The organism is Armatimonadota bacterium, from assembly GCA_016869025.1.
Classification (GTDB): Bacteria; Sysuimicrobiota; Sysuimicrobiia; order Sysuimicrobiales; family Humicultoraceae; genus VGFA01.
In genome coordinates this window covers 1-56,335 of record VGFA01000006.1, presented here as the reverse complement: position 1 = coordinate 56,335, position 56,335 = coordinate 1, and the positions used below count along the sequence as shown (strand labels likewise).

Genomic DNA, 56,335 nt, shown 5'->3' with positions numbered 1-56,335 from the left:
TTCTGCTCCCACAGCCGAGCGGCCTCCGGCGACGCGACGCTCATGCCCTAGTCCCCCTCCGGTACTGTCTCAACAGCGGCGTCCGGCGCCTCTTCGCCCACCCGAACGACGCCCGGGCCTCCGGCGAGCACCTGGCGCACGCCCCCGGCGATGTCCGCCGTGTAGAACGGCCGCCCGTTGTACTTGAGAACGCGGCGCGTCTCGATCAGACACTCCTGCTGGATCACGTCCGCGAGCTGTCCGGAGTAGTTTTGCTCGACGACGATCAGCACGGACCCCTGCCGCAGCAGGGGCGCCACCAGGTGGACCGGGAACGGCCAGATGTGCGTGAAGTAGATCACGCACGTCTCCATTCCTTCCGACCTGAGCCGCGCCTGCGCGTCCAGCAGCGGCATCTTGGTTGATCCCCACCCGATCAGCAGCGGAACGCCGTCGGGAGAACCGAACACCTGCGGCGGCTTCGCGTCCTCCTTAAGGTAGGTCTGCATCTTGCGCATCCGCTTCTCGAATATCGCCTTGCGCTTGGGAGGGTCGGTGGTGATCAACCCGGTCTCATCGTGCTCGGTCCCGCTGACCTTGAAGATCGCGCCCGGCGTGCCCACGATGCTGCGCGGGGAGATGCCCGACTCGGTAATCGCGAAGCGTTTGTAGCCGTCGCCACCGGGGTCCGCGGCGCGCACCAGGCCGTGGCGGACCACGGGCTTCTGGTTCTCGGTGAAGTAGGTCTCGGGGAGGTTCTTGCGACCGTCCGTGAGGGTCAGGTCACTGAGCAGGAAGACCGGACACTGGTACTTGTCGGCCAGGTCGAACGCCTCGAACGCGAGCGAGTAGCACTCCTCGATGGTCCCTGCCGAGAGCACGATCCGCGGGATCTCGCCGTGTCCGGCGTAGATCGCCATCGCCAGGTCGCCCTGCTCGCTCTTCGTGGGCATGCCGGTCGCAGGGCCTGCCCGCTGCGTGTCAACGATGACCAGCGGCGTCTCGGTGGCCCCTGCCAGCCCGAACTCCTCGACCTTCAGGGAGATCCCGGGCCCCGACGATCCGACGGCGCTGCGGACCCCCGCGATGCTGGCGCCGATCGCCGCCCGGATGGATTCACGCTCGTTCTGGCCCTGCAGCACCCGGCCCCCGTATCGCGGCAGGTGCTTCTCTAAGAACTCCAGGATCGAGGTGGCCGGTGTGATGGGGTAACCCGAATAGAACCGGCAGCCCGCCAGGATGGAACCCATCGCGATCGCCTCGTTGCCGGTCAGCAGCAGGTTGGGAACCGAGGATGGTTGCGGCTCCAGCCGGTAGCCAACAGAATCCCAGCCGTTGCTCGACAGTATCTCCTCAACCGCGGCCCTGCCGCGGCGCGCGGCCTCGAGGTTGATGTCAACGACCCCACGCCCTTTGCTCAGGAACCGCCCTTCCAGGTAGGCGCCGAACAGGGCGTAGTCCATGTCGAACTCGAGCAGGCGCAGCAGCGCGCCGGTGACGATCGTGTTCTTGGTTACCTCCATCTTGAGTTCGCGCTGCGCGATCTGGCGGGCGGGCAGAGGAAATACCTTGACCCCGCGCGCCTGGAGCTCGCCGACCTCCACGGTCTCGGTGCTGTTGTCGTAGATCAAGACCCCGCCTTCCTTCAGGTTCTTGCCGTGCCGCAGTATGGTGTCGCGGTTGGGCTTGATTGGGGAGTCGGGGTTCGTGTCGTGCTCCAGGGATACGAGGACGTCGGTGCGATCGTCGCCGTAGGAGAGCGGGGGGGTCGCCGCTACGACCATCGGATCGAACTGATGGGCGCCGTAGATCGTCGAGGCGTATCCCCTCTCCATGGCCAGGACGTGCAGCCCGGCCCGTACGAACAGCTTCCCGAGGATGTCTGTGACCGTGGTAACCGCGTCGCGGAGCTGAACACCCCCTACGAGCAGCTTGAGGTTGTTGACAACCACCTGGGTTCGGTCCTTTCTACCGGCGCGGGCGGCGATGTGCGGGCGAGCCCGCGCTGAGATCGGGGAGACACGGATGGGTAGAGTATAGCATGGCCCAAAGGAAACGAATCCGCTTCGACCTACCCTGACAACGAGAGGGAAGCAGGGCTTCTTCCCGAACAGCGCGAATCCCCCTTATCAGCGTGTCGAGTGACCTGCTGGAACGGTATCAGGACGACCTCTACCAGGTTAAGGGAGCGACGGGCTGGCTGGCGGTCGGGACCTTGCTGACCGGGCTATTTGCCCTGCCCTTCCTCCTGCCCAGGGTGGGCCTGGGCTATCTCCTCTTCATCGCCATCCTGATGGCGGCCAACGTGATCGTGGCGGTCGGCCTGAACATGCTGGTCGGGTTCACCGGGCTCATCTCGCTGGGACATGCCGGCTTCGTGGCCATCGGCGCCTATGCCTCGGGTCTGCTGGCTGCCCGGCTCGGGCTTCCCTGGTACGCGGCCTGGGTCGGCGCGGCGGCGATCACCGCCGGATTCGGCTTCCTCGTCGGCCTGCCGGCGCTTCGCCTGACAGGCCCCTACCTGGCCATCGCAACGTTGGGATTCGGTATCGCCGTCTACCAGGTGCTCGTCAACTGGACCGCGCTGTCCGGCGGACGCACTGGCCTGCCGATCCAGCAACTGTCCTTGGGAATCGCCGGGTTGACGCCAACCCAGCAGCTCTACTGTGTGGCTGTCGGCGCGGCCGTCGTGCTCTCGTGGGTCGGCTACAACCTTGCCCGGTCGCACGTCGGCCGCGCATTTGCCGCCATCCGCGATAGCGACATCGCCGCCGAGGTTACCGGGGTGAACCTGCTCTGGTACAAGACCCTGGCGTTTGCGATCAGCGCCGCCTACGCCGGGGTCGCGGGCGCCATCGTGGCGCAGGCGCTGCGGCACCTGGAGCCCCAGTCGTTCACCTTCCTTGAGTCCATCACCTACTTCGCGATGGTCGTCATCGGAGGGCTGGGAACGGTTTCCGGCGCGATCATCGGCGCCGTCATCCTGACGCTCCTGCCCCACTACCTGAGCGGGCTCAAGCAGTGGCTCCCAATCTTCTACGGCGCGGCTATCATCCTCATGATGATGGTTGAGCCACGTGGGATCTATGGCCGGTGGATGCGGATCAAGATGTACTTCAAGGCCTGGCCGTTGTGACACAACTGGCGCAGTACCTGGTAGGGGGCCTCGCGACCGGCAGTCTCTACGCGCTGGTAGCGTTGGGCGTTGTGCTCCTCTACCGCAGTTCCAGGGTGCTGAACTTCGCGCACGGCGACATCGCGACCCTGGGAACCTTCGTAGCGTTTACCCTGCTCGGCCGCAAGCTGCCGTTCTCGCTCGCGGTGGCCGGCGGCCTGGCCGCGGCGGCGTTGGTGGGGGTACTGTTCTTCTTCTTCGTACTCCGGCCCGCAAAGGAAGCCTCGCTCCTGGGCAAAATCGTGCTCACCCTGGGCCTCGCCCTGGTGCTCGGCGGCGCCGTGCAGGTCGTTTGGGGAACCGAAACGCTGGTGTTCCCCTTCCCTCTCTCGGACACGCGGATCTACCGGGTGGGGCAGGTCGTCGTCAGCGAGACGAGTCTGGGCACGATCGTCACCGGGATTGTCCTGATGACCCTGCTGTATGTCCTGGTACAGGGCACCAAGGTCGGCCTGGCCATGCGGGCGGTCGCGCAGAACGCCGACGCGGCACAGGCACTGGGCATCCCAGCCCGCCGGATCTACGCCCTCACATGGGGCCTTGCCGGGGCCCTGGGAGGGGCTGCCGGCGTGCTTCTGGCTCCGGTGGTCTTCCTCGACCCTTTCATGATGCTCGACCCGTTCCTCAAGGGGTTTGCGGCGGCGGTCATGGGCGGGATGGACAGTCTCCCAGGGGCCGTCCTAGGGGGATTCCTGCTCGGGATCGCCGAAAGCGTGTTCGCGGGGTACATCTCGTTCAAGTTCAAGACCACGATGGCCTTCGCCGTGATCATCCTTGTGCTGCTAGTCCGGCCCGAAGGCCTGCTCGGCCGCGTGTACCACAGGAGGGTATGAGATCGGAGACTCGACACGCTGGGAGGGAGCGCGAATGAGAACTCTGACCAGGTTGATTATCGCAATGACAGTCGTGGCGGCCCTGGGGACCGCGGCTGTCGGCCAGCCAGCCGAACGAGGCGTTACGCCCACCGAGATCGTATTGGGCACCTCCATGCCGATGTCCGGCCCGGCCTCCCCATGGGGAATGGGGGTCGGGGGAGGCATTGATGCATGGCTCCGTCACATCAACGCACAAGGCGGCATCAACGGCCGCACCTTCCGGTTCCTGATCCGGGACGACGCCTATCTTCCGCCTCGCGCGGTGGCCAACGTGCGCGAACTGGTCGAGCGGGACGGCGTGTTTGGGATCGTCTCCCAGATCGGCACCGCCAACTGCTACGCCAACCGCGACTTCATGGTGGAGAGCAAGACGCTCTGGATCACCCCGGCTTGTGGCGCGGACATGTGGGCAGGCATGCGGGAGCGCAACCGGTACGTGTTCATCACGTACCCCGGCTACGTTGATGAAGGCATCTTCCTGACCAAGTACGGGGTGGAGAGCCTCAAGGCGAAGAAGATCGCGGTCTTCTACCAGAACGACCTCTACGGCCAGCAGGGGCTGCTCGGCGTCAAGCGGGGCGTCCACGCGTTCCAGGCCAAGGGGGCAAAGCTGGTGGCGCAGGTCTCCTACGAGGTCATTGACGCCGAGGTGACCGCCCAGGCGCTGAAACTCAAGGAGTCCGGCGCTGACACGCTCATCATCTACGCGGACCCGCGGCGCGGCGCGTTGATCGTGCGGGAGATCGCCAAGGTGGGGTACCAGCCCACGCTCATGTCCACCTTCACCCTGATGGACCCCATGATGTTCATGCTCGCCGGCGAGGCCTGGAACAACATCTACCTCGCCACCTACATGCCGATGCCGGGAATGGGCGACGCGCGCACGGACGCGGCGCTGGCCACCATCACGCGCATCAATCCGGCGCTGGCTCGCCTCCCCTTCAACGCGGCCGCAGGCGTCTCGTTCGTCGAGCCGTTCCTCGAGGGCATACGTCGCGCCGGGCCCGCCCTGACCAAGGAACGCCTGGTCGAGGCCATGGAAACGATCAAGAACTGGGACGGCGAGATGATAAGGGGCGTGAGCTTCACCAAAGATAGCCGGCAGGGCATCAATCGGATGTTCATGGTCAAGTCTGAAAGGGGCCAGTACACGAAGCTGAGTGATTGGTACACGTACCCCAAGAAGTTCTAGCGATGCGGCGGGCCGGGGGCAGAGCCCCCGGCCCGCTTCCTTCCCGGGACGGACTCTTTGAGATGAACGCGCAGCCGTTGCTGGAAACCACGGGCCTCTCAATCGCGTTCGGCGGTATCGCCGCCCTCGACCGCGTGGACCTAGCCGTGGGCGCGCGAGAGCTGGTTTCTGTGATCGGCCCCAACGGCGCCGGCAAGACGACGCTCTTCAACTGCATCTGCGGGCTCTACCGGCCGGACGCCGGGGTAACACGGTTCCAGGATGAGCCGCTGCCACGGCGTCCCGACGCAGTGGCCCGGCGCGGCATCGCCCGCACCTTTCAGAACCTCGAGCTGTTCCGCAACAGCTCGGTGCTCGACAACGTGATGCTCGGACGCCACCTGCACATCAAGACCTCATTTGTGGACGCGGCGCTGGGCACGCCCCGGTGGAAGCGGGACGAGGTGCGGCACCGCCGCAGGGTCGAGGAGATCCTGGACTTCCTCGACCTCCAGGCGACCCGCCGCCGTCGGGTGGGCGATCTTCCCATGGGCCAGCAGCGCCTGGTCGAGATAGCCCGAGCGCTGGCCACGGAACCTATCCTCCTGCTGCTCGACGAACCCTCATCGGGCATGACCGCGGAGGAGAAGGCCGATCTGGTCTTCAGGATCAAGGACATCCGGGAGGAGTGGGGCATCACGGTCGTGCTGGTGGAGCACGACCTGAAGATCGTCATGGGGATCTCGGACTGGATCGCGGTGCTCGATCACGGGGTGAAGATAGCGCAGGGCACGCCGGATGTGATCCAGCGCGACCCGGCCGTGATAACCGCCTACCTGGGGGAAACGGCATGACGGACGCCGGCGGCGCGCGCGACGGGCAGACCCGGGCCGCGGGGCGCACCGCGGGCGATCCGCTGCTGCGGGTCCGCAACGTCGAGACGGCCTACTACGGCCGGTTGACCGTGCTCCGCGGCGTCTCAATGGAGGTCCTCTCCGGCCAGGTAGTCACCATCCTGGGATCCAACGGCGCGGGCAAGAGCACGCTGCTGAAGACGATCATGGGGTACATCCCGGACCAGCCGGAGAAAGGCACCATCGAGGTCCTGGGCCGGCGCGTCAACGGATGGGACCCCGAGGACATCGCCCGGCTGGGGGTGGCGTACATCCCTGAGGGCCGCGGCATCTTCCCGGAGCTGACCGTGCACGAGAACCTGCGCCTGGGCGCCTATCCACGCAGCGATGGGGCCGTGGCCGCCGACTTCGAGGCGATGGAAGCCCGCTTCCCGATGCTGCGCGAGCGGCGCCGGCAGTTCGCGGGCACGCTCTCCGGCGGCGAACAGCAGATGCTCGCCTTGGCGCGCGCGTTGATGAGCCGGCCCAAGCTGCTGCTGCTAGACGAGCCCTCGTTGGGCCTCGCCCCCCGCATCGTGGGCGAGGTGTTCCGGATCATCCGGGAGATCCACACCGCGGGGACCGCCATGCTCCTGATCGAGCAGAACGCCCGGCAGGCGCTGGGGGTCGCGCACTACGGCTACGTGCTGGAGAGCGGCCGGATCGTGCTGGAGGGCATCAGCACGCGTCTGGAGGCCGACCCGAACGTGCAGGAGCTCTACCTCGGCATGGTCCGGGAGGAGTCGGTCAAGGGTTTCCGGCGGTTCAAGGTCAGGCGGCGCTGGGCGTAGCAGACCGTTTCACAACCACCCCAAACTATACAAGTCACCATTGTCTGACTATACTAGTCGTATAGACCCATCTTGCCCTGTCGGGGGTGAACTGCTTTGAAGCGCGTGCCGATAACTGAACTGAAGGCCCGCCTCAGCGAGCACCTAGAGGCCGTAAAAGCCGGAGAGGAAATAACGGTGACGGATAGGGGCCGGCCCATAGCACGGTTGACCCCCATTGCCCCTCAGGAGCAGCCTGATGCCAGAATCGAGCAGCTTGTCAGGGTGGGATTAGCCAGACCCCCAATCGCGCCGCTGCCGCCCGACATCTGGGACTGGCCACGACCAGAAGACCCCGAGGGGCGCGCACTGGCGGCTTTGATTGAGGAACGGCGGGAGGGGAGATGAAGTTCTGGGACGCGTCGGCGCTGGTTCCTCTGTGCCTCATGGAGTCCAGCACTGCAGCCGTCCGAGCGATCCTCTCCCGCGATCCGCAAATCGCCGCCTGGTGGGCGTCACCGGTGGAGTGCTGGTCGGCGTTCGCCCGCCTCCGGAGGGAGGGCGTCATTGATCTCGCCGGGGAGGAGGCTGCGCGAGCCATCCTGTTGGCCTATCAGCGCGCGTGGAACGAGATCTCCCCTGGGGAGGAAGTCCGCCGGCATGCGAGCCGTCTGCTCCGGTTTCACCCATTCCGCGCGCACGACGCCTTGCAGCTCGCCGCAGCGCTCACATGGGCTGGAGGGGCTGATGGCAGCGAGGCGGTGATTCTGGACAACCGGCTCCGAGAGGCCGCTCGCCTGGAGGGTATGGCGGTTCTGCCCTAGCCTGGGAATTCTACCCCCGATACAGCTCCGCGATCACGTCCTTGTACTTCTCCATGATCGTCTTCCGCTTCACCTTGAGGGTCGGCGTCACGTCGCCCTCCTCGGCGTACATCCGCTTTTGGAGGATCGCGAAGCGCCGCACCTGCTCGGGCGAGGAGAGCGTCTTGTTGACCTCGGCGACCTCGCCTTCGATCAGCGCCCTCACGTCGGGATTGGCGGCCAGATCGCTGTAGGTCGTGAACGGCAGGCGCCGGTCCTGTGCCCATTTGGTGACGTTCTCCTCGTCAATCACCACCAGGGCCACGATGTAGCGCTGGCGGTCGCCGATCGCGACCGCGTCGTTGATGTACGGGCTCGCCTTGAGCTTGTTCTCTATGTACTGGGGGGCTATGTTCTTGCCCGCCGAGGTGACGAAGAGGTCCTTCTTGCGGTCGGTGATGCGCAGATAGCCCTCCTCGTCGAACTCGCCGATGTCGCCCGAGTAGAGCCAGCCGTCCTTCAGCGCCGCGGCCGTGGCCTCTGGGTCGCGGAAGTAGCCGGCGAAGACATTGGGGCCGCGTACCAGTATCTCGCCGTCCTCGGCGATCCGTATCTCGACGCCGGGGATTGGGTGACCGACGGTGCCGAGCTTGACCGCGTCACCCTGGTGCATCGAGGTCGGCCCCGAGTCCTCGGTCTGGCCGTAGATCTCTCGCATGGGCACGCCCAGGGCCCAGAAGTAGAGCAGCAGGTCCGGCGAGATCGGCGCGCCGGCCGAGTACGCTACGCGGACCCGGTTCAGGCCCAGGCGGTGCCGCAGCGGACGCAGTACCAACCCGTCGCCCAACCGGACGGCCGCGTGCAGCCAGGCAGGCACGGCGCGGCGCGAGAAGCGCCTGCGTGCCGCCCGGTACGACAGCCCGATCGCGGCCCAGTATGCAGCCCGCTTGAAGATATCGTTCTCCTTGATGCGCAGGGTAACCACCGAGAAGATCTTCTCCCAAATCCGCGGCACCCCGAACACCAGCGAGGGCGCCACCTCGACGAAGTTCTGCATTACCGTGTCAACGTTCTCGATGAAGTTGACCGTGTAACCCCACCGGATCGGCAGGAACACCGAGAACTGCCGCTCCGCGATGTGCGACAGCGGCAGGTACGAGAGGAGCTCATCGGTGGAACTGACCGGGTTTGCCTTGTCGAGAACCTCGGTGGTCCAGACGATGTTGTGGTGGGTCAGGATCGCGCCCTTGGGAGGCCCGGTCGTCCCGGACGTGTATATGAGCACCGCCATGTCCTCGGGCCGGATCTCGACCATGCGCTCGTCCAGGGCATACGGGCGGCGGCGCGCGTGGTCCTGCCCGAGCGCGAGGAACTGGTCCCACATCATGACCATGGGGTCCTGGAACGTCCGCAGGCCCTCGGGGTCCATGACGACGATGTGCTCGAGGAGAGGCAGTCGGTCGCGGATCTCCAGGGCCTTGTCGAGCTGCTCCTCGCTCTCTACGATGAACACCCTGCAGCCGGCATGCTCCAGGATGTAGTGGGTCTGCTCGGGGCTGCTGGTGGTGTAGATCCCGGTCGTTGCGCCGCCGGCGGACTGGATGCCGAGATCGGCGAACAGCCACTCCGGCCGGTTCTCGCCGATCAAGCCGACCCGTTCGCCTCGCTGCACGCCGAGGGACAGCAGGGCGTTGGCCACGTGCCGCACCGCTCCGGCGTACTCCTCCCAGGTGATGCGGTGCCAGATCCCGAAGCGCTTTCGCCGCAACGCGACGCGCGCGGGCTGGCGTGCGGCCTGGGCGAAGAAGAGGCCGGGGACAGTGCTGGTAAGTACCGGACGGGGCTGGGTGATGACCATAGGTAATGCTTGTGATACTCCGCTGGCGCCGTGCTTCCTGCCGCCGGGAGAACAGGAGTTCGTGCGCCAGGCCGGAATGAATCCCCATGAACACCATGAACACCCTGCTCGATGGGCTCTTCAGCCTGCGGGATCAGGCCGCGCTCGTCACGGGCGGCTCCCGCGGCATCGGCCTTGAGATCGCGCGGGCGCTCGGAGGGGCCGGCGCCCGGGTGGCCATCGTCGCGCGCCGGGCAGAGTGGCTGGCGCCCGCGGAGAAGGCCCTGCGCGAAGCCGGCGTGACCTGCGCCGCGTTCTCCGCGGACGTTTCCGACGCGGAGCAGGTCGCCCGAACCGTCGCGGCGGCCAAATCCGCGGTGGGCGATCTCTCGATACTCGTGAACGCCGCCGGCCGCACCTGGGGCGCACCGGCCGAGACGATGCCGCTGGAGCGCTGGCGCGAGGTGATCGAGGCCAACGCCACCGGCGCCTTCCTGATGTGCCAGGCGGTAGGCCGGGGCATGATAGCCCTGGGATACGGCCGCATCCTCAACGTGGCCTCGGTGGCCGCTCTGGCGGGTTCGCCGCCGGAGATTCTCGCGGCATCCGGATACGCGGCGAGCAAGGGCGCGCTGGTCGCCCTGACCCGAGCGCTGGCCGTGGAGTGGGCCCGGCACGGGGTGACGGTCAACGCGATCGCGCCTGGCTTCATACCGACCCGGATGGCCGAGGCCGTCATCGAACGGGCGGGCCAGGCGCTGCTCGACAGGATCCCCATAGGCAGAATCGGAAGGGCCGAAGACCTGCTCGGTGCGGTCCTCTGCCTGGTGTCGCCATCTGGCGGATACATCACGGGCCAGGTGCTGGCGGTGGACGGCGGGATGATGGCCGCGTAGTGGACCGGGCAGACACGCGCGCCGAGTGAACGCGCCCATGCGTATCATACCCCTGGCCCTGCCCACCCCCTACCCGGTCGGTCCGGTCAACGCCTACCTGCTGCCCGGCCCGCCGGTGACGCTGGTGGACTGCGGACCCAAGACCCCTGAGGCGCTGACTGCCCTGCGGGATGGCCTGGAGCGGGCCGGGTCATGCCTGGAGCGGGTCGGTGTGCGGCTTGAGGAGATCGAGCGTCTGGTGATCACCCACGGACACATAGATCATTTTGGGCTGGCTGCCACCATAGCCGGCGAGAGCGGCGCCGAGGTTTGTGCCCACAGGGCCGACCTCCCCAAGTTGACCGGGGATCGCGCGTTCGTGGAGCCGATGCGGGCACTGATCAGCGAAGCCGGGTTCCCATCCGGCGTGGCCGAGGCCCTGCTGGATGTCTTGCGGAGGTACCGCGGCCAGCTCGATCCCATCACGCCGGCGTGCCTGCTCGACGATGGCACTCTGGTTCCCCTGGCAGACGGCACGCTGGAGGTCTTGCACACCCCGGGCCACGCGCAGGGGCACATCTGCCTTTGGAACGGCCTTTGGGACGGCGGCGCGCTGATCTCGGGCGATCTGCTGCTCGAGGAGATAAGCCCGAACCCCCTGGTGGAGTTCGACGGCAATGGGCAGCGGATCCGGACCCTTCCATCGCTGCTCCGCTCGCTGCGGCGCATCGCAGCGCTGGAGCCCGCGATCACGTACCCGGGGCACGGCGATCCGATCCCAGAGCCCGCGCGGCGGGTCCGCGAGCTACTGCTCCACCACGAGGCACGCAAGGACCGCCTGGGGCAGATGCTCGCCGGACGCGCGTGGACGCTCCGCGAGCTTGCCGCCGCCTGGTTTCCAGATCTTAGCCCGGCCAACCTGATCCTTGGGCTGTCCGAGGTGCTGGGCCACCTGGACCTGATCGAAGAAGCGGGCCATCTGGCGATCGAGCAACGTGACGGTATCCTGCACTACGCGTTGGAGCCGTCTCCCCGTGCCTCAACGTAGACTGACATGACAGAAGGCGTCTTCTTCCGCGACCTGGCCCTTCTGCTCATCGCGGCGGTGGTGGGCGGCGCCCTGGCGCAGTGGCTGAGACAGCCGGCGTTCGTGGGCTACATAGTGGGCGGGCTGCTGATCACCGCGATTGCAGGCCCCAGGATCTCCGACACCGCCACGTTTCATCTGTTTGCCGAGTTCGGTGTGGTGCTGCTCATGTTTGCGCTGGGCGTCGAGTTCTCGCTGCGCGAGCTCTGGAAGGTCCGCGCCCTGGCGTTTTTGGGCGCGCCGGTCGGGGCAGCGGTGATCACCGGCCTTGCGGCCTCCTTGATGGTCGCGGCAGGATTATCCCTCGCCGCCGGCCTGGTCGTCGGCCTGGCGCTGGCGAACTGCAGCACGATGGCCCTGGCGAAGCTGCTGGCGGAACGTGGTGACCTCAACGGACCGGTGGGCAGGGCCTCCATCGGAATCTCTCTCGCCCAGGACGGGGGGGTCATTGCCGCGTTCTTCCTCATCCGCGCGCTGGCGTCAGCGCAGGGCGCGCCTGCGGCAGGTCTCTTGATTGCCATGGCGCAGGCAGCAGCGGTCCTCGCCGCGTTCTTCCTGCTGGCCGACCGGCTTGTCCCTGCGCTGCTTGGGCGGATCGCTCACGCACAGAACACCGAGTTGTTCGTGCTGGTGGCTGTAACGATCGGGGTCGGCACCGCGGCGCTTTCAGCAGGCCTCGGGCTCTCGCTGGCGCTCGGCGCGTTCCTGGCCGGACTGGCCATCAGCGAATCGGAGTACACCACGGAGACGCTGGCCCGCGTGCTGCCGCTGCGCGACCTGTTCGTCGCTGTGTTCTTCGTTTCACTTGGAATGTTGATAGACGTGAGGTCGCTCCTGGAACGGCCCGTCCTGCTGCTGCAGATGGTAGGGGTCGTGCTGCTCGCCAAGGCCGTTGTCTGGATAGGGTTGGCGCTGGTGTTTCGGAGCCCTCTCCCGGTCGCCGTGGCCGTTGGTATAGGCCAGGCCCAGATAGGTGAGTTCTCCTTCGTCGTCGCCCAGTTGGGGCGGGCGGTAGGCCTGCTGTCGGCAGAAGTATACAGCGCCGTTCTGGCCACCTCGCTTGTGACCCTGGTGGTCAACGCGCTGGTCTTCAGGCGCAGCCGACCACTGGAGCGATGGGCGGACCGGTGGGCGCAGGAACCTGCGGTCGAGCCGGTGAAGCGCGCGCCCGCGGTGCTCATCGCCGGATACGGCCGCGTCGGGAGCACTGTTGGAGAAGCGCTCGAGAGCTTCAACGTTCCGTTTGCGGTGGTGGACTTCAGCCCCGTCGTTGTACGGGCTTTGCGGCGCCGCGGCATCCCAGCCGTGCTGGGAGACGCGGCGAACGAGATCGCACTGCGCGAGGCCGGCGCTTCGGGCGTGCGTCTGGCGGTGCTGGCCATCCCCGACACCGTCAAAGCCGCGCTGGCGACCCGCCAGGTGCTCGGCTTGAACCCAGGGGCCGCGGTCATCGCCCGGGCCCACTCGCGGGACGACCGGGAGGGGCTGCTGGCTGCAGGGGCCACCGAGGTCATCCTCCCGGAGATCGAGGCAGGGATGACGCTCGTGGACCATGCCCTGCACCGCCTGGCAGTGCCCTCGCAGGAGGTGCGCACCTACCTCCGGCGGCTGCGCGAGCTGGAGAGGCCGGGCGCGCGGGCGCTAGAAGGCGTGTCCGGGGTTGCCCTGCTCCAGGCGGCAACGGTGCGGGTCGTCGAGGGACCCCTCGCGCACCAGTCGCTGCGGCGCATACGAATCAGGGAACGCACCGGCGTGACGGTGGTCGGCATCGAGAGGCCCGGAGAAGAGCCCCATTGGAACCCGCCGCCGGAAGCCGTCCTGCTGCCGGGCGACCAGGTAACGGTGGTTGGGCTGCTCGAGCAGATCGAACGCTTCCGTCGGGTCAACGCCGGCACCGAGGAGTAGCGGTTGACCGGCCGGAGGGCCCATGGTAACATCCGACCCAATCACCTGTCGCCCATGCTTTGACGGAGGCCAGTAGTCGCGGGCGAGGCGCAAGCGAGCCGGGGAGCTCACTGATCTGAGCTGGTGTGAACCCTGCCGCCGGAGCCCTGACGAACCCACCTCCTGAGCCGCGGTCCAAGCCCCGCCCTGCGGAGTGCCCAAGGCCGCCGGGTGTGCCCGATATCGCACGCTGAGAGCGCAGCCGCCTCCGGAGGCGTATTGTCCGGCGCGCGGCTGCGAACTGAGGTGGCACCGCGGAAGCCCCTTCCGCCCTTGGGCGGAGGGGCGATTGCTTTTCGTGGGGTCATTCTGGAAGGGCGGTGAGTTGGATGGACGCCGCGATCGGGTTCATCGGCGCGGGCAATATGGCGGAGGCGCTGATCAGCGGTCTGCGCAGCGCCGGGATGGACGGCGCGCAGATCCTGGCGACCAACCGCAGCCGCCGGGAGCGCCTCGACCACCTGAGCGCCTCCTGGGGAATACGGGTCACGCCCGATAAGGCAGAGGTCTGCGGATCGGCGCGGGTGCTGGTCCTTGCCGTCAAACCCGGGGATCTGGCACAGGCGGCGCAGGGGCTGCGGCCCCACCTCGTTCCGGAGCACCTGGTCATCTCTGTGCTGGCTGGAGTGCGCTGCTCCTCGGTTGAGCATCACCTGGGCGGGGCGTCTGTGATCCGCGCCATGCCCAACCTGCCGGCGGCGGTCATGGCCTCTGCGACCGCGCTCGCCTACGGCCAGGGGGTGGCCGATGAGCACCGGGTGGCAGCGGTGTCCCTGTTCAACCGGTTGGGCAAGACCGTCGAGGTGCGCGAAGAGGCCCTCGACGCGGTCACTGCGATCGCAGGCAGCGGCCCGGCCTATGTCTACCTGTTCATGGAAGCGTTGATTGAGGCAGGCGCCCAGGCCGGCCTGTCGCCCACGGTGGCAAGGGACCTGGCGCTACAGACCGTCTACGGCGCCGCCAAGCTCGTGAGGGAGACCGGCGGCGACCCGGGCGATCTCCGGCGCCGCGTGACGTCGCCGAACGGCACCACCATGGCGGGATTGGCCGCCTTGGAGGAGGGCGGGTTCGCGGCCGCCATAGGGAAGGCGGTGCGCAGCGCAACCCAACGCGCAACTGCGCTTGGCAGGTAGCAACAAGGACCCTGCGCGATCAGCGGCGTAGGTACCAGGCATGCAGGTATAATGGTTGCGGGCCGCCGTCCACTGCGGGCGTCGGCTGATTGATCCCAGACCTGCGAGGTGACCTACTGTGAGAACCGCGATGCGCAGCGTGGCGCTACTCACCGTGCTCGTCATGTCCGCCGCCGGGCTCGTTTTCCTCCCGGCACGGACCTTTGCCCAGTCCCAGCAGGTGGCGGTAATCACTTCGTTCCCAAAGGAGTTGTTTGACGCCTACAAGGCCGCGTTCGAGAAGGCCAACCCCGGGTGGACCGTGGCCGTTGTTCCCAAGCCCACGTCGGCGGCCATCACGCATGTGCGCGAGCGGGCGGCGCGGCCTGACGTGGACGTCTTCTGGGCCAGCGCCGTGGACGCGTTCTTCTTCTTGAAGGCCAACAACCTCATCGAGCGGTACGTGCCGCCGGCCGAGTTCCGGCGCGGCGTTCCCGACAAGGTGGCCGGGTTCCCGATCAACGATCCCGACGGGTTCTTCCACGGGTTCGCTGTGAGCGGCTACGGCATCATGTGGAACAAGACCTACCTGGCGCGCAACCGCCTGCCCGCGCCCAAAGAATGGGACGATCTCATCAAGCCCGTCTACTTCGGCCACCTGGTCATCACCGCCCCCAGCCGCAGCGGCACCACCCACCTGACCGTCGAGACGATCCTGCAGGGGTACGGCTGGCAAAAGGGCTGGGAGCTGCTCATCCAGATGGGGGGCAGCATGGGCGCGATCACCGAGCGCTCCTTTGGGGTACCCGAGGCCGTGATCGCCGGGCACTACGGCATCGGCGTCGTTATTGACTTCTTCGGGCTCTCGGCAATCGCATCAGGGCAGCCGATAGACTTCGTCTATCCCTCCCTGACGTCGGTGGTGCCGGCCAACGTCGCAATGATCAAGGGCGCGCCGAACCCCGAGGGCGCCCGCCGGTTCATAAACTTCCTGCTGAGCGACGAAGGCCAGCGCCTGCTCTTCAAGCCCGATATCGCGCGGCTGCCGGTGCGGACCACGCTCTACGCCGAGGCGCCCAAGGGGATTCCCAACCCGTTCAAGATGCAGGCCGGCGTGCAGTTCGATGCCGACCTGTCGGCGGGCCGCTACAACGTCACCAACCGGATGTACGACCAGGTCATCACGTTCCGCCACGCCGATCTAAGGAAGGCCTGGGAGGCGATCTACCGCGCGGAGCGCGCGGTGGAAGCCGCCAGGTCGGCCGGCCGCGACGTGGTGGAGGCCGAGCGGCTGCTGATCCAGGCCCGGGCATCGGCGCGCTACGTGCACGTGAGCGAGAAGATGGCGGCGGAGGTCAGCGGCGGCATGGACCGCGACGCCGCCTACCGAAGCGCCAAGGAGCGCGAGTGGGGCGAGGTGGCGCGGACCTCCTATGCACGAGCCCTGGCGCTCGCGAACCAGGCCGAGGATCTGGCGCGGAGGCGCTAACGGTACCGAAGGGCCCGTGACCGGACCCGATCAATGAGCATCCCCGCGCCCCAGATGGTGCCCGCGCCGGTTGCGGCGCGGCTGCCGCACCTGTGGCGGGTGACCGTGGACCCCGGGCACGCCGCCCTGATGGCGATCCTGCTGGCCATCCTGGGTGTGTTCGTCGTCCTGCCGATCGGCGTGGTCCTGAAGGTCGCGCTCACCGGCACCGAGGGTGGGGTGACGCTCTCCCACCTGGCGCGGTTCTTCCATACACCGCTCTACGTGGAATCGCTGGTCAACAGCCTGGTGGCAGGCCTGTGGACCGTGGCCATCGGCACGGTGCTGGCCCTCCCCCTGGCGTTCGTCGTGGCCCGCTACGACTTCCCCGGCCGGATGCTGGTGGTCACGCTCGCCACCCTCCCGCTGGTCATACCGCCGTTCGTGGGCGCGATCGCGCTGATGCAGATCTTCGGCCGCGCAGGGGCCGTGACGCTCCTGTTCCAGGATCTGTTCGGCCTGCGGCTGAACATCATGGAGGGCCTGCGCGGGATCATACTGGCGCAGGCGCTGCACTTCTTCCCGTTCATCTTCCTGACCGTGACCACCGCGCTGCTGAACGTGGACAGGTCACTGGAAGAGATGGGACAGATGATGGGGGCGCGCGGCTGGCGGTTGCAGCGCCGGGTGGTGTTCCCGTTGGTGCTGCCTTCGTACGCGGCCGGCGCGCTGCTCACGTTCGTGAAGGCCGTGGACGACATCGGCACGCCGTTCATCCTGAACTTCAAGAACATGCTCGGGCCGCAGGCCTACCTGCGCATCACGACGGTGGGACGTGACGACGTGGACGGGTACGTAATCTGCGTCGTCATGGTCGTCATCTCGATCGTCTGCGTGCTGGCCTCGAACTGGATCGTCTCGCGACGCGAATATGCCACGCTCCAGACCGGGGCGCGCTCGCCCGAGGGCGGCCGGACGCTGACCGGGTGGCGGCTGGCCGGGGTGCTGGGTCTTTGCGCCGCGATCATCGGCGCCGGGCTGATCCCGCACCTGGGCGTGGTAATGCTGTCGTTCAGCAAGGTGTGGAGTCTCAGCTACCTGCCCAGCGCCTACACGCTGGCCAACTACGCCGAGATCTTCCTGCGCGCCCCGCGCTTCGTGGTCAACACCCTTGTCTACAGCGTAGGGGCGGCGCTGCTGGGCGTGGTGCTGGCAGCGGCGATCGCCTACCTGCTCCAGCGCGGCAGGGTTCCCGGCAAGGGACTGCTCGACTGGATCGCCATGATGCCGATCGCCCTGCCCGGGGTAGTGGTGGGCGTGGGCTTCCTGCGCGTGTTCTACGGAATCACGCTCCCCTGGATAGACCAGCCCCTGGCGGCCACCTGGGTGATCTTCGTGCTGGCCTACATGGTGCGGCGGCTTCCATACGCGCTGCGCGCCAGCCATGCGGCGCTGCATCAGGTACACCCGTCGCTCGAAGACGCCGCCGGGATTGCCGGCGCGCCTCGACTGCGGGCGTTCCGCCGGGTTGTGCTGCCGCTCATCCTGGGCGGTGTGATTGCCGGGGGCGTGCTGGTGTTCGTGACCGCGGCGGTCGAGTTCAGCGCCACGATCATCCTGGTCAGCCGTATCGAACAGAGCCCGCTGGCCTACGGGATCTACATCTACTCCCAGAGCGCGCTCGGCCGGGGCTCCGCCGCGGCGCTTGGGGTCGTGGCGATCGTGATCGTGGCGCTTGGAACGTACCTTGCGAACCGGTTGAGCGGCCGGGGACGGATGGCGTTCACTCTGTAATCGAACACGAGTTGGAGGGACCGTGCTTGCGCCTCAGGCCTGTTGACGTCGAGGTCCGCGGATTGCACCGGCGCTTCCGTGACATGGTGGCGGTGCACGATCTCTCGCTGTTGATCCAGCGCGGCGAGTTCTTCACCTTCCTCGGCCCGAGCGGCTGCGGCAAGACGACCACGCTGCGAATGATCGCCGGACTGCTCGAGCCGGACGCCGGGGAGATTCGCTTCGACGGGCGGGACATGACGCGCGTCCCGCCCTGGCACCGCAACATCGGCATGGTCTTCCAGAACTACGCCCTGTGGCCGCATATGACGGTGTTCGAGAACGTGGCCTTCGGCCTGGTGGAGCGCCGGACTCCGCGCCGTGAGATCGGCGGACGGGTGGAGGAGGCGCTGCGCCTGGTTGGCCTGGAAGGGCTGGGCAATCGCCTGCCGTCGCAGCTCTCCGGAGGGCAACAGCAGCGGGTAGCACTGGCGCGCGCCGTGGTTGTGGAGCCGGCCCTGCTGCTGCTGGATGAGCCCCTCTCCAACCTGGATGCCAAGCTGCGGGTGCAGATGCGCAACGAGCTGGTCAAGCTTCAGCGGCAGTTGGGCATCACAACGATCTACGTAACCCACGACCAGGAAGAGGCGTTGATGCTTTCCACTCGCGTCGCGGTGATGCACCTCGGGTACCTGATGCAGATCGGTTCGCCACAGGACGTCTACGAGCGGCCGGCCGACCCGTTTGTTGCGGACTTCCTGGGCGGAGCCAACTTCCTGCCCGGCGCGGTCCGCGCCGTCTCCAGCGAAGGGATCGCCGTCGCGCTGGAAAGCGGGGAGGCACTCCACGCCTCGGCGTCCCGCAACGCGGGGTTTGCGGCCGGTGAGCGCGCCACGGTGTGCCTGCGACCCGAGGTGCTGGAGATCGTATCCCCGGAAGAGGCCGCCGATCACGCGGCCGGCGCCGGCAATGTCCTCCGCGGCACGCTGCGTCTGCGGAACTACCTGGGCTGGATCATGACCTGCGAGATCGAACTCCGGGGCGGTGCGCTGATCCGCGCTCAGGCCGCCAACCCCCGCACCCAGTTGCGCTTCGCAGAGGGAGGGCCGATCGCGGTCCGGTTCTCACCCGAGGACGTGCTCCTGCTCCGGCACTCCGCCTAACCTCGACGGATCTCCGCCGGCAGGTCTAGAAACCGGCGGGTCACCTCGGGGTCGAAGTGCTTCCCTGCCTGCTCGCGTATGTACGCCAGCGCCTTCTCCTCGGACCAGGCCCGGCGATACGGCCGGTCCGAACGCAGCGCGTCCCAGACATCTACCACCGCGAAGATCCGAGCCGAAGGCGGAATGTGCTCTCCTGCCAATCCTTGAGGATACCCGCTGCCGTCCCACCGCTCGTGGTGGCAGTAGGGGATGTCCAGCGCCGGCCTCAGGAACGGGATGGGCGCGAGCATATCGCGGGCCAGCGCGGGATGGCGGCGCATCGTCTCCCATTCGTCGTCGTTCAGCGGGCCGGGCTTCAACAAAATAGCGTCGGGCACGCCCATCTTGCCGATGTCGTGCAGGAGGGCTCCCCGGCGGACATGCACTATCTCGGGCTCCGGGATTCGCAGGTCACGTGCCAGGCGCAGCGTCAGTTCCGTCACGCGCCGGGTGTGCCCTTCCGTCTCCCGATCCCGCAGGTCCAGTGCCCGCCCCCATCCCTCCAGGGTAGCATCATACGCAAAGGCCAGCTCGAGATGGGACCGTTGCAGCGTCTCGAACATCTCAGCGTTGTCAATGGCTATGGCCGCCTGGGCGGCCAGGCCGTCCAGGAACTCGCGCCAGTCCGGCTCCGTTGACAGCGGGGTGCGGCCGAAGAGCTCCAGCACCCCCTTGACCTGTCCCTTGGCTATCAGCGGCACCGCCAGGTAGGCGACGAATCCGGCTTGCTCCATGGCGCGGGCCAGCCCGGCCGGTGCCTGACTGAGATCGCTGATGGCGACCGCCCGCCGCTGGAGCACCGCCTGTCCCGCCGGCGTGGCCACCAGAGGGATGCAAAGGGCCGGGTTCGCCAGAAATGGAACCCCGCTGTTGGCCGCGGGCTCCAGCGCCATCAGGTCCGGCCGGAGGAGGAGCACTGCCGCGCCATCCACCTCCATTACCGTGGCTGCCTCTTCGGCGAGCAGCTTTAAGATCATGCGGAGGTCGAGATTGGAGGTGATGGCCCTGTCAATGGTCCGCGCCGTTGTCAGGCGGTGCACCTGTCGTTCGGTCTGCTCATGCAGTGTCGTCCGGTGGATGGCCGTGGCCGCCATGTTGCCGATGGCCCCCAGCAATCGAACCTCGTCGGCCAAGAGAGGGGTGTGCCGGCCGGCCCACAAGGCGCCGATGGTCTGCGTGCCCGCTATCAGCGGGACGCAGGCCACCGAGTGGACACCTGCGAAAGGGGCAAGGTTCACAAGATGCGGATCGGTGCGCACGTCCGCGCTCACGTAGGGTTCTCCGGTGGCGATGACGTGCCCGCTGATCCCGGCACCTCGAGGCAGGCGGTCCCCGGTCCACGCGGCCCAGGCCCCCATGCCCAGTTCGTGCACCGCATCGCCGGTGGGCGGATCCACAAGCACCAGCGAGACCCCTTCGGCGCGCAGCAGGTACTGCACCCTCTCCTCCACGGCACGGATTATCTCTACGCGGCCGGGCGCGGCGCGCAGAACGGCGGAGACCGCGGCCAGCGTGCTCAGCTCTTCGGCGCGCCGGCGCGTCTGGTCGTGCAACCGCGCGTTGGCAAGGGCCTGGCTGGCCGCGGCGGTGGCGCTGAGGGCCAGCGACAGCTCATACTCCGAGAACTTGCGCGGCTGGCTGGTTATCAACGCGACAACCCCGACCTGCTGCTCGTGGATCACCAGGGGCACGACGACGAGCGTGGAGATCGGGCGGTCCTGGAGTGCCTCGGCGACCGGGGCCACGCTTGGGTTGCCCATCACGTCGTGGATGACCGCTGGCCGCGCGGGGCCCGATCCAAACAGCCGCTCGACCTCTCCCGCGCTCAGCGGCACGCTCAGCCCGCAGACAGAGATCCGGGGGTCGGTCGTTTCCTCGGCGATCACGTCGAGCCGCGTGCGATCATCGGACAGCAACGCGGCTGCCGCAGCCGGCACATCAAAGGTCTGGGCGAGTTCGCGGCACACCGCGCGTAGCAGCTCACCGGGGTCCTGCGCCGCGGACGCGGCGGCGATCACCTGGTTGAGGAGCAACGCCTCCCCGAGATGGCGGCGCTGGGCCTCGTCGGCGCGCATTCGCTCCAGACGGGCGGCGATGATCTCTCCTGCGCCGCCCAGCAACCTGATATCCTCGTCGGCCCACGCCTTTTCGGTCCGCACCGCATCGAACCCCAGAAACCCGGCCAAGTCTCCTCCGGTCATCAGGGGTACAACGAGCACCGATTGGATCCCCTGCGCTTCCAGGATCTCGCGCTCGGCGCGCGCCTCCGCGGGAAGGTCGGCGACGCGCGTGACGTGGATGACCTCGCCACGGCGCAGCCACTCCATCCACCAAGGGAAGACCGCCGTCGGGAGGCCCTGGAGCCGTTCGATCTCGGGACTGATGCCCTCGGCGGTCCACTCGTGCGTATCGTTCATGGTGGAGCCGTCCTCCGAGATCAGGAAGAGGTAGCTCCGGTCCACCTGTCCGTACTCGCCGATCCGGCGCAGCGCCTCGTTGACCGCCGCATCGAACCCGGCGGCTGCCGTGGTTGCGAAAACCCTGGAGATCGTGGCGACGATGCCCTCCAGCTCGAGCCGACGCCTCAGTGATTCCTCGGCCCGGACGTGGTCGGTAATATCGAACATGTAGCCTTGGATCTGCACCAGATCGCCGCGATCGTCGAAGATCCCAAGGACGTTCTCCACCACGACGATCTTGGCGCCGTCAACCCGCACCATCTCGGTCACGAGGCCGGCAAGCTGCCGCTCGGTTCGCACCCTCTGTAGAAACGCCTCCCGACCCTGCGGTGAGTCGTACAGCGAGACTGCATTTGCCGACATCGCGTCTTCCACCGACTGGAAGCCAAACAACCGGGCAAACGCCTGATTGCACTCCAGGATCTGGCCGTCCACCGTCGAGAGATAGTCGGCCTCAGGTCGTGCTCGAAGAAGTGTCGGTACCGCGCCTCGCTCTCCCGAAGCGACTGCAGCAACCGTTTGTGCTCGGTGATATCGCGCGCAGCGCCGAGGATGCGTACCACCCGCACCTGCGCAGGATCCCAGACTGGGATCGCCTGATCGAGCAGCCAGCGCGTCTCGCCGCGCCGTGTCAGGAACCGGAACTCCAGGGTGTCCGGCTTGCCGGACGCAACCCGGCGTGCGTGCTCGATCGCCGCCGGGAGGTCCTCCGGGTGCACGAGGGTCTGCCACCCGCCCTGGGCCCATATCTCGTCAAGGGTGTACTCGAAGACCCGCGCGAACGACTCGGACACCCATTCGCCGCGCAGGGACTCATCGGGCATGACATGGAAGGAGTACGCGTAGTCTGAAACGAGGCGTGAGAGCGCCCGGAACTTGTCCTCGGCGCGGCGAGCGGGGGAGTGGTCGTCTCTATGCTTCGTCGTGGGTTTCGGCTTGGCCGGGCTCATCCATTTAGATATGCCCAAACGCGGTGCTTCCTAGCCGCTCAACCCGCCCATGGTCTCCCGGCGTCCAACACATTGAGATCCCACATCAAGGGAGGTATGACCATGCGGTACTTCCTCATCTGTGTCATCGCCGTGGCGCTGGTGACCTCGGCCTGGACCGGCGTCACACGCGCGCAGACCGACGACGAGTCTACGCCACCCTGGGCGGATGTCCCCGGGCTCGACGATCTGATCGCGCAGGCGCCTGGGGCGCCAGGGCCGGGGGCTCCAGGGCCGGGAGGAGTGGGGCTACGCCAGCGGCTCGGGCTGACCGAAGCGCAGGCCCAACGTGTCGAACAGGCCCTGGCCGCGCACCGGGAGCGGACGGCGCGTCTGCGGATCGCACTGGGGCGGGCCCGGCTCGATGCCCGTGAGTTGTCGCTGGAAACCAAGCCCGACCGGGCGAAGATCGAGGCGGTATCGCGCCGCATCGGCGATCTGTACGGCCAGATGGTGCGCGCGCGCCTGGAGGTCGGGTTCGAACTGCGAGCCATCCTGACCCCGGAGCAGTGGAGCCGGTGGCGTGAGATGAACGCGCAGAGGATGCGGGCCCGTCGCGACCGAGTCCGCTAATCCAGCACGCAGGCCGCGCGCGACCGCGTTCGCTAGGTCAGCGCCGGAGGCCTCGCGCCCGCAGCACCTGGATGAGCCGGTCGGGATGGTCGGTGATGATGCCGTCGCCGCGCAGCGCACCGATCCCTAACGCCAGGAGGCGCTCCATGTCCGCCGGCTCGTTCACGGTCCACGGCACGACCGGGACACCGGCGCGGTGCAGGGCTTCGAGCGCTTCTCGGGTAACCAGGCGGAAGCCGGGCGAGTAGACGTCCGCGTGCGCCGCACGGACGTCCGCGACCGGATCGAGCGGGGGGTTCAGGGGCGATCGAAGCGCCGCGGTCGTCAGCGAGGAGTCGAGGGCCTTCACCCTGACGATTGAGGGGTAGTGGAACGACTGGATGATCGTGCGGCCCAACATCCCTGCCGCGCGCAATTGCTCCAGCACCAGCTCCTCGAAGTTCGAGGGCGGGCCCGGCCCTCGTGCATCGTACTTGGTCTCGAGGTTCAGGCGTACCCGATCGTTGCCGTGCCCCTTGACCACTTCCAGCACTTCGCGCAGCGTCGGGACCCGCTCGCCGGCAAAGCGCGCGTGGAACCAGGTTCCGGCATCGAGGCGCCGGAGGTCGGCCAGCGCCGTCTCGCGAACGAACCCACGGCCGGTGGTCGTGCGCTCCAGCGTGGCGTCGTGAATGACCACGACCGCGCCGTCCCGCGATACGTGCAGGTCGAGCTCTATGACGTCCACGCCCAGCGCCAGCGCATTGCGCACCGCGGCCAGCGTGTTCTCCGGCGCCATCGCGGCGCCGCCGCGATGGGCGTGCACATCCACCGATAAGGCCTGGGCCAGGCCGGGCACGGCGATGATGGCCGAGGCGGTGATGATCCAGGCAATGACAACCCAGGTGGTGATGACCCAGGCGATCAGGGGAATGCCCGGGGGTGCCGGGGGGTGTCTGTGACGGCTCCGCGCACAAGGAGTCATTTTCATCTCGTTCTTGTTCTTGGCCTTGCCGGGATTCATCTCCTGCCCGGGGGCATTCCGGGCGAGCACGCCGGGGTCCTGCGGGTGGGGCGACTGGAACGCCGCTACATTGCGCACGCGCCGCGCGGGCGGCCATGAGGGAAACCGGGTGGACCGCCAAGGCCGATGAAGCCGCGTTCCTCGCGGTGTTCCCTGAGGCGACGGGCCCTGATCCTAGGGCTCCTGGCAGTTTTGCGGACAACCCGCAGACGTGGAACGACGGATCCGGCCGCTTCCATTCAGGTAGCACGAATGTTGACGATGTGGGCTTCGTCAGCGCCCTGCTTGATGATCTGGCCTCACGATTCGTGGTTGACGTCCGACGCATCTTCGTGACCGGGTTCTCAAATGGCGCCTCGATGGCCTACCGGGTGGGCGCGGAGCTCTCGGGACGCATCGCCGCGGTCGCACCAATCTCGGGACACCTCTGGCTCAAGGATCCTCAGTTCCTCCGGCCGGTCCCGCTCATCTCCATCGCCGGCCTGGCGGATCCGCTCAACCCACCGGACGGGGGAGAGATCCGGGTACCCGGCGGTGGGTTCGAGCACAGGCCTCCGCTGAGGGACTCGGTGCTGCGGTGGTCGAAGTGGAATGGATGCCCCCCCAGAGCCCGTTGTAATCCACGACGCGGACGGCGTGCGGGGTATTGCCTACTCGCCGTGCCGGCAGGGCTCCGAGGTGGTGTCCTGGCAAGCTCCACGCGAACGATGTAGTCTGGCGGTTCTTCGAGAAGCATCCGCTGAGGTGACGCATGCCGTCTAAGAAGATTGATGTATTTGGCGTCCGCGACACCCTGCCGACCCCAGCCGGGCCGGTGGAGATCTACCGGCTGGACCGCCTGGAGCGTGCCGGGCTCGGACGGCCCGATCGCCTGCCGTTCTCGATCCGGGTGCTCCTGGAGGCCGCTCTGCGCCAGTGTGACGGCGTGCTGATAACCGGGGACGATGTCCGGGCAATCGCGGGTTGGACCCCGAGGCCAGCGGAGCGCGACGTCCCGTTCCTGCCGGCGCGGGTGCTGCTGCAGGATCTAACGGGGGTTCCCGCGGTGGCCGACCTGGCGGCGATGCGCGCCGAGCTGCACCGCCGCGGCATGGATCCTGCCCGGATAAACCCCATCAACGCAGTGGACCTGGTGATCGATCACTCGGTCCAGGTGGACGCGTTCGGCTCTGACGCGGCACTGGCCGTCAACGCGGAGCGGGAGTTCGAGCGCAACCGCGAGCGGTACGCGTTCCTCCGCTGGGCGCAGAAATCCTTCCGCAACTTCCAGCTCGTGCCGCCCAATACCGGCATAGTCCACCAGGTCAACCTGGAGTACCTGGCCACAGTCGTTGCCACACGCGCGGAGGGCGGCGTTACGACCGCGTTTCCCGACTCGCTCGTAGGGCTGGACTCGCACACGACAATGATAAATGGCCTGGGCGTCCTGGGCTGGGGCGTGGGCGGCATCGAGGCCGAGGCAAACATGCTCGGCCAGCCGTTCTACATGCTCCTCCCCGAGGTCGTGGGGTTCAGGCTGACAGGAGCCCTGCGCGAAGGCGTGACCGCCACCGATCTGGTGCTGACCGTAACCGAGTTGCTCCGGAAGCGGGGAGTGGTGGGCAAGTTCGTTGAGTTCTTTGGCGATGGGATCGCGGCGCTGACGCTGCCCGACCGCGCGACGATCGGCAACATGGCGCCAGAGTACGGTGCCACTATCGGGTTCTTCCCTGTGGACGAGGAGACCCTGGAGTACCTCCGCGTCACCGGGCGGGCCGAGTCGCAGGTGGCGCTGGTCGAGGCCTACTGCAAGGAGCAGGGACTGTTCCGAACCGCTGCTACGCCGGAACCCGAGTTCAGCGAGGTCCTGGCGCTTGATCTCGGGGCGGTTGAACCCAGCGTGTCCGGTCCCAAGCGGCCGCAGGATCGGGTGGCGCTGGGAGCGGCCGGCCGCGCGTTTCGGGCAGCCCTGACCGCCCCGGTGTCCGAGCGCGGCTTCGGCCTGACCGGCGAGCAGGCGGGGCGGACGGTGCCGGTCAGGACGGCCCCGGACCGGCCTGATGGTCCTGGCGGCGAGATCGGCCACGGGGCGGTGGTCATCGCCGCGATCACATCGTGCACGAATACCTCCAACCCGTCGGTCATGATTGGCGCAGGACTGCTGGCCAGGAAGGCAGTTGAGCGCGGGCTAGGGGTTCCCGGCCACGTCAAGACCAGTCTCGCACCCGGATCCCGGGTTGTCACCGAGTACCTGCGCGACGCCGGGCTGCTGGGCCCGCTAGAGCAGCTCGGCTTCCATGTAGTCGGCTACGGCTGCACGACCTGCATCGGCAACAGCGGCCCGCTGCCGGATCCGGTGGCAGCGGCGGTGCGCGAGGGCGACCTGGTAGCAGCCGCAGTGCTGAGCGGCAACCGCAACTTCGAAGGCCGCATCCACCCTTTGGTGCGGGCCAACTACCTGGCCTCTCCTCCTCTGGTCGTGGCGTACGCCCTAGCCGGCCGCGTGGACATAGATCTCACCAGCGACCCGCTGGGACATGATCGGGACGGCGCTCCGGTCTTCCTGCGCGACCTCTGGCCCACGCAGGACGAGATCCGCGCCGTGCTGCGGGCCGCGCTGAGAAAGGAGCAGTTCCAGGAGCAATACGCGAGCGTCTTTGAAGGCGGCGCCACATGGAAGGACCTCCCGATCCCAGAAGGCGAGATCTACGAATGGGATCCGGCGTCCACCTACATACAGGAGCCGCCGTTCTTCGCCGGCCTGCCGACCGAGCCGGCGCCGCTGCGCGACATCACCGACGCCCGCGCCCTGGCCGTGCTGGGCGATTCCATCACGACCGACCACATCTCGCCGGCCGGCTCGATCGCGGCCGATAGCCCGACCGGGAAGTACCTTATTGAGCGGGGCGTGCCCCAGGCCGAGTTCAACACCTACGGGGCTCGGCGCGGCAACCACGAGGTGATGATGCGGGGCACCTTCGGCAACATCCGGATAAAGAACCAGATGCTGCCTGGGACCGAAGGCCCGAAGACCGTCCACCATCCCAGCGGTGACGTCATGTTCATCTACGACGCGGCCATGCGCTACCGGCAGGAAGGCGTCCCGCTCGTCGTCGTCGCAGGGAAGGAGTACGGCGGTGGCAGCTCGCGCGACTGGGCGGCGAAGGGCCCGGCCCTGCTCGGTGTGCGCGCGGTGATCGCCGAGAGCTATGAGCGCATACACCGCAGCAACCTTGTGGGGATGGGAGTCCTGCCCCTCCAGTTCGCGGACGGCACTGGCCGCGCAACGCTCGGACTGGACGGCTCCGAGGTCTACACAATCGAGGGGATCGCGGCGGGCCTCCGGCCGCGGCAGCGCGTACGCGTAGCCGCACGGCGACCCGACGGCGCCGAGATCGTGTTCGAGGCAATCGTGCGAATAGAAGCGCCGGTGGAGATCGAGTACTACCGACACGGCGGCATACTGAACATGATGCTGCGGCGGATGCTGGGCGAGGTTTCCGGCTAGGCCCTCCTGCGGCAGACCTCCCACACGAGCAGCGCCGTCAGCGCCGTGCGCTGCGGCAGCGTGGCGAGTTCCAGGTACTCATCTGGGCCGTGGTATCCACCACCCACCGCGCCCATGCCGTCGAGCACAGGCACCCCAAGGGGTGCGATGAAGTTACCGTCGGAACCGCCGCCTGTCGTCGCCGCGGTCAGCGGGAACCCCAGGATACCGGCGGCCTCGTGCGCCAGGCCGAACAGCGCGAGCCCGCCCGGCCCGGCCTCAAACGGCGGCCTGTTGACCCCGCCGGAGAGCGTTGCGTGCGTGCCGGGCAGGTGCTGGACCTGCGCGATCTCCTCCAGCCGCGCGATTGCCTCCGCCCCGAGCGCGGCGGTGGGCAGCCGCAGGTCAATCTCGGCCGCGGCCAGGTCGGGCACCACGTTTGAGCGGGTGCCGCCGGAGGTCACGATCGCGTTGGCGGAGATACCCCTGGCAGGATCGTTGAGCGCGTGGATCTCCAGGATCTTGCGCGCCAGGGCAACGACAGCGCTCGCGCCGTCCTGCGGGTTGACACCCGCGTGGGCCGCCCTCCCGTGCACCGTCAACACGTACCTGCCAACGCCTTTGCGCGCCGTGACCACCGACCCGTCGAGCCGGCCCGGCTCGTGCACCAGGCAGATGTCGCAGTTCCGGCCCTCGCGCTCGATGATCTCCCGAGAGGCCCGTGAGCCAACCTCCTCATCGGCGTTGTGGATTACAGTCAGCGTCGCGAAGTCGTCCCAGCCCTCCATGTTCAGGGCCCGCAGCGCCTCCCACAGCGTGACGATGCCGCCCTTCATGTCCGCCACTCCAGGCCCGAAGGCGCGCCCGGCCTCGACGCGGAACGGCCGGTGTCTGGGCTCGCCCGAGTCAAAGACGGTATCGTAATGCGCCAGGAAGAGCAACCGGAGGCGCCCGGACCCAGACCTGCGGCCTACCAGCGTGGGTCCGGCATCGGCGTGCTCGTGCCGCTCTACCAATAGGCCCAGGCCCTCAAGTTGCTCCTGGATCCAGGTTCCCGCCGTGGACAGACCCTCCAGGGAGCGGGAGCCCGTGTCCATGTTGACCAGGGTCTCGAGCAGACGAAGCGCGTCCTCGGCACGATGGGACGTGGCCGCTGCAAGTCGGGCGGCGGCGGCGTTCATTGATGCGTGGTTCACGGTGTCCTCCTCGGTAGATCCTGATAGAATGTCTGCGCAATGGTCGCAGAGACAATCGTTCGGGAACTGAGCGAGGCCGACCTTCCGGCGCTGGTTCGGATCCACAACGCGATCAACCCGGACGTGCCCACCACCGTGGACGAGGTCCGGCACGAGATCTCCAGGATCGACCGGAGGCGCTACATCTCAGAGTGGATGGTGGCGACCACCACCGGTGGGGATGAGGTGGTCGCCTACGGCGGCTACCGCCACGTCCCCTGGGCGCATCACCCGGAGAAGTTCTTCTCCTTCGTGAACGTCCATCCCGATCATCAGGGCCGGGGCATCGGCAGCCGGCTCATGGATGAGATCCTGTCCGCGGTCATGGCCCATGGCGGGCGCCGGCTCAAGGCCTGGACGCGCGAAGATCGGAGCCGCGCCGTCGCATTCCTGCAGCGCTACGAGTTCGTCGAGCAGGCGCGCGAGTTCGAGTCACGGCTGGATGTCGCCGGCGTCAACCTGGACCGGTTCCGCGACTACCAGGAGCGCGCGGCCCGGCTTGGAGTTACAATCACGACGCTGCAAGAGGAACTCCGCCGCGACACGAACTGCCTGGAAGCCGTCTACCAGGCGCACTGCGTCCTGGACATGGGAGTGCCCGGCGACGACCCCGAACCGCCCACGCCGCCCACGCAAGAGGAGTTCCTGGCCCAGGAGGTCCGCCATCCACGGGTGCTGCCCGACGCCTTCTTCCTTGCCAAGATGGGAGACCTCTACGTCGGCGAAAGCGCGCTCAAGCGCAGCGATGGCGATCCGGGCCTGCTCCACCAGCAACTCACCGCGGTGCTCCCGGCCTACCGCGGGCAGGGAATCGCGGTGGCGTTGAAGGCGGCGACGATCGCATACGCTCAGGAGCGGGGCTACCGGGTGATCCGCACGTTCAACAGCAGCCACAACGAGGCCATGCTGGCAATCAACGCCAAGTTTGGGTTCGTGCGCATGCCGGCGTGGGTGACGTTCACGAAGAGGTTGGAGGGCTGATGGGGCTTAGGGCGGGAGGAAGGAGACGCCCGCTGCTGCCAGTTTTGGTGGCTGTCCCCTCACCTCAGGCCTCATAGCCCCGAGGCACATCCTCGTAGACGTGCTCGATCCTGGCCATGCCGGGGATCGCCGTGTGAACATCCGGGTTCTCAAGGACGAAACGTATCAGGCGACTGGCGCCGTATTGCGCCATCAACCTGCCTACACTCAGGGGTCTCTTGACGATTACGCCGACGTCACGCTCCCTGGCTAGCTCGATGAGCCGCCGAACCGGCTCCCCCTGCCACTCGATGTGGTAGCTCAGCATCATGGTATCGAGCTGATCGGTCCGGACCGCCTCGGCCATTACCGCGAGCTCTTGCTGGATGACCTCCGGGGGGCGCGGCTCTCTGCTGTCAATGGGGCTGTGGGCTGCCGTGATCCTGACGAACCCGATCTTGCCCTGCCTCTGGAACTCGCGCGCGGCGAGCAAGGTGCCGCGGCCTGGATGAAGAATGGCCTCCAGCCCCACAAAGGACCCTACAGCGTGCATCTGAAGCAAGTCTATCTTCTGGACCTGAAGCCGTCTGAGGCTCTCCTCTATTTCGCGTGCCGCGCCTTCGGCCAGACGCTGTTGGGTCTTGGTGGCAATGTAGACCCTTTCCCGCGCACCTTTGATCGCTTCTTGCAGTACGGGTATCTGCTACGGGAAACCGATGACCCCTCCCCCGAACCCGACCACCGAGACCATGAGGTTCGTGCGTCCCAATCTCCTGCCCGCATGGCCTCGGGTTGGGTGGCCCCGGCCTGCTGTACGCCCGGCCACAGTTGCCGGTGCGATCCGGAGTCCCAAAGCCACACACTCCCCAGCCCCAGGCCCCCCAGCGCCAGCCCCAGCGGCCTGACGAACGCCCTCCGGGTTAGCAGCAATGCCGTCTTCGCGTTCATCTTCTGTGGTCTCAACCTTGGCAACGCCCACAAGGGCAACGGTCATAAGTTCGACAAGGAATGAAACCGGACGGTTTAGGTTCGCCGTCGGCCGGTGGAATGCGTGAAGCAGGTCACGCGTGCTCGACAGCCAGCGGGGGTGAAGGGGCTGGGATCTATCCCGCACTCCCTGGAGCCGGCGACGAGATTGGTATTCGATCTGGCGCGACCGGAGCGCCTCGAGAATCGCTGGGACGCGAGCGCACGGCTTCAAGGAAGGCCTTGCGGGTACGGTGTGTCGTCTCTGCGCCCATCAGGACCCGGATCTTGTCCAGAGGCTGCCGCTTTCCGTCAAGGGCGAGCAGGGCACCAATCTCGGCGCATCCCGTGGCGATGTCGAGCGCCTTGCCGATGCCGGACCATTCCTCGAGGTAGCGAAGCCCCGTCCGGCCAGAGACGCTGTTGTCCACGATGAAGAGGTCGCGGCCTCTGGACTCCGTGGTCATCGAGATCCCTGCATCGTTTCGCGACCCGGATGGAGACGCCTAACTTGCGGGGAGACGCCGAGGGACAAGCAAGCAGCGCGAGCCCCGGCTCGCCGTAAGCGATAGTTAGACGCCGCCCCCGCTCCTTCATTCATCGGGTGCTCCCACCGGCATCCAGCCTCCTCCGTGCCCGGCTCCGCCTTCGAGCGTGGGCCGCTGCATGGCGAACTCGGTCTCGGCCACCAGCCGGCCCAGCGTTGCTCGCTCGACGTTCATGCGCCTTCCCAGCCCCGGGACAGACCCTCAGGCAGGACCAGGTTCCACCGCCGGGACAGCACGCCGCCGCGCCGTCCCCGCGGCACGTAGTGCGGGGAACGCGGCCGCTTCCCTTCGAGGCGGGCCAGAACCCCCTCGGGCACGAAGAACCGCTCTCGGTGCCGCTCGAGGAACCAGCCCACGCACGCCCACAGGGCCTTCTGCCGGCAGACCGCCAGGACTTCCTCCAGGAGATCCAGGTCGAGCACCCCGAAGCCCGCGGCGGATTCGACGAGTTCCTCCACTCCCCCTACGAGGCGAGGCTGGCGGAAGCCATCGACGAGTGTGCGCTCTGGCCCCGTGACGTGGAGGGGTCTCCCCATTCGCTCCTGGCGCCGCACACCGAGACGCTCGGCCCGCGCTCGACGAAGAGCCGTGGGATGGGGAAGGAACCGGATCCCCCCGCTTCCAACCCGGATTGGAACCGTCTGGCGGAGCAGAGCGCCGTGCACACGTTCGCCTCGCTGTGCGCCACGCCGAGAAGTTCGAGCGCGGCATGGTGGGACAGGATCCCGTCCGCTCGGGCGGCGGCGGCGACGAGGTAGCGATCCGGGACGAAATCATCGGAAGACATCCCGCGAGGCACCGCCGCGTAGAGCTCCTTGGCCACCCGCTTCAGGCGCCCCTGGCGCAGATGGTGCTTGACCCGTTCCAGGGCCGCTGCGGTGTCCTTCCCCCGGCCCATGGCGCCAGCCAGTTGCTCCAGCGTGAATACCGGGTGTTGCGCGAGGAAATCCTCGGTTGTGAGCGCCTGGACTTGACGATTCGTCACCACAGTGGGTATATCATGCCCTGTTTGGAGACGGAACGTAAACTGGGTCTCTTTGGCCAAGCACCCACAGGCTCCGGTGTCCCGGTGATTGCCGGCGGTCTCCTGCCCGCCATCGGTCCAGGTCGCTCAGAGCTGGGGCGCCTGGGCGTGGAAGCGAACAGGAAGGCGACTACATCAGCGCAGCTTCGGCGATGGAGAGAAGTCTGACAGACTGATGCTGCGGGAGGTCATCCACCGCGCGCGCGGGCGGCCTCGATGTCTCTGCGCTTGTCTTCTAACTCCCTCGCCTGCCGGCGCTGTGCGACAAGGAATGCGCCGACAAGACTGCCGAGGCTAAGCAGAAAGACACCGAAGCCTTCGAGAGATTTCCCGATGGTGACGAGGTAAACCGCTCCAGCAATGCCGGCCATACCGAGGATGAACGCGAACCACTGGCCTCGCCTCTCGTTCTGAATCTTCGATTCGATGACAACCCTCTCAAGCGCCTGACGATGATGCCCTTGCTCTTCGGCCATCTTGACAATGCGCTCGGCACAGCCAGGAAAGGCACGATTATACTGCTCCAACATATCAGGAGGCGGAAGAGGCCCGGCGTAAGTTGCCTCCATCAGCCTCACTACTTGTCCTTTGTGCGCTGATACAGGCTGTTGCGCAGTGCCGGCGGCGGGTGCTCGCTGAACCTCCGCCGGGCCGGTACCAGCCCTCTCTGCAGCCTCGTCCCTACGCGTATCTTCGTCGCCCACGGTGAACCCGGTATGACGCCGCAGTTCTAATGCACTCACCGCCGCAGCGGCAGAAGTGTTTGCTCGTGTCGAGAGCCAGCGCGATGCGTGTTGACTTCCGCAGGCCCAGAAGATTGTGCGGAGAATCGCTCGAACGCATCCCTCAAGTCATGACCGACCACAATCCAGTCACTCCAGAATGCTCTTGCGTCGGCTTCCTCGGGTGTGATGCTCGTGTTGTACTCGTCGAACTGGCCCGTCAAGTCAAGCACACGAGCCATGCCCGTAAGAAACGAAGGGTCGGCAAACAGAAATCGTGCAGTCATGATCTCCTCAGCACCTGATGGCTCAACAGACCAACCGGGGGGGTTGCTGTGAAATGCCTTCGCCCTCTTGATGTCTTTCGCGAGGATGGCGCTCATCGTAATCCCTCCCTCAGGATGATCGCATTACCCCCGCGAAGCAAGCATTGCATTACGTTTAACGGCCTGGTCGCGCAATCTGTTCCCTATCTGCCTGGAAATCGCGCAATACCCGCTATGACGTGCCTGACATCTTGACCGTTCATCCTAATACGTCGTGGGCACCGGACTTCCTGCCTGGAGCCTTTCGCGAAACTCCGCACCCTACCATAGTCATCGGCAGGCTCCGCACTTCTACCCGCCCTTATTGTACCCATTCTCGCTGGGGACGAGCACGCCCTGCGCGCAATCTGCGGGCGCCACGAGGGGAAAGATCGGCTAGCAGGAGGGTGACTGGCAGGAGGGCAGTGACTGAAATCCAATCCTGGAGCCGGCGACGAGATTCGAACTCGTGACCTGCGCATTACGAGTGCGCTGCTCTACCACTGAGCTACGCCGGCCCGGCCGATCTCATTGTAGCAAACCCGGCCGCTTCCGCACCAGGGCGGTGGGTGGGTAGGTAGGTGCGGCAGCGCCGGACCGCAGTCTGGCATGAAGGAATACAGAGGGCACGCGCGAACATCGCCACAAGAACTGTCTTGGGAGTTCGTGATGACTGAGCGGCTATGGGAGATCTACGAGCAGCTCTGTCAGGTCGAGATGCGGGACTTCGACGAGTTCGTGCGCCGGCTCAGGAACAGGGAGTTCGGCGAGTTCCCGCGAAGCGACGTCGTCGCGTTCCTGCGCGAGATCGAAGCCAACATGCTGAACAACATCCATACCAAGGCAATGGAACACCAGCGCTACGCCGAGATGGCCGATCAGGTCAGGGAGGAAACCCGCCTGCTGTTTGATGAGCTGATAGAGGACATCGAGCGCTCGTAGCGAGCCCGCCCCTATACCACGAAGGACCCGTTCCGGTAGATCACCTCGCCGTCGGCCCAGACCTCGCTCCCGGCCCGCATGTCACAGATCATGTCCCAGTGCAGCCCTGAGGTGTTGGTGCCTCCGGTCTCGGGATAGGCCGCGCCCACGGCCAGGTGCACGGTGCCCCCGATCTTCTCGTCGAACAGGATGTTCTTCGTGAACCGGGCAATGCCGTAGTTCAGACCGAAGGCGAACTCCCCGAGCACGCGCGCTCCGGCGTCGAGATCCAGCATCGCGCGCAGGAACTCCTCGCCCTTCTCGGCCGTTGCCTCAACCACGCGCCCTTCGGAGAAGGTCAAGGTGATCCCATGCACCTCCCGCCCGCTGTAGATGGCCGGAAACGAGAACCGCACACGGCCGGCCGTGGCGTTCTCAAGCGGTGCGGTGAAGACCTCGCCGTCGGGGAAGTTGTGCTCGCCCGCCGCGTTGATCCACCGGCGGCCCCCGGTGCGCACGGTAAGGTCAACGTCCGGGCCCGTCAGCCGCAGCTCGTCTCTCGTCTCCAGCAAGCGCACGATGCGCTCCTGCTCCCGCTGCACCTTCTCCCATGCCGCGACAGGATCAGGATGGTCGATCAGGCCCGCGCCAAACACGAACTCCTCGTATTCGGACAGCGACATCTCGGCGTCCTGGGCGTCGGCGTGCGTGGGATACTGGGTGCCGCACCAGCGCAGCGCTCCTTCCGCGGCTCGCTCGAGGAACCGCCGGTTCAACGCGCGGGTTGCCTCGCGGCGGATGGCCTGGCGGGCAGGGTCAACGCCGGTCAGGGACCGGGTGTTGTAGTGCGCCCAGATCCCAAGTTCGGCGTCAATCCTTTCGACCTCGTACTCAAGCAAGGGAGAGACGAACCTCAACTGCTCATCGGTGGCCTTCTTGAAGAACAGCTCGTCGAGGCCATCAACGTTTACGCGCGTGTGGACGTGCGCGCCGGCCTCCAGGGCCGTTCGATACGCCTCGGCAATGAGCGGCGCGGCCAGCGCCGGGCCGGAGACGCGGACGAGCTGGCCCGGCCGCACCTTCAGGGAGTAGTGAATCAATACGTCAGCGAGTCTGGCGAGGCGTGGGTCAGTCATCACGAACCTCCAGGGGTGGTGGGCGGTGCAGGTTTTGAACCTGCGGCCTCATCCGTGTGAAGGATGCGCTCTTCCACTGAGCTAACCGCCCACGAAGACGGCAAGGAATATTATAGGTCCGTGCGAAAACTAGCGTCAAGGAAGCCATGGCCCGCTATTCATCTCTCGCCGCGCTCAACTCCGCCATTGTTGCATGCCGCCGATGCCCGCGGCTCGTGGCCTACAGGGAAGCCGTAGCCCGGCTGCGCAGGCCGAAGTACAGCTCGTGGGACTATTGGGGCCGGCCGGTGCCCGGGGTCGGTGATCCGCGCGCCCGCATCCTGCTGGTAGGCCTCGCCCCGGCCGCGCACGGCGCCAACCGTACCGGGCGCATGTTCACCGGCGACGGCTCCGGGGAGTTCCTGACCGCGGCGCTGCACCGGGCAGGCCTGGCCTCCCAGCCCACCTCGGAGCACCGCGACGATGGGCTGCGTCTGCGCTTCGCGTATCTTGCCTCCGCGGCCCGATGCGCGCCGCCGGGTAACAGGCCGCTCCCAGAGGAACTGGATGCCTGCCGTGTGTTCCTGGCCCAGGAGCTCCGGCTTCTGCGTGGCCTGCGGGTGATCGTCGCGCTAGGGCGGGTTGCGTTTGATGCGGTGCTGCGCGCGGCCGCGGACCTCGAATGGCAGCGGCCGCATCCGCGGCCCGTGTTCGCGCACGGGGCGGCGGCCCTGATCGCGCGGCCACGTGCTGGGCCAGTAGCGCGACCGGTCGCTGGGCCGGGCGCTCGTCCGATTGTACTGCTCGCTTCTTATCATCCGAGCCGTCAGAACACCCAGACCGGAAGGCTGACCGCTGAAATGCTCAATCGGGTGATGCGCCAGGCAGTCCTGCGCGCCGGAAGATCAGCGTGAGAACTGTGAAAATGGACGCCTCTACCCGGGGTCTGCTGGCCGTCATCATCGTTTCCACGCTGATCAGAACCGCCGCGGCCTTCGGTGTGCCGATCCTGGACGACGAAGCCCACTACTGGGTCTGGTCCAGGCACCTGATGTGGGGCTACCCGGACCATCCACCTATGATCGCGGGCCTCGTGGCCGCAAGCACGCGCCTGCTGGGCGACTCGGTGCCGGCGGTCCGGTTCTTCCCCCTGATGCTGGGCGCCGCGTCCACACTGACCATCTACGCGCTGGCGCGCGGTCTCTTCGGGCCCTCGGCCGGACTGCGTGCGGCGGTGCTCTTTGCGATCCTGCCCGCATTCGCGGTCGGCGGCATCATCGCGGCCCCGGATGGACCGTTCGGGTTCTTCTGGTTACTGGCGATGCTGCTGATGTGGGAGGCCACACGCGGTAGCCGATGGGCGTGGCCGGCCGCAGGTGCCGCGATCGGGTTGGTCATCCAGAGCAAGCTCGCCGGCGGTGCGCTCGCGCTCTCCCTGGCAGGGTTCGTCCTGGCCACGCCCTCGGGGCGCCGATGGTTGAGCACCCCTAGTCCGTATCTGGCAGTTCTGGCAGGAGCGACTGTGCTGGCGCCCCTGGCCTGGTGGAACCTTACGCATGGATGGGCCACGATTGCGCGCGCAGGGGTCATTGATCCCTGGATCGCGCCCACGACGCCGCTGGGCAACCTCGCGGTGTACCTGGGTTCGCAGTTTCTCTTCTTCGCACCGTTGGGATTCGCGGTACTTGTCGCGGGCCTGGTTGGCGCGGCCAGGAGGGTGCGCGGCGACGAGAGGTTTGCGTTTCTCCTCTGGTGCACCCTGCCCACGCTGGCGCTGATGGTCGCGGGCAGCCTCCGCGCGCTGGCCAAGCCCCACTACACGGGCCCGGCGCTCATGGCCGCGGTGGTCGCGGCAGCCGGATTGTGGGATACCTGGAGGCCGCAGCGCGCGCTACGCGGCGCGGTAGTCAGCAGCGCGGCGTTCACGCTGGCGATCGTCGCCCTGGCCGGCGTGCCCAACCCGGCGCTGCGTCTGTTCCACGCCGAGGCGCAGAGCTGGCCCAGGGTCGCGATCGAGGTGACGCGGCTGCTCAAGGAGCAGGGCCCAGATGGTGCGGTCTTCGTTCTGGCCGAGACGTACCAAACAGGGAGCCAGCTCATCTATGCCCTGCGCAACAGCGCGCCGGTGGTTCTGCCCTTCAGGGGGTTCGACCTGTGGGAGCCCCCGGGGCCTTGGTTGGGGCGCAGCGGCGTCTACATGCACCATCCCAGCGCTGCGCCCAAGGACCGCCTTCCGGACGCGTTCGGGCGCCTGGGCTCTCCCACGGTGGTGCCCGTGGCGAAGGACCGCGAGGTCCTGCTCTATCCGGGCTTCGGCTTCAGAGGCCTGCGTTGGCCTTGATGATTGCCGCGGCCTCGAGCGCTCCTGCGAGGCCCTCGACATGCTCGGCGATGATTGCGCAGAGCGCCCCGGGGTGGTGGCGCAGGGGGGCTCCGTGGCCGTAGGGCGCATCCAGCACCGCGCCCGTGGAAGATGCGGGAGACAGGAACAGACCCCTGAGCACGTCCACCGCAACCGCGGCGGCCTGCGCGGTCTGCTCGATGGCCGCGTGCCTAGCACGGATTGACTCCGAGCCGGCACCTCCCATGGCGCCTCCACCGATACCTCCCACGGCACCTCCCCCATGATCTCGCATTGCGGCCTCGTCCCGCGCCCGCTCGTCCGCGCCCTTCTGGACTGCCCTCAGCAACTCGTCGGCGTCTTCCAGGAGGGATGGCAGATCCGAGGCGTTGCTCGGCGCCTGCCCTGTGGCGGGATTGTGCTTGATGCGGGCGGCACGTTCTCGGAGAGGGGCCGCGGCGTGCCTGAGCCGCCTGGCGTATTCGACAGAGGTCGCCGCGCGCGCGCCCGTGGGTGTATAATCGGCTGGACGTTGATCGGTCGCCATAGGGGCAGCAGGAAAGCCTCCGTTCGCCGACATCGTAGCATCTACGTGAATCTACTCACAAGGGTGACGGTTGGGTGTTGCGTACAATCCGGTTTGTATTGATGCTCGTGGTGGTGGCCGCACTGATCGTCGGCGCGTCACGGTGGATCTCCAGCCGCGCGGCCGTCAAGGAGACGGCGCGGCCGATGCAGCGACCCGCGCCGCTGGTCCGGACGGAGACCGTGGATCCCACGAGCCTGGTCGAGCAGAGCACGTTCCCCGGCGAGGTGCGCGCCTCGGCCGTTGTGGACGTATTCTCGCGCGTATCTGGGCGGCTTGGCGCGGTCCTCGTCAAGGAAGGAACGGTGGTTGCGGCCGGCGGTTTGGTGGCGCGCCTCGACGATCCCGAGCTCGAGCTGACCATCAAGCAGGCCGAGGCCTCGGTCGAGGTGCAGCGTACCCGCCTGGCTCAACTGAAGGCCGCGCCGCGCGGGCCTGAGGTGGCCCAGGTGGAGGCAACCGTTGCCCAGGCCGAGACCTCCCTGACGCAGGCCGAGCGAGAACTCGCGCGCACCCAGCAGCTCTTCGCCGACGGGCTGGTGGCAAGGGCGGCGGTGGACCGGGCGCTAACCGATGTTGGGCTGGCCAGGGCACGCCTCCGGGGCGCGCGGGAGCAGCTCGCCCTGGTCCGGCACGGCCCGCGCCCCGAGGATGTCGAGGCCCAGGAGGCCACGATCCGGCAGGCAGAGGCGAGCGTCGCCCAGATCCGGGCGCGGCTGCGGGAGCTGCGCATCACATCACCGATCAGCGGCGTGGTCACCCGCGTCGGCGTCGAGTCCGGCGCGGTAATCTCGACTCAGACCGTGGTCGTCACCGTGGCGCGGGTCCAGCCCATCGAGGTCCACGTGCCCGTGCCTGAGACCGATCTCGTTCGGCTGCGCAAGACAAGCACGGCCAAGATCCTGGTGGATGCGCTGCCCGGACGTCTGTTCGAGGGCACGATAGCCCGAACCGCTCCGGCGCTGGACGCCGGATCGCGCAGTGCCCGTGCGGTGGTTGTGCTTTCAAACGCCGACCGCGCGCTGCGCCCCGGCATGTTCGCTAGGGTTACAATCGTGTTCGATGAGCGCCAGGCCATCATGGTTCCCTCGGATGCCGCCGTGCGCAGGGGCGATGCCTCCGTCGTGTTCGTGCTCAAGGACGACACCGTTGAGGAGCGCCCGGTGATTGTTGGATACGTTGAGGGCAGCCGGTCCGAGATCGTCGAGGGCCTGATCGCGGGCGAGACGATCGTGACCGTGGGCCAGCAAGGGCTCCGCGACGGGATGAAGGTCCGCACGGGTAGCGGCGCCCCCGGCCAGCAGAAGCCATGAATCTTTCGCGCTTCGCCATCGCAAGGCCCGTCACCACGGCGATGGCGTATCTGGCCCTGGCCTTCCTGGGAGTGGTCGCCTTCGTGCGGCTCCCTGTGGATCTCCTCCCCGACATCTCCTACCCGACCCTCTCGGTGATCACGAACTACTCCGGCGCCGGGCCCCAGGAGGTCGAGCGCGAGGTCACGATCCTCCTGGAAAACACGTTCAGCACCGTGCCGGGCGTCACCGAGATCTCATCCAACTCGATCGAGGGCCGAAGCTCGATCACGCTCCGGTTCCCGTGGGGCACAGACCTGTCCGCCGCCGCTAACGACGTGCGCCCAGCGATAGACCGGGTACGCAGCCGGCTGCCCGCCGGCGCCGAGACGCCGCGGCTGTCCAAGTTCGACCCAAACCTGATGCCCGTAGTACAGATCGCCATCGAGGGGCGTGGAGATCTGAGCGCGCTCCGGGATCTGGCAGAGAACGAGTTCCGCCCGCGCCTGGAACAGATCGAGGGCGTGGCCAACGTGGACGTGCGCGGGACGCGAAGCAGGATCATCCAGGTCCGCCTCGATGCCCGCCGCCTGGAGGCGCTGGGCGTCTCCGATCGGGAGGTCTCGCAGGCGCTGCGCGCCGAGAGCACCAGCGACCCCGGCGGGGACGTGCGCGTAGGTCCGCAGCGGCGGATCGTGAGGACCGTCGGCCGGTTCTCCTCCCCGGAGGCGATCGGGCAGACAATAGTGGCTGTCCGCGGGGGCGTACCGGTGCGGGTGGTTGACGTCGGGCGTGTGGAGGACACCCTGGCCGACGCCACGTCAATCTTCCGAATCAACGGCCGCCCGGCGGTCCTGATCGCGGTATCCAAGCAGTCCGGAACGAACACGGTCGCGGTTGCCAGGCGGGTCATTCAGGTAGCCTCCCAGATCGGTGAGCAGTTCCCGCAGGTGCAACTGACCACGGTTAACGACGGGAGCCGGTTCATCCGCCGCTCGGTGCAGAACGTCCAGCAGGCCGCCATGATCGGATCCGTGCTCACGGTCATAGTGTTGCTGACCTTCCTCCGCAACATCAGCAGCACGTTGATAATCTCCACGGCGATTCCCATCTCTGTCCTGGCCACGTTTCTGCTCATGTTCTCGGGCGGGCTCACGCTCAACCTGATCACGTTCGGCGGGCTGGCGCTGGCAATTGGGATGCTGGTGGACAGCTCCATCGTCGTGCTCGAGAACATCTTCCGCTACCGGGAGGAGGGTCGGCCTCCGCGGCTGGCCGCAGAGGAGTCCACGCGTGAGGTCGGCACCGCGATCGTTGCCAGCACCCTAACCACGATCGTGGTGTTCCTGCCGATGTTCTTCACCAAGGGCATATCCAGCGTCATGTTCCGGCCTCTGGCGTACGTCGTGACGTTTTCGCTTGCGTGCTCGCTGGTGATTGCGTTGACGCTGATCCCGTCGCTGGCATCGCGGGCGCTGACGATCGGGCACGGCAGGGGCCTGGCCGGCCGCCTGGCAACCTCTGTCGAGCGGCGGCTCCTCGCCCTCGAGGACGCGTTCCGTCGCCTCTTGATGGTTGTGATGCGCAGGCCCAGTCTGGTGGTACTGCCTTCCATCGCCCTCGTCGTGCTCACCTGGTCGGCGCTGCCTCTGATCGGCCGCGAGACGTTCCCCAGCGCGGACGAGCGCGAGCTCTTCATGATCGTGAACCTTCCGCGGGGAACCGCGCTCGAGGTATCGGACCGCACGGTCAGGCGCATCGAGCAGACTCTGGTAGAGGAAACGCCCGGGGTCGGCATGGTTGCCACGTTCGTGGGTGGCGGCTTCGGCGGCCTGGGATCATCACACACCAGCACCTTCCGGGTCAGCCTGGAGCCGGGCACCCCACCCACGCGCCAGGTGATAGCCGACCTGCGGCGCCGCGTCACCGTGCCCGGCGCAACTATCATCTTCAGGCCGTCCAGCTCGCTCTTCATCTTCCGCTCTCCCGATCCGATCAGCATTGACCTGCGGGGATTCAACCTCGATGCCGGGAACGCGACCGCGCGCCGGCTGCGCGGGGTCCTGGAGGCCGTGCCCGGTGTCACGGATCTCCAGGTGAGCCGCGAAGAGAGCGCCGAGGAGTTCGTGGTTCAGGTGGATCCGGCCAGGGCCGCGACCTTCGGAATGACCGCTGCTCAGGTGGCTGCCTCGGTCAAGACCTACGTCGGCGGAACGACCGCCGCGCTGTTCCGTAGCGAAGGCAACGACATTGACGTAGTCGTGCGCCTGCAGGAGTCCGACCGCGCCACGCCGGACCAACTGGGCGGCCTGCCGATAGCCACGCCGCGCGGCATCGTGCCCCTCCGGCAACTCGCCGCGGTCACGGGCGCGCCCGGGCCGACGCAGATCCAGCGCCGCAACCGCGAGCGCATCATCACGGTCACGGGCAACATCAGTGGGCGCGACATCGGTGCCACCCTGCGCGACGTTCGCTCCACGGTGCTCGCGGAACACCTGCCCCGGGGGTTCTCAATTACCTTCGGCGGCGAGTACCAGGACCAGCAGGAGTCCTTCGCCCAGTTGATCACGGGCTTTCTTATGTCGCTCGTCCTGGTCTACATGGTTATGGCTTCGCAGTTCGAGCGCCTGCTTGAACCGTTCCTGATAATGGCCGCGGTGCCGTTCGCGCTGGTCGGAGTGGTAGCCGCGCTTCTGCTGACCGGCACGACGCTCAACGTCCAGTCGGGCCTGGGCACGATCGTGCTCGTCGGAATCGCTGTCAACAACGCCATCGTGCTCATAACGTACTCGCTGCAGTTGCAGAACGAGGGCGTGCCATTGCGGGAGGCGATTGCGCGGGCCGGCCAGCGGCGGCTGCGGCCGATTCTCATGACGACGCTGAGCACGGTGTTTGGGCTTCTGCCCCTTGCGATCGGGTTTGGGGAAGGATCCGAGATGCAGTCGCCGATGGCGCGGGCGATCGTGGGCGGGCTGATTACATCATCGGTCGGCAGCCTCCTGCTCATTCCCGCGCTGTACGTGCTCCTGGACGGCGTGGCCCAGTGGGCGCGCGGCCGCGGCCGGAGGCCGGTGCCCGAGGGCGTGGTGGAACCGGGCGACGGGAAGTAGGACGCCGGAAGCAGCACGCCGGAGGCAACACGCCCGAAGCAACACGCCCGAAGCAACGCCAGGCCGCATAGTAACCAGGGGGCTCCCCCTCTCGGGGGAGCCCCCTTACTGGCCAGGGCTGACTGCGCCTGGCCGTCTATCTTCCAGAGCCCCTCACTACTTGGGCTTCGCGGACCAGATCCAGATCGCGAGCACGATGTTGATGATCAACGGAACAAGAGCGGTCCGGGCAGTGAACAGGTTCGTCGCCCAGGCCCAGATGAGGAACACGGCGGTGATCAGCAGCGCCAGCACGAGCGCCGTTGCAAGGCCGCCGTACTTCTCGATGTCGCCGGCGATGCTCCATATGACCACGCCGAACGCGATGAAGAGGCCCGACAGAGTGAGAAGCAGGGCTGGGTCCTTGGCCTCAGCCCCGAATATGCTGGCGGCAAGGGACGGAGAGAGGGTAGCAAGACCGAGAAGGAAGCAATAGATGGCGTCCAGCTGTACGGGCAATCGGAGCTTTTCCACACTCACCACCTCCTCCTAGTAGCTCACCGTGGCCGTTCTCCACCTGCTGGCATTATCCTGCATTGACAGTCCCCGTAGGTGCCCTGGGGCCTGCTGAAGAACGACATACTACGGCCGCGGGCCTCTGGAGGTGCCGACCATGAAGATCACCTTCCGCGAGAACGGACCGATCATCCTTCACTCGGAGAGCGAGTTATCCGTAAGGCGGGGAGGAGTCGAGGAGAAGAGATCCGGCCCGGTTACGCTCTGCCGGTGCGGCCAGTCGAGCAACAAGCCCTTCTGCGACGGCGCGCACCGAAGAACAGGGTTCGTGGCCGAAGCCGCGGAGCTCGACGTGGTGCCCCCAGCGGGATTCGAACCCGCGTTACCGGCTTGAAAGGCCGACGTCCTGGACCCGGCTAGACGATGGGGGCTGATCGGTCTCCAGCAGTATAGCAGTATAGCACGCGCGCGCTAGCCCTTCGCGAACCGCTCCAGAAAGGCGGCCACCGAGCGCTCGAACAGCCGCATACCCTCAACCGTAGCGTACTCGTTGGGGCTGTGCGCGCGGCCGCCGTGACCCAACCCTCCCATTACGAACGGCATCCCAAGAACATCAGAGAACAGATACATCGGCGCGCTGCCGGCGATGCGCGGCCAGGTGTACGGCGTGACCCCCTGGTCGCGTATCGCGCCTTCCAGGGCCTGCACAACAGGACTGCGCCACGACGTCTGGGCCCAGGGGTAGGCCTGCCACAGATCAATCTCGACATCCGTGTAGCCCAGGCCGTCCAGGTGGCCGCGCAGCCGCTCCAGCGTGCTGCCGATCTCCATGCGGGGGACCAGGCGGACATCCACGCGCGCCCGGGCCTCGTGCGGCAGCACCGTCTTGGATCCCGGGCCGACCCAGCCCGAGACCATGCCGTCTATGTTGAGTGTTGGAAGCGACAGGTAGTTGCGCAAGAGCGTCTCGCCGTGGCCCTCGAGCTTGAACCGGCGCACGTCGTTCTGCGACAGGATCTCCCGCTCGTCGAAGACCTCCGTCAGGTGCTCCAGGAGGCGCTCCTCGTCCGCGCCCAGCGGGATCACGTCGTCATAGAAGCCCTCAACCAGGATCTGCTCGTCGCGTCCCATCATCGAGGCCAGCGCCTGCACCAGCCGCCAGGTGGGGCTGCCGATCCACACGGCGTTGCTGCCGTGGATCATGCGCGACTGCGGCCCGCCCCAATCACCGCCGCGGCAGACGAGCTCCAGGAACGCGATCCCCTTCACCCCCAGGTAGATCGCGGGGATCCCCCGCGCGTCCTGACCGTAGAACGCGAAGTAGGCGGCGTCGGCGCGCAGCTGCTCGCGGTGCGACTCCACGAACGCGCCGAGGTTGCGGCTGCCCAGTTCCTCCTCGCCCTCCACCATGAAGACGACGTTGACCGGCGGGTCCTGACCCAGCGCGCGGTAGGAGTGCAATACGTTGAGAAAGCCGGCCATCGGCCCCTTCGAGTTGAAGACGCCGCGCGACACCATCGAGGGCCCGCGTCCCGGAAGGTCCACCACCTCGCCGGCAAACGGCGGCACGGTCCACGCCTCGCCCTCGACCGGCTGCACGTCGTACATGCCGTAGAAGAGAAGCGTACGGGGCGCTCCCGCCTCCAGGCGGCCGGCAACCACCGGGTGTCCCGCGGTAGGCACGATCTCGGCCTGCCCGCCGATCTCGCGGATCGTCTCCGCGACGAGATCGGCCATCGCGGCGATGCCGGTGCCGTCGGCGCTGATGCTCGGTTGCCGGATGAATGTGCGCGTGCGCTCCAGGTGCTCCTGCTGGTGGGCATCGAGGTATGCCATGATATCGGTCGTTGACACAGTCCGGTCCCCCCTTCAGAAAGGTCCGCGCACCGCGCCGCCGTCCACCTGAAACGTGCCGCCGGTGATGAAGCTGGCCCGCTCGGACGCCAGGAAGACTGCCAGGTTCGCGAACTCGGCGGGCTCACCCAACCGGCCGAGCGGTATCTGGGAGATCCAGAGGCGCTGCATCGCGGCGTCGTGGGACACGCCCTCGCGTTCCGCGTACTGCCGCGTGAGCGCCACGAGCCGGTCGGTGGCAATCGGCCCAGGGCAGATCGTGTTCACAAGGATGTTGTGAGGAGCCAGCTCGATCGCCTGGGTCTTGGCGAGGCCCACGACTGCCATGCGCACCGCGTTCGAGAGGCCCAGGTTGGGCACGGGCTGCTTGACCGCGAACGAGGCGACGTGCAGGATCCGCCCCCAACGGTGTGCCTGCATCGAGGGAATGACCTCCCGGGAGAGCCGAACCGCGGAGAACAGGAGCGACTGGACCGCCGCCTCCCACTGCCCGTCCGCCAGCGAGGACACCGGTCCGGAGGGCGGGCCGCCGCTGTTCGTCACCAGGATGTCCACGCGCCCCCACCGCTCCAGCACCTGCGCCGCAAACCGCGCGATGTCTGCCTCGCGGCTCACATCCGCGACCACCGGAACCGCCTGGCCTCCGGCGTCGGCAACCTGTGTGTTGGAGTTGATGGCCTCGGCCGCGGCAAAGATCGCGCCTTCCGAGCGCGAGCAGATCGCAACCGCCGTGCCCTCAGCGGCCAGGCCCTCGGCGATTGCCCGGCCCAGCCCCCCGCTGGCGCCGGCCACGATCGCCACCTTCCCTCGAAGCCCCAGATCCATCCCTGCCTCCTCCTGCCTGCGTCACCCAGATCACGCTGGATCGAAACGCGGCAAGTCGTGACTTGGCGACGGGGACGTGGGTCTCCTTCCCGCCATCGAGCAGGGCGCTGTGCACGTGGCGCGACCACGGCACCAACGCCCGTACCCGGCGCAGGTTGACCAGGTACGCCCGGTGGGTTCTCATGAATCCGTACTGCGTCAGCATCCGCTGAAGCCGGAACAGGGAGACCCGCACAACGCGCACGCCGGCATCGGTGTGGATCAGGCTGGCACCATCCCGCGCCTCAACATACTGGATGTCCTCGGGCGACACCGCTACGTGGTGTTCGTCCGCGGGTACGAAGACACGCGGCACGGACGGAACAGGATCCGTCCGAGGGCGGTGCGCGAGGCGCGCGCGGACCCGGCGCACCGCCTCATCCACGCGCGCAGAGGAAAGCGGCTTCAGCAGGTAGTCGGCGGCGCCCAGATCGAAGGCAGCAGCGGCGTAATCGGCATATCCGGTCGTGAAGACGACCTCTGGCCCGCCCCTGGTCCGCATCAGCCGGCCGACCTCGATGCCGTCCGGCCCGGGCATGCGCACATCCAGACAGAGGAGGTCGGGGCTCATCGCGGCGACCGCCTCGAGCGCGGCGCTGCCCGACTCGCACTCACGGACGGTCTGTACGCCGGCATCGAAGAGCAGCGCGCGCAGGTGCGCCCTGGCGCCTGCCTCGTCATCGGCGATGACCGCGCGCAGGCCGCCGGTGATGGTCACGGCCGGATGAACACCGCGGGTATGCTGATCGCTGCAATGGTCCCGGCTCCCTCCCGGCCGATAAGCCGCAATCTGGCCGAGGAACCGCACAACGCGACCAGCCGCATCCGGACCCCGGCCAATCCCCATCCGGCGCCGCCGCTGGAAACCAGCGGGCGCCGCACCCCAGGGCCATCGTCCGACACCACCAGATGGAGAACGTTCCCGGTCACACGCGCGGAGATGCGGACACGGCCTCCCTGCGGACGTCTGGCAATCCCGTGGCGGACGGCGTTCTCCGCCAGCGGTTGCAGCACCAGGGAGGGGATCTGCGCGGTCAGCGCTTGTGGAGTGCATGCCACCTCGAGGCGGAGCCGGCCACCCAGCCGGGCCCGCTCGATTCCGATCACAACTAGCACGGCGCGCAGTTCGTCCGCCAGCGAGACCAGGGGCGGGCGGGGGGCGACCTGGTGGCGCAGGTGGTCCGCCAGGTACGCCAGCAGGTCCTCGGCCGCTTCTGGGCGCCGACGCAGGAAGGAGCCGACCTGGCTGAGCGCGTTGGACAGCATATGCGCCCAAGCGCTGGCATGAAGCGCGGGGAAGATGCGCAGGACGCGGTCCGGGTTGGGACACCGGCGCTGGCCGGCCATCGGACTCCTGCCCTCCAGTAGCGCGCCGCGGTTGGGACACGCCATGGGGGTGCCCCTGCGCATGTGTGCGGTCCGGTGCGGGGACCCGCCGCCCGCGCAATCAGCCCGCCCCGACCGTGACCGGCGGAGGGAGCGGGGAGATGGGAGCGGAGGCAGCGTTATCGTTCGGGGTGGATGCGGCGGCCTCCTGCCTCCTCCCCTCTCCCAGGGCGGGCGCCGCACGGCGCGAACAAGTGACCGGGTCGCCGGTGAGGAAACGCCGCATGCGGGCCAGCCCTCGCGCCTGGATTTCCGCCACCCGTGTGATCGAGATCGAGAGGTGCACTGCCACGGCGCGCAGCGGCAGCCCTCGCACCATGCGCAGCACCAGCACCTGACGGTCGCGCGGCGGAAGCGCTGCCAGGCCCAGCCACACCTGCCGCCTGAGATCGGCCTCCACCGCGGCGGCCTCTGGGTCTCGCTCCCCTTCGTCGGGCACCGTCATGGCTTCGTCCAGCGCCAGGAACTGGATCCGGCGGCCGGGCTCGCCATTCTGGAGGCGCCGGTATGCGCGCGGCAGCGGGTCGCGCTTGCGCAGTCCGTCCAGAATCGCGCCGCGGATCCGGTGGCCGGCGTAGGTCGTGAAGCCGACGCGGCGCTGCGGATCGTACCGCCTCAGCGCATCCATGAGGCCGAGCACGCCGTCATTGATCAGGTCGTCCACCTCCACGGTCGGAGGCAACCTGCGTCCCATCGCCCTGGCGATCGTTGCAACCAGAGGAAGGTGCGGCTCCACGGCTGCGGATCTCAATGCGGGTCGCTCCATGGCTCCTCCCGGCGATTGGGCGTGCGATCCCTCCGCCATGACGATGCCATGGTGGTTTCCGAGAGGGACCGGTGGAGCGTCAACTGGGGCCATATCCGGGCCGGAAGGTTCCCGGAGGGGCGCAAGAGGGGTTGGGGATTCCAGGCGGTAACATAGATGCACAGACGCGTTTGCGCTGGCGTGTTTGCGCTGCCGTATCAAAGATGCGCAGGCGCGTCCGCGCTATGGTTGTAACGAGACAAAGGGGGTGGCGCGTGCACACCGAGGCCGGCGGGATCAGGATGGGCTACGACATGGAGGGCAACGGGACGCCGCTTGTGCTGCTCCATGGGTTCCCGCTGAACCGCGCGATGTGGCGTGTTCAGGTAGCCGGGCTGCGCGACCGGTTCACGGTGATAGCGCCCGACTTTCGGGGATTCGGCGACTCGGAGATCCCAAGGAATCCCATGAGCATGGACGCCTACGCCCAGGATGTGCTCGCGCTGCTGGACGCGCTGGGCTGCCCGCGGTTCGCGCTGGGTGGCCTTTCCATGGGAGGATACGTGGCCTTCCGGGTGATGGCCCTCGCCCCGCACCGCGTCTGCGCCCTCCTGATCGCGGACTCACGCGCAGAGCCGGACACCGAGGAGGGCCGCCAGCGCCGCCGCGCGGCCATCGCGCGCATCGAGAACGAGGGCCCTGCGGGTTACCTGGAGGATTTCGCCGGGCAGTTGGTCGGTCCCACCACAAGGTCGCAGCGGCCCGGGGTTGTCCAGGCCATTTTGGAGATCATCGGGACCCCGCCGGCTCGCAGTCTCACCACGGCGCTGTCCGCGATGGCGTCGCGGCCGGACAGCAGGCCGCTGCTGGGCGACGTCAATGTGCCGGCCCTCGTGATTGTGGGCGAGGAGGACACGCTGACTCCGCCGGAGGCGGCCGAGGCAATGGCCGCGGTGTTGCCGGACGCCCGCCTCGTCCGGATTCCCGCGGCCGGGCACATGTCAAACCTGGAGGCCCCGGAGGCGTTTACGCGCGCGGTCCGCGAGTTCCTGACGGCCGAGTTCCCAACGGCCGGGTAGTCATCAGCCGCGCGCTTCGAGGGGCACGTAGGCGCGCGCGCTCGGTCCAGTGTAACGAGCCAGCGGCCGAATCAGACGGTTGTCCGCGTACTGCTCCAGCGCGTGCGCGGTCCATCCCGCGATGCGGCTCACCGCGAAGGTCGCGGTGTAGAGGTCCATGGGGATTCCCAATGCGCGGTAGACCGACGCGGAATAGAGATCCACGTTGGGGAAGATGTGGCGCCGTGAGGTCGTGACCTCTTCCACCCCTCGCGTCAGGCGGTACCACAGGGGGTCACCGCTTTGCTCTCCCAGTTGCTCCGACATCTTGCGGAGGAACCGTGCGCGCGGATCCTCGGTGCGGTAGACCCGGTGACCGAATCCCGGGATCTTCTTCTTCGCCTCCAGCATCTCGAGCAGGACCGGCTCGACCCTGTCCGGGCTGCCGATCCGCTCGAGCAGGCGCATGACGTCCTCGTTGGCTCCGCCGTGAAGTGATCCCTTGAGCGTCCCAATCGCGGAGACGATCGTCGAGTGGAGGTCCGACAGCGTAGCGGCGGTAACGCGCGCGGCAAAGGTGCTGGCGTTGAACTCGTGGTCGGCGTGCAGGATGAGCGCCACATCGAGGGCGCGCTCCGCCTGGAGGTCGGGCGTCTTCCCGCCCATCATGTAGAGGTAGTTGCCGGCGTGGCTGAGCCCGGCCCGCGGCGGTAGCGGATCGCCGCCGGTGCGCATGCGGTGGAACGCGGCGATCACGGCCGGAACCTGCGCTGTCAGGCGAACCGCCTTGCGCGCATTGGCCTCGGGCGAGCCCTCGCCCGCCTCTGGATCGTAGTGTCCCAGCACCGACACCATGGTCCGCAGCACGGCCATCGGTTGCGCGCCCGCGGGGATCTCCCTGAGCAGGTCCAACGCAGGCCCTGGGATGGAGCCGGCCCGCAGCAGCCCGGACCTCAGAGCGTCGAGCGCACCACGCGTGGGTAGCTCGCCGTGCCAGAGGAGGTAGGCCACTTCCTCGAACGTGGCGTGTTCTGCCAGGTCGGCGGCATCGTAACCGCGGTACACCAGGCGCCCGCGCTCCCCGTCAACCAGGCAGATTGCAGAGTCCCCTGCGACGACGCCTTCCAGGCCTTCCTGCGCCTGCATGCTGCTAACCCCTGACACGCGTACGCCCCCCTTGGTCGCTCTCTGAGGAAGGACGCAAGGGGGCGCGCGGTTATTCCCTACCGTGCCCGGGGCAGGTGGCCATCAGGACCCGCCGGTGCCCGCGTGCTTCCGGTCGAGATCCCGGAACCGGCCATGCTCCTTGTGGAAGAACATCTCGACGTTCCCCACGGGCCCGTTACGGTGCTTGGCAACCCGGATCTCGGCTACGTGTTGCTTGCCGTCCGCCCGCGCCTTGGCCTCGTCGTAGTACTCCTCGCGGTATATGAAGAGCACCAGGTCTGCCACCTGTTCGAGCTCGCCACTGTTGTGCACAACCAGACCGTCCGCAATGAAGTTGTGTGTACCCGGCATGACGAGGTCGTATACGGGCGCCTTGCCCAGTGGCGTGATGCTCGCGACCCGATCCCACAGTACGTCCCCGGTCGCCATCTGGTAGATGCCCGGTGCCCGGAGTCTGCGCGCTAGAAGGGCGGCTAAGGGCAGGCGATCAACCTGGGGCTTCGCGCGACGATGGAGTAACTCGGCGCCGCACTGTTCGACTAACGCCGCCTTCCTCCCCTCGATGCCGACTAGTGTCAGTTCCGCCGGCCGTGCACCGAAGAGCGGAAGACTCCGGGCAGCGGCGATCGTTGATCCTTGGCACAACTCTCCCACCGGCTTCCAGCCCTCAGGGGTCAGCACAGGGTGGTTTGCCGTCGCCTTCAGGCGCCGGCCCGTGCTCGTCCGCACCTCGAAGACCTCGTTCTCGCCCTTCTCCATAACGGCTGCGGGCTGAACCGGAACCAGGCGCATCGTGGAGTTCAGCGAGAGCAGCCGTGGCCATGATTCCTGCCGGGCCAGTTCGCCGACCGTCAAGCGGCAGCCGGTATCGGCGTCCCACACGACCGTGTCGGCGGTCACACACTCCCTCAGGTGTGAAAGCTGGGGCAGGCGGCTGCCCGTCGCCTCCACCACCCGGGAAAGCTGCGAGATCCCGATCACCGGGAGGTTAAGCTCCTTGGCCAGCGACTTGATCGCGCGGGCGATCTCCGAGACCTCCTGGGTCCGGTTCTCGGCCCGCTTGTAGGATTGCATCATCTGAATGTAGTCAATGATGATCAATCCAAGCCCGTGCTCGGCCTTCAGCTTGCGGGCCTTGGCCCGCATCTCGATCGCCGATAGCGCGGACGAGTCGTCTATGAAGATCGGCGCCTCACTCAGCTTTCCCATTGCGGTGGCCAGGCGCGGCCAGTCGGCGTCGCTCAGGTGGCCGCTGCGTAGCCGGGAGGAGTCTACCTGCGCCTCGCTGCAGAGCATCCGCTGAACGAGCTGCTCCTTGTTTGTTTCCAGACTGAAGATCGCCACCGGCACCTGGTGTTGGACCGCCGCGTGCTGGGCGATGTTGAGGGCAAGGGTGGTGTTGTGCACGCAGACGTCGTTGGCGACGAAGTTGTGGGTTTCCGGCACGGTCAGGTCGTAGACCTGGAAGAGCCCGGCCTCCTCGATCGAAACGACCTCTTCCCACATCACGTCAATCTCGTCGAGCAGCGAACGCTGGGCGTTACGGGCCCACCGCCGCAACCGCTCCCAACCGAAGATGCCCACTTCCCGTACCAGGGCGAGCGTGGCGCCGATGCCCAGATTGAGCGTGCCGTCGCGGCGCGCGGCGGGTACGCCGAAGCGCAGGAGGAGGTGCTGGACGCCGCGCGCCATGCGTGCGGATGGGAATGTCGCCTGCACCTGGTAGCCGTGGGGCTGCTCGCCGACCTCGGCCAGGGCACCCATCAGCCGGTTGAGGAACAGCGCCAGTTTCTCGCGGCGCAGCGTGAACACCGCCCCCGGCAGCGCCCGGAGATGCGGCGCCTGTCCCATCTCGGGGTATCGCCAGAACAGGTCGGCCACAGCGGCCCCGCCCTCGCTGCCCCCGCTGATGCCGGACTGCGCCACTCGCCGGCCACGCGCCCCGGCCAGGATCGCCGCGGCGGCGTCGGAGAAGTCCTCCGCAATCTGCGGGCGGGCCGGAAGCCGCCCGCTGCAGAGGTAGGCCAGCAGCTTGACCTCGTGGTCAGGCAGGTCTGACCGTCCATAAACTGGCAGCCGGCGCGGGACGGCAATCAGCGCCCCCGGTGCAAGCGCGGCCAGGGGTTCCCAGCCGGACGGAGTCAGAAAGGGATGCGTCAGCGTGGTCTCGACCGATCGGCCCCCGCTTGTCGTGACCCGGAAGACAGGCTTCACCCCGTCGTCCACGAACAGACTGGGGGCAGCCGGGCGGAACCTGTGGTCGTGACCCAGCGTGAGCAGCGCGGCCTGCCCGGCGGCCACCATCTCCTGGATCGTCCGGACCTCTCCGGTGGACGCGTCCACAACCTCGGCATCGAACTTCAGGCACTTGCCCATTGAGGGCCTGGCGGCGATGATGATCAGGTCCGACGGCTGCAATCCCGCGGTGATCTTGTCGAGCTCGGCGAACCCGGTGGGCACTCCGGAGATCGTGCCCTTGTCCCGGTAGCGGCGGTCGATCTGCTCGAAGCTCTCGCGCAGGACCTCGGAGATCGGGAGGAAGTGCTGCCCCATTCTCCTGCTGGCGATGCCAAAGACCATCTTCTCGGCCTGGTCCAGAAGCAGCTCGACATCCTGATCTTCGCGGAACCCCATGCCGACGATCTGCGTGCCGGCGGAGATCATCTGCCGCAACATCGCCTTCTGCACAACCAGTCGTGCATAGTACTCCACATTGGCAGCGGTGGGCACGGCGTGCAGGAGAGAGGTCACGTACGCCGCTCCGCCCGCGTCGTCTAGAAGACCCAGGACGCGCAGCCGATCGGTGACGCTGATGAGGTCGGCGGGCTCGCCGCGCTCGAACAGCTCGGAGATGACCTCATAGATGCGGCGGTGCGCGTCGCGGTAGAAATCCTCCGCCCTCACCAGCTCCACGACTCGCGCGATGGCGTCGCGCTCCAACAGCATCGCGCCCAGGATGCTCTGCTCGGCTTCCAGGTTCTGCGGGGGCACCCTGTCAACGGGCGGGTTTGCGCTCACGGCGAACTCCTGAATGGGGGCCAGGCCTACCCATGATATCGAACATATGTACGGTATGTCAATCAGGCGCTGGTTTCGTTCGCGTACTGCTTCGGCCGTGCGGCTGTGCATCTCCTTTGGGATGAGCTGTGGGTAAGTGGGAAATTCCGCGGAACACGCTGGGGATAGCGCGTGGACAGAGTGTGGGCTACCCCCTACCGCGTGCCGATGACGTTTAGATCTATCTTTATCACCCTACCCGGCCGGATGCGCACCGGTACCCGGTAGAAACCCTGGACCCGGATGGGTTCCTCCAGTTCGATCTGCTTGCGGCCCACGGCGAAACCCCGCGCCGCCAGCGCCTCGGCGATCTGCTGGGACGTAACCGAGCCGAACAACTTGCCGCCCTCGCCTGCCCTGCCGCGCACCTCGAGCACCACGCCCTCCAGCCGGCTGACCAGGCCATCGGCCTCGGCCCGGTCGCGCTCTGCGCGCCGCTGCGCGGCCTGCTGCTTGTGCTCGTGGGCGCGCAGGGCCCCCTCGCTGGCAGGCACGGCCAGGCCGCGCGGTATGAGATAGTGGTGCGCGTGACCCTCCTTGACCTCGCAGGTTGCTCCGGCCTTGCCGGTCCCGGGGACGTCCTTGAGCAGGATAACCTTCATGCGTCCTCCTCCCTGGCACTCGACGAAACGCCCCAGCGCTCCCGGACCCTAAGTGCCGAGTCCAGGATCCCAAGCATCAGGGCTACAATGCCCAGCGCGGGAACCGTCATGACGATCATCACCGCGAGCACCTGCGCGAATCTACCGAATCCGAGGTTGCCTAGGATCATCCAGCCGGCCAGGATCCCCTGCAGCGTGAACGCGCTCTGCGTGGCCAGCATCAGACTCCAGCCCGCGCTCTGCAGAACGGCCGGAGCCCCAGGCCGAAGGCCCAGCGCCAACAGAAGGTAGCCAAGCGGCACGAGCCAGATTCCCGCCGTCGGGATGCGCCAGGTCCGCACCGGGGGCAATGGGTCCAGCCGGTATCCGATCCGGGCAAGCACGCGGCGGCCCACCTCGTAGTTCAGCCACGCCGCGAAGACGGCGCCGAAGACCAGCATCGCCGGCAGCACATAGGGAAGCAGGCGCGCGAACTCCCGCATCTGGGTGGAGACCGAATCAATCTGGGCCTGGGATAGGCCCAGCCGCGAGTAGAGTCTGGCCGAGGTCTCGACGCTGCGTTCCATGGTGCTGGCCATCTCTGCCATGCTCACCCTGGCCCCGCCCATCAGCCCCAGGTAGTTCAGCAGGGTCGAGACGAAGGCAACAAGCCCCCCGGTCAGCACGACCCGTGTTGCCGCCCAGCCGCGGCGGGCACCTATGCCCAGCACGATTCCCATCGGAGCGAATGAGACCAGGATGGCGAGCCCCAGCAGTGGACCGGCCAGCATCGCACCGACTAGTCCGGCTGCAACGCCCGCAACCGCCGCCACCCGCAGGCCGTGACGAATGACCAGAACCGCCAAAGGCAGCGGGCAGAGCAGGGCCGTGGCGATGCCAACAAGGGGTAGATAGTGGGTGGCGACGGCAAAGACGGCCACGAGCGCCGCAAGGATGGCGCCCTCGGTCAGGCCCTGAGTGCGCATGCGCCGCGCCGACATCACCTGGTTGTAAGCGCGCGCCGGCAGATCCTCTCCCGGCGGGCCGGCCTACTCTCCTGCGTAGGGGAGCAGCGCGAGTTCTCGCGCCCGCTTGATCGCCACCGCCAGGAGCCGCTGGTGCTTCGCACAGTTCCCAGAAATCCGCCGCGGCAAGATCTTGCCGCGGTCAGTGACGAACCGGCGAATGCGCAGGGCATCCTTGTAGTCAATCTCTTTGGCCTTTTCCGCGCAGAACGCACAACTCTTCCGCTTGGGCTTGCGTCCGCGCCATTGCTTCTTGGGTGCCTCTACCATGCAGGTGCCTCCGTGTCACAACTCTGGTGCGCGTCAGCTAGAACGGCACTTCCTGCTCGTTCTCCTCGGCGAACTCCCCGCCCTCGGCGGTTCCGGCCGAAGCACCGGTCGCCTTCCGGTCGAGGAACCGTACCGCGTCTGCCACAACCTCGGCGACCTTCCGCTTCTGGCCGTCCTGGGTCTCGTAAGACCGGATCTGCAACCGGCCCTCGACTGCCACCAGGCGTCCCTTGCTGAGATGCTGGCTGACCTGCTCGGCGAGTTTGCGCCAGGCCACGATGTCAATGAAGTCGGTCTCGCGCTCGCCCTGCTGGTTGGCAAACGGCCGATCCACCGCCAGCGAGAACGAGGCAACCGGATGTCCGCTGGGAACGTACCGCAGTTCTGGGTCACGGGTGAGCCGACCGATCAGTACGATCCTGTTAAGCACAGCGCTCCCTCCCTGTCAGGCGGTCTAGGTACCAGGCGGCGCAGGTTGCGGCGGCTCGATCTGCAACGGCTCGGGTTGCGACGGGTCGAGTTGTGACGGGCCTCGTTGTAACGAATCTGGTTGCGCTGGCTCGGGCTGCGGGCCGGAGACAACGACCGGCACTTCGGAAGGCGCCGCCGCCGGCTGAGCAGTCTTCGGGGGCGCGATCGCTCCCACAGCGACGGTGATCGAGGTGCGTAGGATGTCCTCGATGACCTTCAGGCCGTGCCGGATCTCCGGGATACGGTCTCCGGACACCGAGAACCGTGCGAAGACATAATGGCCTTCCCGGTACCTCGCAATCGGGTAGGCCATACGGCGCTTCCCCCAGACGTCGGTGTGCTCGACCGCCGCGCCCTGCTCGATCAAGCGCTGGGTTGCCCGCTCTATGACCGAGCTCATGGCCTCGGTGTCGAGATCGGGCTTGACGATATAGACAAGATCATACTGAGGCAACGCAGCCCCTCCTCCTCTGGTCTTTCAGGCCGATGGAACCTGACCTGAAGGGCGTTCCGCCCGCAGCCCCTCTTTCGGTTGGCACCTAAGAGGGGCAGGAGGAACGCGCGGCCTGCCGCCCGTTGTCGGACGCGCCGCGCGTTCTGCAAGCGACGCCAATTGTACCATCGGCCGGGGAGAGACACAAGTACAGGGGTAGAGCGGCAGCCGTTTCGGAATTTGGAGCCGGAGAGGCCAGCGCCCTGTCGCACGTCGGGGCCGTTCAGGCGGTGTTGTGGCGGCGGCTGCCTGTCGGGGCATTTTCGGGGGACTGTGCCAGTGCGCCGGGA

At 67.2% G+C, this 56,335-nt stretch carries 53 protein-coding genes and 3 tRNA genes (1 of these 56 cut by a window edge); 25 read left to right on the top strand and 31 right to left on the bottom strand.

Features of this window, described 5'->3' with window-relative positions:
• Together FJX73_05450 and FJX73_05445 are read right to left on the bottom strand one after the other, a co-directional pair.
• Positions 1–44: the start of a 2-oxoacid:ferredoxin oxidoreductase subunit beta gene (locus FJX73_05450; protein MBM3470221.1), read on the bottom strand. It extends 826 nt beyond the left edge of the window; 44 of the gene's 870 nt are visible here — the first part of the coding sequence; its start codon is at positions 42–44; its stop codon lies off the left edge, out of view.
• 3 nt (positions 45–47) lie between these two features.
• Entirely contained in the window at positions 48–2,093 is a 2,046-nt protein-coding gene (locus FJX73_05445) for a 2-oxoacid:acceptor oxidoreductase subunit alpha (protein MBM3470220.1), read from the bottom strand.
• Between the two features lie 179 nt (positions 2,094–2,272).
• On the opposite strand from FJX73_05445, the gene FJX73_05440 reads away from it, so the two are divergent.
• The 7 genes from FJX73_05440 (at position 2,273) to FJX73_05410 (ending at position 7,687) form a co-directional block, all read left to right on the top strand.
• Positions 2,273–3,115, top strand: a complete 843-nt coding sequence (locus FJX73_05440) for a branched-chain amino acid ABC transporter permease (protein MBM3470219.1) — start codon at positions 2,273–2,275, stop codon at positions 3,113–3,115.
• Complete coding sequence (locus FJX73_05435) at positions 3,073–3,987, top strand: branched-chain amino acid ABC transporter permease (protein ID MBM3470218.1); 915 nt, start codon at positions 3,073–3,075, stop codon at positions 3,985–3,987. The genes FJX73_05440 and FJX73_05435 overlap by 43 nt, the downstream gene beginning before the upstream one ends.
• 34 nt (positions 3,988–4,021) lie before the next feature.
• Entirely contained in the window at positions 4,022–5,221 is a 1,200-nt protein-coding gene (locus FJX73_05430; GenBank protein MBM3470217.1) for a hypothetical protein, read from the top strand.
• A 62-nt stretch (positions 5,222–5,283) separates the two neighbouring features.
• A complete protein-coding gene (locus FJX73_05425; GenBank protein MBM3470216.1) occupies positions 5,284–6,054 on the top strand; it encodes an ABC transporter ATP-binding protein in 771 nt (256 codons plus the stop codon).
• Positions 6,051–6,884, top strand: coding sequence for an ABC transporter ATP-binding protein (locus tag FJX73_05420; protein ID MBM3470215.1), 834 nt, complete (start codon positions 6,051–6,053; stop codon positions 6,882–6,884). Before FJX73_05425 ends, FJX73_05420 begins: the two co-directional genes overlap by 4 nt.
• Before the next feature lie 96 nt (positions 6,885–6,980).
• Positions 6,981–7,271, top strand: a complete 291-nt coding sequence (locus FJX73_05415) for a type II toxin-antitoxin system prevent-host-death family antitoxin (protein MBM3470214.1) — start codon at positions 6,981–6,983, stop codon at positions 7,269–7,271.
• Positions 7,268–7,687, top strand: a complete 420-nt coding sequence (locus tag FJX73_05410) for a type II toxin-antitoxin system VapC family toxin (GenBank protein MBM3470213.1) — start codon at positions 7,268–7,270, stop codon at positions 7,685–7,687. The genes FJX73_05415 and FJX73_05410 overlap by 4 nt, the downstream gene beginning before the upstream one ends.
• Before the next feature lie 10 nt (positions 7,688–7,697).
• On the opposite strand, the gene FJX73_05405 is transcribed toward FJX73_05410, so the two are convergent.
• The gene (locus FJX73_05405; GenBank protein MBM3470212.1) at positions 7,698–9,524 is read right to left on the bottom strand and encodes a long-chain fatty acid--CoA ligase; all 1,827 of its coding nucleotides are present in this window, start codon (positions 9,522–9,524) and stop codon (positions 7,698–7,700) included.
• A gap of 95 nt (positions 9,525–9,619) precedes the next feature.
• Between FJX73_05405 and FJX73_05400 the strand changes: the two genes are divergently transcribed.
• The 7 genes from FJX73_05400 to FJX73_05370 all read left to right on the top strand — a co-directional run bounded on the left by FJX73_05400 (position 9,620) and on the right by FJX73_05370 (position 18,925).
• Entirely contained in the window at positions 9,620–10,399 is a 780-nt protein-coding gene (locus FJX73_05400; protein MBM3470211.1) for an SDR family oxidoreductase, read from the top strand.
• 37 nt (positions 10,400–10,436) lie between these two features.
• Positions 10,437–11,426, top strand: a complete 990-nt coding sequence (locus tag FJX73_05395; GenBank protein ID MBM3470210.1) for an MBL fold metallo-hydrolase — start codon at positions 10,437–10,439, stop codon at positions 11,424–11,426.
• Positions 11,427–11,432: 6 nt separating this feature from the next.
• The gene (locus tag FJX73_05390; GenBank protein MBM3470209.1) at positions 11,433–13,370 is read left to right on the top strand and encodes a hypothetical protein; all 1,938 of its coding nucleotides are present in this window, start codon (positions 11,433–11,435) and stop codon (positions 13,368–13,370) included.
• 368 nt (positions 13,371–13,738) lie between these two features.
• A complete protein-coding gene (locus tag FJX73_05385) occupies positions 13,739–14,542 on the top strand; it encodes a pyrroline-5-carboxylate reductase (GenBank protein MBM3470208.1) in 804 nt (267 codons plus the stop codon).
• Positions 14,543–14,705: 163 nt separating this feature from the next.
• On the top strand, positions 14,706–16,010 hold the full coding sequence (locus tag FJX73_05380; protein ID MBM3470207.1) for an extracellular solute-binding protein: 1,305 nt from the start codon (positions 14,706–14,708) through the stop codon (positions 16,008–16,010).
• Between the two features lie 33 nt (positions 16,011–16,043).
• Positions 16,044–17,783: an iron ABC transporter permease gene (locus FJX73_05375; protein ID MBM3470206.1), complete on the top strand. Its 1,740-nt coding sequence runs from the start codon at positions 16,044–16,046 to the stop codon at positions 17,781–17,783.
• Between the two features lie 26 nt (positions 17,784–17,809).
• Positions 17,810–18,925, top strand: a complete 1,116-nt coding sequence (locus FJX73_05370) for an ABC transporter ATP-binding protein (protein ID MBM3470205.1) — start codon at positions 17,810–17,812, stop codon at positions 18,923–18,925.
• Here FJX73_05370 and FJX73_05365 read toward each other — a convergent pair.
• Together FJX73_05365 and FJX73_05360 are read right to left on the bottom strand one after the other, a co-directional pair.
• Positions 18,922–22,155, bottom strand: coding sequence for a GAF domain-containing protein (locus tag FJX73_05365; protein MBM3470204.1), 3,234 nt, complete (start codon positions 22,153–22,155; stop codon positions 18,922–18,924). The two genes, FJX73_05370 and FJX73_05365, sit on opposite strands and share 4 nt — an antisense overlap.
• Positions 21,690–22,373, bottom strand: coding sequence for a PAS domain-containing protein (locus FJX73_05360; protein MBM3470203.1), 684 nt, complete (start codon positions 22,371–22,373; stop codon positions 21,690–21,692). Before FJX73_05360 ends, FJX73_05365 begins: the two co-directional genes overlap by 466 nt.
• On the opposite strand from FJX73_05360, the gene FJX73_05355 reads away from it, so the two are divergent.
• The gene (locus FJX73_05355; protein MBM3470202.1) at positions 22,338–22,985 is read left to right on the top strand and encodes a periplasmic heavy metal sensor; all 648 of its coding nucleotides are present in this window, start codon (positions 22,338–22,340) and stop codon (positions 22,983–22,985) included. The genes FJX73_05360 and FJX73_05355 overlap by 36 nt on opposite strands.
• A gap of 37 nt (positions 22,986–23,022) precedes the next feature.
• Here FJX73_05355 and FJX73_05350 read toward each other — a convergent pair whose 3' ends face one another.
• On the bottom strand, positions 23,023–23,955 hold the full coding sequence (locus tag FJX73_05350) for a glycerophosphodiester phosphodiesterase (protein ID MBM3470201.1): 933 nt from the start codon (positions 23,953–23,955) through the stop codon (positions 23,023–23,025).
• A gap of 128 nt (positions 23,956–24,083) precedes the next feature.
• Here FJX73_05350 and FJX73_05345 point away from each other — a divergent pair, with 128 nt between their 5' ends.
• On the top strand, positions 24,084–24,701 hold the full coding sequence (locus FJX73_05345; GenBank protein MBM3470200.1) for a hypothetical protein: 618 nt from the start codon (positions 24,084–24,086) through the stop codon (positions 24,699–24,701).
• Between the two features lie 38 nt (positions 24,702–24,739).
• The gene (gene acnA, locus FJX73_05340) at positions 24,740–27,475 is read left to right on the top strand and encodes an aconitate hydratase AcnA (GenBank protein ID MBM3470199.1); all 2,736 of its coding nucleotides are present in this window, start codon (positions 24,740–24,742) and stop codon (positions 27,473–27,475) included.
• Here the strand turns inward: acnA and FJX73_05335 are convergent.
• A complete protein-coding gene (locus tag FJX73_05335) occupies positions 27,472–28,650 on the bottom strand; it encodes a M20 family metallopeptidase (GenBank protein ID MBM3470198.1) in 1,179 nt (392 codons plus the stop codon). The two genes, acnA and FJX73_05335, sit on opposite strands and share 4 nt — an antisense overlap.
• A 39-nt stretch (positions 28,651–28,689) precedes the next feature.
• On the opposite strand from FJX73_05335, the gene FJX73_05330 reads away from it, so the two are divergent.
• The gene (locus FJX73_05330; GenBank protein ID MBM3470197.1) at positions 28,690–29,670 is read left to right on the top strand and encodes a GNAT family N-acetyltransferase; all 981 of its coding nucleotides are present in this window, start codon (positions 28,690–28,692) and stop codon (positions 29,668–29,670) included.
• 64 nt (positions 29,671–29,734) lie between these two features.
• Here the strand turns inward: FJX73_05330 and FJX73_05325 are convergent, their stop codons facing one another.
• The 7 genes from FJX73_05325 to FJX73_05295 all read right to left on the bottom strand — a co-directional run bounded on the left by FJX73_05325 (position 29,735) and on the right by FJX73_05295 (position 33,732).
• On the bottom strand, positions 29,735–30,349 hold the full coding sequence (locus FJX73_05325) for an aldo/keto reductase (GenBank protein MBM3470196.1): 615 nt from the start codon (positions 30,347–30,349) through the stop codon (positions 29,735–29,737).
• Between the two features lie 403 nt (positions 30,350–30,752).
• Positions 30,753–31,082 (bottom strand): hypothetical protein, encoded by a 330-nt coding sequence (locus FJX73_05320; GenBank protein MBM3470195.1) that lies wholly within the window; start codon positions 31,080–31,082, stop codon positions 30,753–30,755.
• A gap of 251 nt (positions 31,083–31,333) precedes the next feature.
• Positions 31,334–31,621, bottom strand: coding sequence for a hypothetical protein (locus tag FJX73_05315; protein MBM3470194.1), 288 nt, complete (start codon positions 31,619–31,621; stop codon positions 31,334–31,336).
• Positions 31,622–31,626: 5 nt separating this feature from the next.
• Entirely contained in the window at positions 31,627–32,148 is a 522-nt protein-coding gene (locus FJX73_05310; protein ID MBM3470193.1) for a hypothetical protein, read from the bottom strand.
• Positions 32,149–32,375: 227 nt separating this feature from the next.
• Positions 32,376–32,765, bottom strand: coding sequence for a DUF2335 domain-containing protein (locus tag FJX73_05305; GenBank protein MBM3470192.1), 390 nt, complete (start codon positions 32,763–32,765; stop codon positions 32,376–32,378).
• Between the two features lie 161 nt (positions 32,766–32,926).
• Positions 32,927–33,292: a hypothetical protein gene (locus tag FJX73_05300; GenBank protein MBM3470191.1), complete on the bottom strand. Its 366-nt coding sequence runs from the start codon at positions 33,290–33,292 to the stop codon at positions 32,927–32,929.
• A 365-nt stretch (positions 33,293–33,657) separates the two neighbouring features.
• Positions 33,658–33,732 (bottom strand) — tRNA-Thr (locus FJX73_05295).
• Between the two features lie 151 nt (positions 33,733–33,883).
• On the opposite strand from FJX73_05295, the gene FJX73_05290 reads away from it, so the two are divergent.
• Complete coding sequence (locus tag FJX73_05290; protein MBM3470190.1) at positions 33,884–34,156, top strand: hypothetical protein; 273 nt, start codon at positions 33,884–33,886, stop codon at positions 34,154–34,156.
• A gap of 11 nt (positions 34,157–34,167) precedes the next feature.
• On the opposite strand, the gene FJX73_05285 is transcribed toward FJX73_05290, so the two are convergent.
• Positions 34,168–35,271 (bottom strand): aminopeptidase, encoded by a 1,104-nt coding sequence (locus tag FJX73_05285; GenBank protein MBM3470189.1) that lies wholly within the window; start codon positions 35,269–35,271, stop codon positions 34,168–34,170.
• 16 nt (positions 35,272–35,287) lie between these two features.
• Positions 35,288–35,362: transfer RNA gene (locus FJX73_05280), tRNA-Val, on the bottom strand.
• Between the two features lie 55 nt (positions 35,363–35,417).
• Here FJX73_05280 and FJX73_05275 point away from each other — a divergent pair.
• Positions 35,418–36,164 (top strand): uracil-DNA glycosylase, encoded by a 747-nt coding sequence (locus FJX73_05275; GenBank protein ID MBM3470188.1) that lies wholly within the window; start codon positions 35,418–35,420, stop codon positions 36,162–36,164.
• Positions 36,161–37,591: a glycosyltransferase family 39 protein gene (locus FJX73_05270; GenBank protein MBM3470187.1), complete on the top strand. Its 1,431-nt coding sequence runs from the start codon at positions 36,161–36,163 to the stop codon at positions 37,589–37,591. Before FJX73_05275 ends, FJX73_05270 begins: the two co-directional genes overlap by 4 nt.
• Here the strand turns inward: FJX73_05270 and FJX73_05265 are convergent.
• Complete coding sequence (locus FJX73_05265) at positions 37,569–38,138, bottom strand: hypothetical protein (protein MBM3470186.1); 570 nt, start codon at positions 38,136–38,138, stop codon at positions 37,569–37,571. The genes FJX73_05270 and FJX73_05265 overlap by 23 nt on opposite strands.
• A gap of 74 nt (positions 38,139–38,212) precedes the next feature.
• Here FJX73_05265 and FJX73_05260 point away from each other — a divergent pair, with 74 nt between their 5' ends.
• Complete coding sequence (locus FJX73_05260; protein ID MBM3470185.1) at positions 38,213–39,490, top strand: efflux RND transporter periplasmic adaptor subunit; 1,278 nt, start codon at positions 38,213–38,215, stop codon at positions 39,488–39,490.
• Complete coding sequence (locus FJX73_05255) at positions 39,487–42,579, top strand: efflux RND transporter permease subunit (GenBank protein ID MBM3470184.1); 3,093 nt, start codon at positions 39,487–39,489, stop codon at positions 42,577–42,579. Before FJX73_05260 ends, FJX73_05255 begins: the two co-directional genes overlap by 4 nt.
• Positions 42,580–42,735: 156 nt before the next feature.
• On the opposite strand, the gene FJX73_05250 is transcribed toward FJX73_05255, so the two are convergent.
• Positions 42,736–43,092, bottom strand: coding sequence for a hypothetical protein (locus tag FJX73_05250; GenBank protein MBM3470183.1), 357 nt, complete (start codon positions 43,090–43,092; stop codon positions 42,736–42,738).
• A gap of 139 nt (positions 43,093–43,231) precedes the next feature.
• Here FJX73_05250 and FJX73_05245 point away from each other — a divergent pair, with 139 nt between their 5' ends.
• Positions 43,232–43,468: a CDGSH iron-sulfur domain-containing protein gene (locus FJX73_05245; GenBank protein MBM3470182.1), complete on the top strand. Its 237-nt coding sequence runs from the start codon at positions 43,232–43,234 to the stop codon at positions 43,466–43,468.
• Here the strand turns inward: FJX73_05245 and FJX73_05240 are convergent.
• The 6 genes from FJX73_05240 to FJX73_05215 all read right to left on the bottom strand — a co-directional run bounded on the left by FJX73_05240 (position 43,428) and on the right by FJX73_05215 (position 48,037).
• A tRNA-Glu gene (locus tag FJX73_05240) sits at positions 43,428–43,505 on the bottom strand. The genes FJX73_05245 and FJX73_05240 overlap by 41 nt on opposite strands.
• Positions 43,506–43,545: 40 nt before the next feature.
• Positions 43,546–44,928: a M20/M25/M40 family metallo-hydrolase gene (locus FJX73_05235; GenBank protein MBM3470181.1), complete on the bottom strand. Its 1,383-nt coding sequence runs from the start codon at positions 44,926–44,928 to the stop codon at positions 43,546–43,548.
• Between the two features lie 15 nt (positions 44,929–44,943).
• Positions 44,944–45,753, bottom strand: a complete 810-nt coding sequence (locus FJX73_05230) for an SDR family oxidoreductase (protein MBM3470180.1) — start codon at positions 45,751–45,753, stop codon at positions 44,944–44,946.
• A complete protein-coding gene (locus tag FJX73_05225) occupies positions 45,665–46,846 on the bottom strand; it encodes a response regulator transcription factor (GenBank protein ID MBM3470179.1) in 1,182 nt (393 codons plus the stop codon). Before FJX73_05225 ends, FJX73_05230 begins: the two co-directional genes overlap by 89 nt.
• Positions 46,507–47,202: a hypothetical protein gene (locus tag FJX73_05220; GenBank protein ID MBM3470178.1), complete on the bottom strand. Its 696-nt coding sequence runs from the start codon at positions 47,200–47,202 to the stop codon at positions 46,507–46,509. The genes FJX73_05225 and FJX73_05220 overlap by 340 nt, the downstream gene beginning before the upstream one ends.
• 37 nt (positions 47,203–47,239) lie before the next feature.
• Positions 47,240–48,037 (bottom strand): sigma-70 family RNA polymerase sigma factor, encoded by a 798-nt coding sequence (locus FJX73_05215; protein MBM3470177.1) that lies wholly within the window; start codon positions 48,035–48,037, stop codon positions 47,240–47,242.
• A gap of 110 nt (positions 48,038–48,147) precedes the next feature.
• Between FJX73_05215 and FJX73_05210 the strand changes: the two genes are divergently transcribed.
• On the top strand, positions 48,148–49,002 hold the full coding sequence (locus tag FJX73_05210; protein ID MBM3470176.1) for an alpha/beta hydrolase: 855 nt from the start codon (positions 48,148–48,150) through the stop codon (positions 49,000–49,002).
• A 3-nt stretch (positions 49,003–49,005) separates the two neighbouring features.
• Here FJX73_05210 and FJX73_05205 read toward each other — a convergent pair whose 3' ends face one another.
• The 7 genes from FJX73_05205 to rpsF form a co-directional block, all read right to left on the bottom strand.
• Entirely contained in the window at positions 49,006–50,127 is a 1,122-nt protein-coding gene (locus FJX73_05205; protein ID MBM3470175.1) for a citrate synthase, read from the bottom strand.
• Positions 50,128–50,229: 102 nt separating this feature from the next.
• The gene (gene dnaB, locus FJX73_05200) at positions 50,230–53,277 is read right to left on the bottom strand and encodes a replicative DNA helicase (protein ID MBM3470174.1); all 3,048 of its coding nucleotides are present in this window, start codon (positions 53,275–53,277) and stop codon (positions 50,230–50,232) included.
• Positions 53,278–53,360: 83 nt separating this feature from the next.
• The gene (locus FJX73_05195; GenBank protein MBM3470173.1) at positions 53,361–53,807 is read right to left on the bottom strand and encodes a 50S ribosomal protein L9; all 447 of its coding nucleotides are present in this window, start codon (positions 53,805–53,807) and stop codon (positions 53,361–53,363) included.
• Entirely contained in the window at positions 53,804–54,787 is a 984-nt protein-coding gene (locus FJX73_05190; protein ID MBM3470172.1) for a DUF2232 domain-containing protein, read from the bottom strand. Before FJX73_05190 ends, FJX73_05195 begins: the two co-directional genes overlap by 4 nt.
• Positions 54,788–54,835: 48 nt before the next feature.
• Positions 54,836–55,081: a 30S ribosomal protein S18 gene (gene rpsR, locus FJX73_05185; GenBank protein MBM3470171.1), complete on the bottom strand. Its 246-nt coding sequence runs from the start codon at positions 55,079–55,081 to the stop codon at positions 54,836–54,838.
• Positions 55,082–55,118: 37 nt separating this feature from the next.
• The gene (locus FJX73_05180) at positions 55,119–55,511 is read right to left on the bottom strand and encodes a single-stranded DNA-binding protein (GenBank protein ID MBM3470170.1); all 393 of its coding nucleotides are present in this window, start codon (positions 55,509–55,511) and stop codon (positions 55,119–55,121) included.
• 24 nt (positions 55,512–55,535) lie between these two features.
• Positions 55,536–56,006 carry a 30S ribosomal protein S6 gene (gene rpsF / locus FJX73_05175; protein ID MBM3470169.1) on the bottom strand — a complete coding sequence of 157 codons (471 nt, stop codon included), beginning with the start codon at positions 56,004–56,006 and terminating at the stop codon, positions 55,536–55,538.
• Positions 56,007–56,335 lie beyond the last annotated feature (329 nt).

What these genes read in the sequence shown, in the direction of transcription:
- FJX73_05395 (MBM3470210.1), top strand. Translation starts at nt 10,437, where the DNA reads ATGCGTATCATACCCCTGGCCCTGCCCACCCCCTACCCGGTCGGTCCG.
- FJX73_05380 (MBM3470207.1), top strand. Translation starts at nt 14,706, where the DNA reads ATGTCCGCCGCCGGGCTCGTTTTCCTCCCGGCACGGACCTTTGCCCAG.
- FJX73_05430 (MBM3470217.1), top strand. Translation starts at nt 4,022, where the DNA reads ATGAGAACTCTGACCAGGTTGATTATCGCAATGACAGTCGTGGCGGCC.
- FJX73_05320 (MBM3470195.1), bottom strand. Translation starts at nt 31,082, where the DNA reads ATGACCACGGAGTCCAGAGGCCGCGACCTCTTCATCGTGGACAACAGC.
- FJX73_05275 (MBM3470188.1), top strand. Translation starts at nt 35,418, where the DNA reads ATGGCCCGCTATTCATCTCTCGCCGCGCTCAACTCCGCCATTGTTGCA.
- FJX73_05230 (MBM3470180.1), bottom strand. Translation starts at nt 45,753, where the DNA reads ATGGATCTGGGGCTTCGAGGGAAGGTGGCGATCGTGGCCGGCGCCAGC.
- FJX73_05290 (MBM3470190.1), top strand. Translation starts at nt 33,884, where the DNA reads ATGACTGAGCGGCTATGGGAGATCTACGAGCAGCTCTGTCAGGTCGAG.
- FJX73_05420 (MBM3470215.1), top strand. Translation starts at nt 6,051, where the DNA reads ATGACGGACGCCGGCGGCGCGCGCGACGGGCAGACCCGGGCCGCGGGG.
- FJX73_05190 (MBM3470172.1), bottom strand. Translation starts at nt 54,787, where the DNA reads ATGTCGGCGCGGCGCATGCGCACTCAGGGCCTGACCGAGGGCGCCATC.
- FJX73_05245 (MBM3470182.1), top strand. Translation starts at nt 43,232, where the DNA reads ATGAAGATCACCTTCCGCGAGAACGGACCGATCATCCTTCACTCGGAG.
- FJX73_05220 (MBM3470178.1), bottom strand. Translation starts at nt 47,202, where the DNA reads ATGCGCAGGGGCACCCCCATGGCGTGTCCCAACCGCGGCGCGCTACTG.
- FJX73_05285 (MBM3470189.1), bottom strand. Translation starts at nt 35,271, where the DNA reads ATGACTGACCCACGCCTCGCCAGACTCGCTGACGTATTGATTCACTAC.
- FJX73_05425 (MBM3470216.1), top strand. Translation starts at nt 5,284, where the DNA reads ATGAACGCGCAGCCGTTGCTGGAAACCACGGGCCTCTCAATCGCGTTC.
- FJX73_05440 (MBM3470219.1), top strand. Translation starts at nt 2,273, where the DNA reads ATGGCGGCCAACGTGATCGTGGCGGTCGGCCTGAACATGCTGGTCGGG.
- FJX73_05265 (MBM3470186.1), bottom strand. Translation starts at nt 38,138, where the DNA reads ATGGCGACCGATCAACGTCCAGCCGATTATACACCCACGGGCGCGCGC.
- rpsR (MBM3470171.1), bottom strand. Translation starts at nt 55,081, where the DNA reads ATGGTAGAGGCACCCAAGAAGCAATGGCGCGGACGCAAGCCCAAGCGG.
- FJX73_05350 (MBM3470201.1), bottom strand. Translation starts at nt 23,955, where the DNA reads ATGAAAATGACTCCTTGTGCGCGGAGCCGTCACAGACACCCCCCGGCA.
- FJX73_05405 (MBM3470212.1), bottom strand. Translation starts at nt 9,524, where the DNA reads ATGGTCATCACCCAGCCCCGTCCGGTACTTACCAGCACTGTCCCCGGC.
- FJX73_05205 (MBM3470175.1), bottom strand. Translation starts at nt 50,127, where the DNA reads ATGCAGGCGCAGGAAGGCCTGGAAGGCGTCGTCGCAGGGGACTCTGCA.
- FJX73_05390 (MBM3470209.1), top strand. Translation starts at nt 11,433, where the DNA reads ATGACAGAAGGCGTCTTCTTCCGCGACCTGGCCCTTCTGCTCATCGCG.
- FJX73_05255 (MBM3470184.1), top strand. Translation starts at nt 39,487, where the DNA reads ATGAATCTTTCGCGCTTCGCCATCGCAAGGCCCGTCACCACGGCGATG.
- FJX73_05330 (MBM3470197.1), top strand. Translation starts at nt 28,690, where the DNA reads ATGGTCGCAGAGACAATCGTTCGGGAACTGAGCGAGGCCGACCTTCCG.
- FJX73_05345 (MBM3470200.1), top strand. Translation starts at nt 24,084, where the DNA reads ATGAGGGAAACCGGGTGGACCGCCAAGGCCGATGAAGCCGCGTTCCTC.
- acnA (MBM3470199.1), top strand. Translation starts at nt 24,740, where the DNA reads ATGCCGTCTAAGAAGATTGATGTATTTGGCGTCCGCGACACCCTGCCG.
- FJX73_05225 (MBM3470179.1), bottom strand. Translation starts at nt 46,846, where the DNA reads ATGCACTCCACAAGCGCTGACCGCGCAGATCCCCTCCCTGGTGCTGCA.
- FJX73_05360 (MBM3470203.1), bottom strand. Translation starts at nt 22,373, where the DNA reads ATGAGCCCGGCCAAGCCGAAACCCACGACGAAGCATAGAGACGACCAC.
- FJX73_05300 (MBM3470191.1), bottom strand. Translation starts at nt 33,292, where the DNA reads ATGAGCGCCATCCTCGCGAAAGACATCAAGAGGGCGAAGGCATTTCAC.
- FJX73_05355 (MBM3470202.1), top strand. Translation starts at nt 22,338, where the DNA reads ATGCTTCGTCGTGGGTTTCGGCTTGGCCGGGCTCATCCATTTAGATAT.
- FJX73_05375 (MBM3470206.1), top strand. Translation starts at nt 16,044, where the DNA reads ATGAGCATCCCCGCGCCCCAGATGGTGCCCGCGCCGGTTGCGGCGCGG.
- FJX73_05385 (MBM3470208.1), top strand. Translation starts at nt 13,739, where the DNA reads ATGGACGCCGCGATCGGGTTCATCGGCGCGGGCAATATGGCGGAGGCG.
- FJX73_05210 (MBM3470176.1), top strand. Translation starts at nt 48,148, where the DNA reads ATGCGCAGGCGCGTCCGCGCTATGGTTGTAACGAGACAAAGGGGGTGG.
- FJX73_05195 (MBM3470173.1), bottom strand. Translation starts at nt 53,807, where the DNA reads ATGAAGGTTATCCTGCTCAAGGACGTCCCCGGGACCGGCAAGGCCGGA.
- FJX73_05400 (MBM3470211.1), top strand. Translation starts at nt 9,620, where the DNA reads ATGAACACCCTGCTCGATGGGCTCTTCAGCCTGCGGGATCAGGCCGCG.
- FJX73_05410 (MBM3470213.1), top strand. Translation starts at nt 7,268, where the DNA reads ATGAAGTTCTGGGACGCGTCGGCGCTGGTTCCTCTGTGCCTCATGGAG.
- FJX73_05215 (MBM3470177.1), bottom strand. Translation starts at nt 48,037, where the DNA reads ATGGCCCCAGTTGACGCTCCACCGGTCCCTCTCGGAAACCACCATGGC.
- dnaB (MBM3470174.1), bottom strand. Translation starts at nt 53,277, where the DNA reads ATGCACAGCCGCACGGCCGAAGCAGTACGCGAACGAAACCAGCGCCTG.